The organism is Amycolatopsis sp. NPDC048633 (assembly GCF_040650695.1).
In the GTDB taxonomy this organism is placed as follows: domain Bacteria; phylum Actinomycetota; class Actinomycetes; order Mycobacteriales; family Pseudonocardiaceae; genus Amycolatopsis.
In genome coordinates this window covers 1-57,671 of the sequence record NZ_JBEZHS010000043.1, presented here as the reverse complement: position 1 = coordinate 57,671, position 57,671 = coordinate 1, and the positions used below count along the sequence as shown (strand labels likewise).

General features: G+C 72.1%; 39 protein-coding genes (1 of these 39 running past the window's edge). 22 read left to right on the top strand and 17 right to left on the bottom strand.

What is annotated here, in order from left to right; translation table 11 throughout:
• The 3 genes from AB0C38_RS43495 to AB0C38_RS43485 form a co-directional block, all read right to left on the bottom strand.
• Positions 1-924, bottom strand: the 5' portion of a protein-coding gene (locus tag AB0C38_RS43495; protein ID WP_360685324.1) for a glycosyl hydrolase family 18 protein. The gene continues 1,332 nt to the left of window position 1, outside the view; only the first 924 of its 2,256 coding nucleotides appear in the window; the start codon lies at positions 922-924; its stop codon lies off the left edge, out of view.
• 147 nt (positions 925-1,071) lie between these two features.
• Positions 1,072-1,851, bottom strand: a complete 780-nt coding sequence (locus tag AB0C38_RS43490; RefSeq protein ID WP_360685321.1) for an enoyl-CoA hydratase/isomerase family protein — start codon at positions 1,849-1,851, stop codon at positions 1,072-1,074.
• Positions 1,852-1,853: 2 nt separating this feature from the next.
• Entirely contained in the window at positions 1,854-2,636 is a 783-nt protein-coding gene (locus tag AB0C38_RS43485; RefSeq protein WP_360685377.1) for a PaaX family transcriptional regulator C-terminal domain-containing protein, read from the bottom strand.
• Between the two features lie 272 nt (positions 2,637-2,908).
• On the opposite strand from AB0C38_RS43485, the gene AB0C38_RS43480 reads away from it, so the two are divergent.
• The 3 genes from AB0C38_RS43480 to AB0C38_RS43470 all read left to right on the top strand — a co-directional run bounded on the left by AB0C38_RS43480 (position 2,909) and on the right by AB0C38_RS43470 (position 6,155).
• A complete protein-coding gene (locus AB0C38_RS43480; RefSeq protein WP_360685318.1) occupies positions 2,909-4,546 on the top strand; it encodes an ABC-F family ATP-binding cassette domain-containing protein in 1,638 nt (545 codons plus the stop codon).
• The gene (locus AB0C38_RS43475; protein ID WP_360685315.1) at positions 4,543-5,025 is read left to right on the top strand and encodes a GNAT family N-acetyltransferase; all 483 of its coding nucleotides are present in this window, start codon (positions 4,543-4,545) and stop codon (positions 5,023-5,025) included. The genes AB0C38_RS43480 and AB0C38_RS43475 overlap by 4 nt, the downstream gene beginning before the upstream one ends.
• 128 nt (positions 5,026-5,153) lie before the next feature.
• Positions 5,154-6,155, top strand: a complete 1,002-nt coding sequence (locus AB0C38_RS43470) for a hypothetical protein (RefSeq protein WP_360685312.1) — start codon at positions 5,154-5,156, stop codon at positions 6,153-6,155.
• 4 nt (positions 6,156-6,159) lie between these two features.
• On the opposite strand, the gene AB0C38_RS43465 is transcribed toward AB0C38_RS43470, so the two are convergent.
• Positions 6,160-7,104 carry a methionyl-tRNA formyltransferase gene (locus AB0C38_RS43465; RefSeq protein WP_360685309.1) on the bottom strand — a complete coding sequence of 315 codons (945 nt, stop codon included), beginning with the start codon at positions 7,102-7,104 and terminating at the stop codon, positions 6,160-6,162.
• Positions 7,105-7,219: 115 nt separating this feature from the next.
• On the opposite strand from AB0C38_RS43465, the gene AB0C38_RS43460 reads away from it, so the two are divergent.
• Entirely contained in the window at positions 7,220-8,530 is a 1,311-nt protein-coding gene (locus AB0C38_RS43460) for a lysine N(6)-hydroxylase/L-ornithine N(5)-oxygenase family protein (protein ID WP_360685306.1), read from the top strand.
• Here the strand turns inward: AB0C38_RS43460 and AB0C38_RS43455 are convergent.
• The 4 genes from AB0C38_RS43455 to AB0C38_RS43440 all read right to left on the bottom strand — a co-directional run bounded on the left by AB0C38_RS43455 (position 8,517) and on the right by AB0C38_RS43440 (position 12,268).
• Positions 8,517-9,002, bottom strand: a complete 486-nt coding sequence (locus AB0C38_RS43455) for a DinB family protein (RefSeq protein WP_360685303.1) — start codon at positions 9,000-9,002, stop codon at positions 8,517-8,519. The genes AB0C38_RS43460 and AB0C38_RS43455 overlap by 14 nt on opposite strands.
• 368 nt (positions 9,003-9,370) lie before the next feature.
• Positions 9,371-10,174, bottom strand: coding sequence for an ABC transporter ATP-binding protein (locus AB0C38_RS43450; protein ID WP_360685300.1), 804 nt, complete (start codon positions 10,172-10,174; stop codon positions 9,371-9,373).
• A 2-nt stretch (positions 10,175-10,176) separates the two neighbouring features.
• Positions 10,177-11,229 (bottom strand): iron chelate uptake ABC transporter family permease subunit, encoded by a 1,053-nt coding sequence (locus AB0C38_RS43445; RefSeq protein WP_360685297.1) that lies wholly within the window; start codon positions 11,227-11,229, stop codon positions 10,177-10,179.
• A 1-nt stretch (position 11,230) separates the two neighbouring features.
• Positions 11,231-12,268: an iron chelate uptake ABC transporter family permease subunit gene (locus AB0C38_RS43440; RefSeq protein ID WP_360685294.1), complete on the bottom strand. Its 1,038-nt coding sequence runs from the start codon at positions 12,266-12,268 to the stop codon at positions 11,231-11,233.
• Between the two features lie 153 nt (positions 12,269-12,421).
• Between AB0C38_RS43440 and AB0C38_RS43435 the strand changes: the two genes are divergently transcribed.
• The 4 genes from AB0C38_RS43435 to AB0C38_RS43420 all read left to right on the top strand — a co-directional run bounded on the left by AB0C38_RS43435 (position 12,422) and on the right by AB0C38_RS43420 (position 32,298).
• On the top strand, positions 12,422-30,463 hold the full coding sequence (locus tag AB0C38_RS43435) for a non-ribosomal peptide synthase/polyketide synthase (RefSeq protein WP_360685291.1): 18,042 nt from the start codon (positions 12,422-12,424) through the stop codon (positions 30,461-30,463).
• A 79-nt stretch (positions 30,464-30,542) separates the two neighbouring features.
• Positions 30,543-30,953: an aspartate 1-decarboxylase gene (panD, locus tag AB0C38_RS43430; protein ID WP_360685288.1), complete on the top strand. Its 411-nt coding sequence runs from the start codon at positions 30,543-30,545 to the stop codon at positions 30,951-30,953.
• Between the two features lie 98 nt (positions 30,954-31,051).
• Positions 31,052-32,077, top strand: a complete 1,026-nt coding sequence (locus AB0C38_RS43425; protein WP_360685285.1) for an ABC transporter substrate-binding protein — start codon at positions 31,052-31,054, stop codon at positions 32,075-32,077.
• An 11-nt stretch (positions 32,078-32,088) separates the two neighbouring features.
• Positions 32,089-32,298, top strand: a complete 210-nt coding sequence (locus AB0C38_RS43420) for an MbtH family protein (RefSeq protein WP_360685282.1) — start codon at positions 32,089-32,091, stop codon at positions 32,296-32,298.
• Between the two features lie 67 nt (positions 32,299-32,365).
• Here the strand turns inward: AB0C38_RS43420 and AB0C38_RS43415 are convergent, their stop codons facing one another.
• Genes AB0C38_RS43415 through AB0C38_RS43405 form a run of 3 tightly spaced genes read right to left on the bottom strand, consistent with a single transcriptional unit; the run spans position 32,366 to position 36,698 of the window.
• Entirely contained in the window at positions 32,366-34,117 is a 1,752-nt protein-coding gene (locus AB0C38_RS43415) for an ABC transporter ATP-binding protein (protein WP_360685279.1), read from the bottom strand.
• Positions 34,114-35,784 (bottom strand): ABC transporter ATP-binding protein, encoded by a 1,671-nt coding sequence (locus AB0C38_RS43410; RefSeq protein WP_360685276.1) that lies wholly within the window; start codon positions 35,782-35,784, stop codon positions 34,114-34,116. Before AB0C38_RS43410 ends, AB0C38_RS43415 begins: the two co-directional genes overlap by 4 nt.
• 53 nt (positions 35,785-35,837) lie before the next feature.
• Positions 35,838-36,698, bottom strand: a complete 861-nt coding sequence (locus tag AB0C38_RS43405) for a DMT family transporter (RefSeq protein ID WP_360685273.1) — start codon at positions 36,696-36,698, stop codon at positions 35,838-35,840.
• A gap of 44 nt (positions 36,699-36,742) precedes the next feature.
• Between AB0C38_RS43405 and AB0C38_RS43400 the strand changes: the two genes are divergently transcribed.
• Both AB0C38_RS43400 and AB0C38_RS43395 read left to right on the top strand, forming a co-directional pair.
• On the top strand, positions 36,743-37,255 hold the full coding sequence (locus AB0C38_RS43400) for a DinB family protein (protein WP_360685270.1): 513 nt from the start codon (positions 36,743-36,745) through the stop codon (positions 37,253-37,255).
• A gap of 511 nt (positions 37,256-37,766) precedes the next feature.
• Positions 37,767-38,888, top strand: a complete 1,122-nt coding sequence (locus tag AB0C38_RS43395) for a hypothetical protein (RefSeq protein WP_360685267.1) — start codon at positions 37,767-37,769, stop codon at positions 38,886-38,888.
• Here AB0C38_RS43395 and AB0C38_RS43390 read toward each other — a convergent pair.
• Entirely contained in the window at positions 38,844-39,413 is a 570-nt protein-coding gene (locus tag AB0C38_RS43390; protein ID WP_360685264.1) for a helix-turn-helix domain-containing protein, read from the bottom strand. The genes AB0C38_RS43395 and AB0C38_RS43390 overlap by 45 nt on opposite strands.
• A gap of 48 nt (positions 39,414-39,461) precedes the next feature.
• Between AB0C38_RS43390 and AB0C38_RS43385 the strand changes: the two genes are divergently transcribed.
• The 6 genes from AB0C38_RS43385 (at position 39,462) to AB0C38_RS43360 (ending at position 44,904) form a co-directional block, all read left to right on the top strand.
• Positions 39,462-40,424 carry a zinc-binding dehydrogenase gene (locus AB0C38_RS43385; protein ID WP_360685261.1) on the top strand — a complete coding sequence of 321 codons (963 nt, stop codon included), beginning with the start codon at positions 39,462-39,464 and terminating at the stop codon, positions 40,422-40,424.
• A gap of 16 nt (positions 40,425-40,440) precedes the next feature.
• Positions 40,441-41,151, top strand: a complete 711-nt coding sequence (locus AB0C38_RS43380; RefSeq protein ID WP_360685258.1) for an MBL fold metallo-hydrolase — start codon at positions 40,441-40,443, stop codon at positions 41,149-41,151.
• 145 nt (positions 41,152-41,296) lie between these two features.
• The gene (locus AB0C38_RS43375; protein WP_360685255.1) at positions 41,297-42,115 is read left to right on the top strand and encodes an ABC transporter permease; all 819 of its coding nucleotides are present in this window, start codon (positions 41,297-41,299) and stop codon (positions 42,113-42,115) included.
• Positions 42,100-42,801, top strand: a complete 702-nt coding sequence (locus AB0C38_RS43370; RefSeq protein WP_360685253.1) for an ABC transporter ATP-binding protein — start codon at positions 42,100-42,102, stop codon at positions 42,799-42,801. Before AB0C38_RS43375 ends, AB0C38_RS43370 begins: the two co-directional genes overlap by 16 nt.
• A complete protein-coding gene (locus tag AB0C38_RS43365; protein ID WP_360685250.1) occupies positions 42,788-43,804 on the top strand; it encodes an ABC transporter substrate-binding protein in 1,017 nt (338 codons plus the stop codon). The genes AB0C38_RS43370 and AB0C38_RS43365 overlap by 14 nt, the downstream gene beginning before the upstream one ends.
• The gene (locus AB0C38_RS43360) at positions 43,801-44,904 is read left to right on the top strand and encodes an LLM class flavin-dependent oxidoreductase (RefSeq protein ID WP_360685248.1); all 1,104 of its coding nucleotides are present in this window, start codon (positions 43,801-43,803) and stop codon (positions 44,902-44,904) included. The genes AB0C38_RS43365 and AB0C38_RS43360 overlap by 4 nt, the downstream gene beginning before the upstream one ends.
• Here the strand turns inward: AB0C38_RS43360 and AB0C38_RS43355 are convergent.
• The 5 genes from AB0C38_RS43355 to AB0C38_RS43335 form a co-directional block, all read right to left on the bottom strand.
• Entirely contained in the window at positions 44,901-45,500 is a 600-nt protein-coding gene (locus tag AB0C38_RS43355; RefSeq protein ID WP_360685245.1) for a class F sortase, read from the bottom strand. The genes AB0C38_RS43360 and AB0C38_RS43355 overlap by 4 nt on opposite strands.
• Positions 45,490-46,338 (bottom strand): DUF4397 domain-containing protein, encoded by an 849-nt coding sequence (locus AB0C38_RS43350; RefSeq protein WP_360685242.1) that lies wholly within the window; start codon positions 46,336-46,338, stop codon positions 45,490-45,492. The genes AB0C38_RS43355 and AB0C38_RS43350 overlap by 11 nt, the downstream gene beginning before the upstream one ends.
• An 11-nt stretch (positions 46,339-46,349) precedes the next feature.
• Positions 46,350-48,167, bottom strand: coding sequence for a glycosyl transferase (locus tag AB0C38_RS43345; protein WP_360685239.1), 1,818 nt, complete (start codon positions 48,165-48,167; stop codon positions 46,350-46,352).
• A 96-nt stretch (positions 48,168-48,263) separates the two neighbouring features.
• Positions 48,264-49,049 carry an IclR family transcriptional regulator gene (locus AB0C38_RS43340; protein ID WP_360685236.1) on the bottom strand — a complete coding sequence of 262 codons (786 nt, stop codon included), beginning with the start codon at positions 49,047-49,049 and terminating at the stop codon, positions 48,264-48,266.
• A gap of 52 nt (positions 49,050-49,101) precedes the next feature.
• Positions 49,102-49,692, bottom strand: a complete 591-nt coding sequence (locus AB0C38_RS43335; RefSeq protein ID WP_360685233.1) for a TetR/AcrR family transcriptional regulator — start codon at positions 49,690-49,692, stop codon at positions 49,102-49,104.
• A gap of 88 nt (positions 49,693-49,780) precedes the next feature.
• Here AB0C38_RS43335 and AB0C38_RS43330 point away from each other — a divergent pair, with 88 nt between their 5' ends.
• The 6 genes from AB0C38_RS43330 to AB0C38_RS43305 all read left to right on the top strand — a co-directional run bounded on the left by AB0C38_RS43330 (position 49,781) and on the right by AB0C38_RS43305 (position 57,580).
• On the top strand, positions 49,781-50,698 hold the full coding sequence (locus AB0C38_RS43330) for an oxygenase MpaB family protein (protein ID WP_360685230.1): 918 nt from the start codon (positions 49,781-49,783) through the stop codon (positions 50,696-50,698).
• A 9-nt stretch (positions 50,699-50,707) separates the two neighbouring features.
• The gene (locus tag AB0C38_RS43325) at positions 50,708-51,733 is read left to right on the top strand and encodes an LLM class F420-dependent oxidoreductase (RefSeq protein WP_360685227.1); all 1,026 of its coding nucleotides are present in this window, start codon (positions 50,708-50,710) and stop codon (positions 51,731-51,733) included.
• A 119-nt stretch (positions 51,734-51,852) separates the two neighbouring features.
• Complete coding sequence (locus AB0C38_RS43320) at positions 51,853-53,853, top strand: neutral/alkaline ceramidase (protein ID WP_360685224.1); 2,001 nt, start codon at positions 51,853-51,855, stop codon at positions 53,851-53,853.
• A gap of 17 nt (positions 53,854-53,870) precedes the next feature.
• On the top strand, positions 53,871-54,821 hold the full coding sequence (locus tag AB0C38_RS43315) for a sphingomyelin phosphodiesterase (protein ID WP_360685221.1): 951 nt from the start codon (positions 53,871-53,873) through the stop codon (positions 54,819-54,821).
• A 43-nt stretch (positions 54,822-54,864) separates the two neighbouring features.
• Entirely contained in the window at positions 54,865-56,178 is a 1,314-nt protein-coding gene (locus tag AB0C38_RS43310; RefSeq protein WP_360685218.1) for an MFS transporter, read from the top strand.
• Positions 56,165-57,580 (top strand): aminotransferase class V-fold PLP-dependent enzyme, encoded by a 1,416-nt coding sequence (locus tag AB0C38_RS43305; RefSeq protein ID WP_360685215.1) that lies wholly within the window; start codon positions 56,165-56,167, stop codon positions 57,578-57,580. The genes AB0C38_RS43310 and AB0C38_RS43305 overlap by 14 nt, the downstream gene beginning before the upstream one ends.
• The last annotated feature ends 91 nt before the right edge of the window (positions 57,581-57,671 follow it).

Sequence of the window (57,671 nt, the reverse complement as noted above, 5' to 3'; positions counted from 1 at the left end):
CGCCGACACGTTGTCGTAGCCGTCCCGGGCGCGCACCGTGAACGTGTACGAAGTGGACGGTGCCAGCCCGGTCACGACGGCGGACGTCGTGGTCACCGTCGTCGCCAGGGCGGAGCCGCGGTAGACGTCGTAGCTGACGACCCCGGTGTTGTCCGTCGAAGCGTTCCAGGCGAGTGACACGCTGCCCGAGTCGGCGGCCGTCGAGCGCAGCCCACCCGGTGCGGAAGGCGCCTGAGTGTCGTCGGCCGGGCTGTTCGTCGTGACGGCCAACGCGGTGCTCGCGGGCGAAGTCGTCCCCTTCGAGTCCTTGGCCTTCACCGTGAACGAGTACGCGGTGCCCGGCGCGAGCCCGCTGATCGTGGCGCTCGTCCCGGTCACCGACGTGGCCAGGGAAGTTCCCTGGTAGACGTCGTAGCCGGTCACCGGCAGCGAGCCGGCGGCCGACGCGTTCCAGGCCAGCGCGACCGTCTTGGTCGTCTTCGCGACCAGCCGCAGGCTCGCCGGCGCGCCCGGGGGAGTGTCGGGTGAACCGTCGCAGTTCGCGTTGTCGACGCGGCACTGCGCCGGCGTCGCGGCCGCGCTGAGCCGGAAGGTCGGGCTGTACGGGTAGGTGGTCCGGCCCGGCGCCAGCGTCGCGATGTAGTACGCCGGGGTGAGCGTGACTTGCGTGCCGTTCTGCGTCACCGTCCCGTTTTCGCCGGTCGACGCGGTGACGCCGGCGGGCAGGGTGAAGGTGATCGCCCAGTTGCTCACCGACGCGGTGCCGGTGTTGGCGACGGTGTAGGTGCCGGTCGTGCCGCTCATCGCCAGGGTGGCGGTCAGCGAACCGGCCGCGGCGGCGGGGGGCGCGAGCGCCGCGACACCGCCGGCAGCTATCAGTACGGCAGCGAGTGCGGAGCGTAGTCGTGCGGGAGTGCGTCTCATGGCGGTTCTCCAAGCGACACGAAAAGGGACGATGTGGTCTAGACCACGTCCGAATGTAGCCCGGTGGGGGATAACCGGTCTAGACCACATCGATCAAGTAACGCGCGCCCGCGCCCGAACGGCGGAAACCGTTGTCCGAACGGCGGTTCAGCGCCCCGTGAAGGTCGCCTTCCCGGGCCCGTCCGCGAGGAACGACTTGACGGCGTTGCGGAGGTCTTCGGTCTCGAAGAGCTCGGCGGCGATCGAAGTGATGTGCGCGTTCGCCTCCGGGACGCCGCCGGCGGAGAAGTGGTCGAGGACGCGCTTGGTCGCGGCGTGCGCCCGCGTCGGGCCGTCGGCGAGCCGCTGGGCGAACGCCCGGGCCGCGTCGTCGAAGCCTTCGTCCGGCAGAACGCGGTTGACGACGTTCCAGCGCTCGAGCGTCTCGGCGTCGTAGGTGTCGCCGGTCATCACGAACTCCTTGGCGCGCCCGACGCCCGCCCGCGAAGCGAGCCGCTGGGTGCCGCCCATGGTCGGCGTCAGCCCGACGACCTTCTCGACCAGCCCGAACTTCGCGCGGGAAGCGGCGAGGATGATGTCGCAGGCCACGGCGACCTCGAACGCCCAGGTCAGGCAGAGTCCGTGGGCGGCGAACACCGTCGGGAACGGCAGCGCCGCGATCCGGTCCGGCACCGCGAGCATCTCGTCGAAGAGCACCTTCGCCTCGGCGGGCGAGCCCTGGGCGTCGAACAGCGAGACGTCCACGCCGCCGCTGACGATCTTGCCCTCGGCACGGATCAGGAGCGCTCGCGCGGGGGCCTCCTCCAGCGAAGCGATCGCCGAAGACAGGGAGTCCTGCAGCGAAGCCGAGTAGAGGTTCAACGGCGGGGCGTCGACGGTCAGGACGGCGAGCCCGCCGTCACGATCGAGGCGGACCTGCTGAGTCATGTTCATCCTGCTTCTTCGGCGGCGACGATGTCGTCCCAATACTGCTGGGCCTCGGGGCGCCAGTCGACGTGTTTGTGATGGAACAGCTCCGCCGCTTTCGTCCCGCTCCACTTCGCCGGCAGGAGCTCGGCGGGCAGTTGCGGGTCGAGGAACGGGAACCGCCGCCACTCGTGCACCAGCTCGGTCTGCGCCCGCAGCACCGCCCGGCCGCCGGTGGGGTGCAGGCCGGTGAACCGGTCGATGAAGTCCTCGTAGCGGTCCTTCAGCTCGGTCAGGTCCCACGACCGGGCGACCATGGTCTCCTGCTCGCCGACCTCGCCGTAGGTGGCGGTGAACGACATCGCCTGGGCGTCGAGGCCGAGCTCGTTGACGATCTGCTGGGCCTCCCGCTGGCGGCTCAGGTCCGGGCTGACCCACACGCCGGCGACCGGCGAGCCGAAGCCCGCCCAGGTCAGCCGCGTGCGCAGGCGGTGGCGCAGGTCGCGCTTGGCCTCCGGCACGGAGACGATCAGCATCAGCCACTGCCCGTTCCAGGGGCGCTCCTCGCGGCCGAACGCGTAGATCCGGTCGGCGCCCTCGGTCAGGAGCCGGCGGCCCGGCGGCGTCAGCGACCAGCGCACCCGGCGCCCGACGCGCTCGGAGACCATCCAGCCCTCGGCGGCGGAGCGGGCCAGCGCCTGCCGCGCCGACTTCTCCTCGATGTCGAGGATGCCGAGCACCTCGACCAGCATCGACGTCCAGACGGGCTTGTCGCGGGGCAGCGTGTACTCGCCGAGCACGGTCATCAGCAGCGACCGCGCGCTGGCGTGGCTGACCTCCCGGCGCCGGCTCACCGTGGGCCGGGGCGCGGATGGGCGGCCTTCCCTCGGTTTCGGCCTGCGGCCGAGGGTGACCGGGGGAGCGGATTCGCCCATGCTGCTTCACCTCACTGCGAGGGGGTATCGACAACCGAACAGGTTACCCACACTGAGTGATCAAAGCGCCACCGGACACACACAGTCGGTGGCTTTGACCATGATCTGACAGTTCAGCACGTGGCCGTAGACTTGGCCACCTCATGAGCGCAACTCTCGTCGCGAAGGACCTGGCCGCTGGCCACGGTGACCGCATCCTCTTCTCCGGCCTCGATCTCGTGGTCGCGCCCGGCGACGTCGTCGGCCTGGTCGGCGTCAACGGCGCCGGCAAGTCGACGCTCCTGCGGACGCTGGCCGGGCTCGCGAAACCCGACGACGGCGAGATCCGGCTGAACCCGCCGACCGCGACCGTCGGGCACCTGCCCCAGGAGCCTGAGCGGCGCGAGGGGGAGTCGGTGCGCGCCTTCCTGGCCCGGCGCACCGGCGTGTCGGCGGCGCAGGCGGACCTCGACTCGGCGACCGAGGCCCTCACCGCGGGCGAAGCCGGCGCGGACGACCGCTACGCCGTGGCGCTCGACCGGTGGCTCGACCTGGGCGGCGCCGACCTCGACGAGCGGGCCGCGGAAGTCGCCGCCGACCTCGGGCTCGCCGTCGACCTCGACCAGCCGATGACGTCGCTCTCCGGCGGGCAGGCCGCCCGCGCCGGGCTCGCGTCGCTGCTGCTGAGCCGCTACGACGTCTTCCTGCTCGACGAGCCGACCAACGACCTCGACCTGGACGGGCTGGCCCGGCTGGAGCGGTTCGTCTCCGGGCTGCGGGCGGCGACCGTCCTGGTCAGCCACGACCGCGAGTTCCTGGCCCGGACCGTCGACCGCGTCGTCGAGCTGGACCTGGTGCAGCAGCAGGTCAACGTCTATGGCGGTGGCTACGAGGCCTACCTCGAAGAACGCGAGGTCGCGCGCCGGCACGCGCGGGAGGACTACGACGAGTTCGCCGACACGAAGGCGGCGCTCGAAGCGCGCGGGCGGATGCAGCGCGCGTGGATGGAGAAGGGCGTCAAGAACGCCCGCCGGAAGCAGCCCGACAACGACAAGTCCGCCCGCAAGTTCCGCAGCGAGGCCACCGAGAAGCAGGCGTCGAAGGCCCGCCAGACCGACCGGATGATCGAGCGGCTGGACGTCGTCGAGGAGCCGCGCAAGGAGTGGGAGCTGCGGATGGAGATCGCCGCGGCCCCCCGCGCCGGCGCGGTGGTCGCGACCCTGCGCGGCGCGGTCGTCCGCCGCGGCGGGTTCACGCTCGGGCCGGTCGACCTGCAGATCGACTGGGCGGACAAGGTCGCCATCACCGGCGCGAACGGCGCGGGCAAGTCGACGCTGCTGGCCGCGACGCTCGGCCGGCTCTCCCCGGACGAAGGCAGCGCGACGCTCGGCCCCGGCGTCGTCGTCGGCGAGGTCGACCAGGCGCGGCAGCTGTTCCTCGGTGACGTCCCGCTCGCCGACGCGTTCGCGCGCGAGGTGCCGGAGCTGCCCGACGCCGAAGTCCGGACGCTGCTGGCCAAGTTCGGGCTGAAGGCCGCCCACGTGCTGCGGTCCGCGGCGACGCTCTCGCCCGGCGAACGCACGCGCGCGGCGCTGGCCCTGCTGCAGGCCCGCGGGGTGAACCTGCTGGTGCTGGACGAGCCGACCAATCACCTCGACCTGCCGGCGATCGAGCAGCTCGAAGCGGCGCTGGACAAGTACCCGGGCACGCTGCTGCTGGTGACGCACGACCGCCGGATGCTCGACGCCGTGCACGTCGGGCGCCGCCTCGAGGTGGACGGCGGCAAGGTCCGCGAGCTGTGATCGTCCGCGAGGCGGGTGGCGACGACGCCGACTTCCTCGCCGACATGCTCGTGGCGGCGGTGAACTGGTCGCCGGAGTGGCAGAACAAGAGCCGGCGCCGGGTCCTGAGGGCGCCGAACACCGCGCACTACATCGCGGGCTGGCCACGGGAGGACGACCTGGGAGTGGTCGCCGAGGTGGACGGGGAACGGGTCGGTGCGGCCTGGCTGCGCTTCTTCCCGCCCGAGGACCCGGGGTACGGGTTCGTCGCCGCCGACGTCCCCGAGCTGACGATCGGCGTGGCCGCCCCCTGGCGCGGCCGCGGTGCCGGGCGGGCGCTGCTGCGGGCGATCGAAGCCCGGGCGGTGGAGGCGGGCATCGGGCGGATCGGGCTCAGCGTCGAACGGAAGAACTTCGCGCGGCGGCTGTACCTCGCGGAGGGCTACGAGGTCGTGAGCGCGGGATCTGCGGACTCCGACACGATGGTCAAGGTGCTTTAGCCTCCGCTGCGCCGCCGTTCGGGTGACATTAAATGCGCGATATTGGTGCTCTCGGGCAATGGCGGTCACAATGGGTGATTCGAGGGGTGACGGCGCCGTCGTGTGGTCGTCAGCGAGGGGAGATCACCATGGTGATCAATGCGAGGAGAATAGGCGCGGCAGCGGATCCGGAGTCGGAAACTCAGGTGGTCTGCCCGTGTGTGCACGATCTGATCAAAGCCCATCAGGACCGCGAGCATTCGGGATTCGCGCAGTTGCGGGCGGCGTACGAGGCCGCTCAGGGGAAGATCGTGGAGGAGCATTACGCGGTCAATTGCCAGGCGGCGCTTCTGCTCGTCGCCAAAGAGCAGAGCGGGTCGGACGGCGGGGCGAAGGAGGTCGTCCACAAGCTGCGGCTCTACTACGACCACACCGACAGCACCCCCGAATTCGACGACGTGTTCCGGTCGGCCCGGCGGGTGGAGCGGAAGTACTCCGTGCTGCTCAGCGGTCAGTCGCAGGAGATCCTGGTGCAGGGCCTCTACACCGCGGCGGCCGCCCTCCTGGGCGTGCTCGACGCGATGGTGGGTTCCGCGCAGAAGCCCGAGCGGCTGGCCGCCGCGGTCCTTTCGGCCCGGAAGGAAATTCGCCAGATCGAGCAGAACGCGCGGGACGCGGCCCTCGACCGGGCGCTGATCCGCTATCTCGGCGGGCTGGCCGTGGGCGCCGTCGCGGCTACCGTCGTCGTCGCCGCGGTGGCTTTTCTGCCGATGAAGACGGAAATCGTATCCCAGCTGATCATCTGCGTGGTATCCGGAGCCATCGGCGCGATTGTGAGCGTCATGACGCGGACGGCGAACCGGGAAAAGGTGCGCGTGAGCCTCGACCAGGGCTGGCTGGTGATCATTCTTTCCGGATGTTTCCGGTTGATCATCGGTGCCGTTTTCGGCGCGGCGATGCTGGTGCTCGTCCGCGCCGGGCTGCTTCCGCTCGCCGTGCCCGGTTCGGGCGAAGAGGTCACGTTGTTCTTCGCCGGCCTCGCTTTCCTGGCCGGGTTCAGCGAGCGCCGGGCGCAGGACACGATCGTCCGTACCTTGCCCGGCGCGGTGGACCAGACCGCGGCCGAACCGGCGCGGGGCAAGGACGGCTGAGGGGTCAGGGGCGGTCGGTGAGGTACCCGCCCATGGTCTTGAAGTAGTCGGCCGCGGCGAGGTCCGTGCCGTCGGCGGTGCGGACCCGCTCCACCAGCAGACCCGGCGACTGCCCGCGCCGCGCGTCCGGGCCGGCGACGATCACCACGCCGTCGCCCTCCCGGATGAAGATCCGGCCGGGCGTGCCGCCGTAGTGACCGTGGGACACCGACGCCTTCGTGATCCGCAGCTCTTGGCCGCGGTGGTGGGTGAACGCGTTCGGGTACGGGTCGGACAGCGCGCGCACGAAGCGCTCGATGTCCGCCGGCGGCGACGTCCAGTCGATCAGGCTGTCGCGCGCCGCGCGCTTGTGGAAGAAGCTCGCCTTCGCGCGGTCCTGGGGCACCGGCGTGTAGCCCGTCTCGATCTTCGAGATCGCCTCGGCCGTGATCGGCGCGATCAGGTCCACCGTGCGGTGGAACAGGTCCGTCGTCGTGTCGGCGGGCCCGACCGGGATCGCCCGCTGCAGGACGATGTCGCCCGCGTCCAGCTCGCCGTCCATCATGTGGGCGGTGACGCCGACCTCCGGCTCGCCGTTGATCATCGCCCAGATCAGCGGCGAGAAGCCGGCGTAGGACGGCAGGAGCGAGTCGTGGATGTTCAGCGTGCCGTGGCGGGGCAGCTCGAAGATCTCCGGCGGCAGCCACGTGCGCCAGTTGTTCGCCACGATCAGGTCGAGGTCCGCCGCCTTCAGCTCGGTGAGCAGCTCGGCGTCGTCCGGGCGGTTGCGCAGCAGGACGCGGATGCCGTTGGCCTCGGCGAGGTCGGCGACCGAGTCGGCCCAGATCCGCTCGTAGGCGTGGTCGCTCTTCGGGTGCGTGACCACGAGGGCGACCTCGTGACCGGCGTCGATGAGCGCCTGGAGGGTCCGGTGCCCCCAGGTCTGGTAGCCGAACATCGCCACGCGCATTCGAGAGTGCCCTTTCTTGGTCGGGGGACGAACATCACCACGAACGTACTAGGCGAGGCTCGCCTAAGTTAGGTTAGGGTTCCCTGAACGGTACCGGAACGCGCGAGGGAGCAACATGACTGCAGAGGCCGGCGAACAGATCCCGATCTACGATCTCGTCGGGGTGGGCTTCGGCCCGTCGAACCTGGCCCTCGCCATCGCCCTCGCCGAGCACAACGCGGGCACGGGAGAGCCGGTGACCGCGCACTTCCTCGAGCGGCAGCCGCGTTTCGGCTGGCACCGCGGGATGCTGATCGACACCGCGACCATGCAAGTGTCGTTTCTCAAGGACCTGGTCACCATGCGGAACCCGACCAGCGAGTTCAGCTTCCTCAACTACCTGCACGCGGCCGGCCGGCTGGTCGACTTCATCAACCACAAGAACCTGTTCCCGCTGCGCGTCGAGTTCCACGACTACTTCGAGTGGGCGGCCGCGAAGGTGGACGACGTCGTCTCCTACGGCACCGAGGTCGTCGCGGTGAAGCCGGTGTTCGACGGTCCGGAAGTCGCTTACTTCGACGTCGAGGCCTCGGACGGCTCCTCGCTGCGCGCCCGGAACCTGGTGATGGGCACCGGGCTGCGGCCCCAGCTGCCCGAGGGCATCACCGCCGGCGAGCGGGTCTGGCACAACAGCGAGCTGCTGTTCCGCGTGGACGCCTTGCGCGACAACGATCCTCGCCGGTTCGTCGTGGTGGGCGCCGGGCAGAGCGCGGCAGAGGTCGCGGCGCTGCTGCACGACGAGTTCCCGCGCGCCGAGGTGTGCGCGGTGTTCGCGCGCTACGGCTACAGCCCGGCCGACGACAGCTCGTTCGCGAACCGGATCTTCGACCCGGACGCGGTCGACCAGTTCTACCGCGCGGGCGAGCCGGTCAAGGACCGCCTGATGCGCTACCACGGCGCGACCAACTACTCGGCCGTCGACGTCGACCTGATCGACGAGCTGTACCGCCGGGTCTACCGCGAGAAGGTCCTCGGGGTCGAACGGCTGCGGCTGTTCAACGTCTCGCGGCCGGTCGAGGTGACCGACACGGGGACGGTGACCATCGAGTCCCTGACGACGGGCACGCAGACGGTGCTGGAGGCGGACGCGGTCGTCTACGCGACGGGCTACCGGCCCGCGGACCCGACACCGTTGCTGGGCGATCTCGGCACGCGCTGCCTGCGCGACGACGAAGGCCGCCTCCGCATCGAGCGCGACTACCGGCTCACGACGGACTCGCCCCTGCGCGGCGGGATCTACCTGCAGGGCGGCACCGAGCACACGCACGGGATCACGTCGTCGCTGCTGTCGAACACCGCGGTGCGGGTGGGGGAGATCCTGCAGTCCATTGTGGATCGCCGGTTGGTCGAAGCGCCCGAGGGGGAGTACGCGGTCAGCGCGCGGTGAGCTGCTCCCGGAGGATGTCGCTGTGGCCGGCGTGCCGGGCGAAGTCCTCGATCAGGAGCAGGTAGACGAACCGCAGGTTGACCTCGCCGAGGACATCGTGCGTCCAGGTGTCGTCGAGTTCGAACCGGGCCGCGATCTCGCGTGAGCGCGCGCTGGCCCGTTCGAGCTCGGCGACCACGTCCTCGAGGGTTTCGCTGTCGTCGACGACGAAGCTGGCGTCGCCCGGGGTCGTGGGCCCGTCGCACTCGGACTCGCCGAGGCCGAGCAGGAGGCCCTGGAACCAGCGGCGTTCGGCCATCGCGACGTGCTTGACGAGGCCGATCGGCGTGGTCAGCGACGCGACCAGGCGCTGCCGCACGTCGGTCTCGGACAGGCCGCGCGCGGTGTCGGCGACGGCGCGGCGCTGGCGGTCCATCATCGCCTCCAGCAGGAGACGCTCGGATCCGGTGGTGATTTCGGGCAGCACGAACATGGGGTATCAGCTTCCTGGAGTGGGAGACGGCCGGACGATCCTCGGGGACGGAGTCCAGAACCGAGGCGGGCCGAGCCCAGGGTAGCGCTTCAGGCTGACCGGCAAAAGTCCTACCCGGCGCGAGGCATCGAGACCGCTGCGGCGAACGGGTCAAAACCGGGTCGGATCAAGGGTTTCCTGCAACACTCGCGCGGCTTGGCCAGGGCTTCGCGCACAAGGGGCACCAGGTGATTCTTTTCGACGACCTCTTCCAGGCCTTGATCGTCGCGTTCGCGATACTCATTTTCGCGGAAGGCGTGTGGGGCTTTCGGCCGGCTTGCTCTTGGATGAGTACTACAAGGCGATCCAGGCGAAGGCCCGCAAGTTCGTCAGGTGACCGGCGCCGGGTGGTGGCGGCTGATCGGGATCACCATCGGCGTCCCGCTCACCGGGTCCGGCGTCACCTGGCAGCGCACGTCGAAGACCTCGTCGACGAGCTCCTCCGTGATCACCTCCACCGGCTTGCCCGACGCCACGATCCGCCCGGACTTCATCGCGATCACGTGGTCGGCGTAGCGGCACGCCTGCGGCAGGTCGTGCAGCACCATCACCACCGTCCGGCCTTCGCCGCGGTTGAGGTCGACCACCAGGTCGAGCACGTCGATCTGGTGGGCCAGGTCGAGGTACGTCGTGGGCTCGTCCAGCAGGAGCACCGGGGTGCCCTGCGCGACCGCCATCGCGATCCACGCTCGTTGCCGCTGGCCGCCGGAGAGCTCGTCGACCGGGCGGTCGGCCAGGTCGGTCATCTCCGTGGCTTCCAGGGCCGAGGCGACCGCGCCTTCGTCCGATGTGGACCACTGGCGCCACCAGCTCTGGTGCGGGGCGCGGCCGCGGCCGACCAGGTCCGCCACCGTCATGCCCTCGGGCGCCACCGGGGACTGCGGCAGGATCCCCAGCTGCTGGGCGACTTGGCGGGTCGGCAGGTCGTGGATCGAGCGGCCGTCGAGGTACACCCCGCCGGACCTCGGCGTCAACAGCCGGGCGAGCGTGCGCAGCAGCGTCGACTTCCCGCACGCGTTCGGCCCGACGATCGCCGTGATCTGCTCCGGCGGGATGTCGAGGTCGAGGCCGTCGATGACGACCCGGTCGTCGTAGGCGACGCGGAGGTCCTGCACTCGCAGGGACGGTGTCATCTTCAGCCTCCGGAGCCGGATCGGTTGGCCCTGGCCAGCAGCCAAAGCAACAGGGGAGCGCCGAGCACGCCGGTCACGATGCCGACCGGCAGCGCCGACGCGGTGATCTCGCGCGCGATGATGTCGCTGCCCAGCACCACGACCGCGCCGGTGAGCGCGGACGCCGTGATCGGCGGCGACGACAGCCGGGCGAGCCGTTGCGCGATCTGCGGTGCCGTCAGCGCGACGAACGAGATCGGGCCCGCCGACGCCGTCGCGAACGCGACCAGACCGGCGCCGGCCAGCAGCAGGCCCAGCCGGACCGGCTGCACCGGCGTGCCCAGCCCGGCGGCCACGTCGTCGCCGAGCAGCAGCGTGCTCATCCACCGTGACAGCGCCAGCACCAACGGGAACAGCACGACGAGCGCGGCGAACAGCGGCACGACGTGCTCCCAGCCGCGGTTGGCGAGGTTGCCGACCAGCCAGCCGATCGCCGCCTGCGCCTCGGTGATCTGCGCCTTGCTGAGCAGGTAGTCGGTCAGGCTGGTGCACATCGCGAAGATCCCGATGCCCACCAGCAGGATCCGGTACCCGGTGGTGCCGCGCCGCCACGCCAGCGCGTACACCAGCAGCGCCGTGAAAAGGCCGCCGAGGAGGCCGAGCGTGGTGGTGCCGAGCCCGCCGCCGAAGCCGAACGCGATCCCGGCGACCACGGCCGTCGCCGCGCCCGCGTTGATGCCGATCATGTCCGGGCTGGCCAGCGGGTTGCGGGTGATCGTCTGGAACACCGCGCCGGACGCGCCGAACGCGATCCCGGCCAGCAGCCCGGTGAGCGCCCGGGGCAGCCGCAGCTCCTGCACGATGTAGCCGTTCCCGCTGTCGCTGCCGGCGAACAGGCCGGACAGCACGTCGGACACGGTCATCGGGACGTCCCCGATCGTCATGCCCACGCAGAACAGGACGAACACGAGCACCGCGAGGACCACGGAGACGAGGAGCAGTCGGGGCCGGACGCGGCCGGACACCGTGCCGGCGCGAAAGGTGATCCGGTCGCTTCGGATCTGCAGCAGGCTCATGTCAGGACTCCACGAGCTTGCGGCGGCGGACGAGGTAGATGAAGAAGGGCGCGCCGAGGAACGCGACGATCACGCCCGCCCGGATCTCGCCCGGCCGCGCCATGACCCGGCCCAGGATGTCGGCGGCGAGCAGCAGGCACGGTGCGAGGACGGCGGTGTAGGGCAGCAGCCACCGGTGGTCCGGGCCGATCACGAACCGCACGGCGTGCGGGACGATCAGGCCGAGGAACACGATCGGGCCGGCGACGGCGACCGCCGCCCCGGTCAGCAGGGTGATCGCCAGCGCGCCGCGCAACCGCAGCGGGCCGAGCTTCCGGCCGAGCGCGATCGCGACGTCGTCGCCGAGGGCCAGGCTGTTGAGCGCCGGGCCGAGCGCGATCGCCAGCACCACGCCGGCGACCAGGAACGGCAGCACCCGCAGCAGCGCGTTCGCGTCCACGCCGGACAGTGAGCCGGCCGACCAGAAGCGGTAGCGGTTGAGCGCCACCGGGTCCGACAGCACCATCGCGCTGGTGAAGGACGAGAGCAGCGCCGTGACGGCGGCGCCGGCGAGCGCGAGCTTGACCGGGCTCGACCCGGTCCGGCCGCGCGTGCCTAGGTAGTAGACGACGGCCGTGGCGAGGAGCGCGCCGGCGAAGGCGAACCAGATGTAGCCGTAGAGCGAGCTGATCCCCAGCACGGTGATCGAGAACACGATCGCGAACGCGGCGCCCGCGCTGACGCCGAGCAGGCCCGGGTCGGCCAGCGGGTTGCGGGTCAGCGCCTGCATCACGGTGCCGGCGAGCCCGAGCCCGGCGCCGACGAGGATCGCGAGCAGCGTCCGCGGCATCCGGACACTGTGGATGATCACGGCGTCCGCCGAGCCGTCGTTGTGCCACAGCACCTGCCAGACGGCGCCGAACGAGATCTCCTTGGACCCCAGCCAGATGCTCAGCAGGCACAGGAGGACGAGGACACCCAGAGCGGCCAGGAGGCCGAGCGCGCGGCCCGTGTGTGGCGGGCGTCGCGTGAGAGCGATCCCTCCGGGGTCTGTTCGCACCGCACCTCCGACTGGTACTTCTTTAGGTAAGGCTAACCGATGGTACAGGAGTGCATCCTCACCATCCGTTTGTTAGGGTCACCTAAGTTTACGTCCCGTTCGGGGCGTCGTGAGCAGCGGGAGGCTGGTCTACCGGTGAGCAACGGTGACGCTGTGCAGCAGGTGGCGGAACTCGGTTTCTGGCGTGACCGCCTCGCCTCGGCGCCGAAGGAGCTCCCGCTGCCGGTGGACCGGCCGTACTCGGCAGAGCCCGTGTCGGCTCGGCTGACCCGGCCCCTGCCGGCGGTCGACGAGCCGGCGCTCCTCGCCGCCTTCACGGTGCTGCTGTCCCGGTATGCGGGAACCGCGGACGTCGTGCTCGGCATCGGCGCGCTGGTGCCCCTGCGGGTCGACCTCGGTGGCTCGCCCGGTTTCGCGGACGTCGTCGCGCGCGTGCGCGAGGCCCGTGAAGAGGCGCTGGCCCACCAGGTCCCGTTCGACGACCTGGTCGCCGAGGTGCGGCCCGAACCCGGTCGTGGGGGAGCGGTGGTCGTCAACGTCGGCTTCGGCGCCGAGACGGACTTGCCCCTGGACTTGAACGTGACCGTCGACGGCGACACGCTCGTCGTGGACTACCGCGCCGACGTCCTCGACGAGTCCACAGTGGACCGCGTGCTCGAGCACCTCGAGCACCTCCTGGCCGACGCCCTGGACCGTCCACAGTGGCCGGTCGAGCGCCTGGACCTGGTGCCGGCTCGGGAACTGCGGCGGATCCTCGAAGACTGGAACGACACCGGCCTCCACACGCCACTGTCGACCCTGCCGGAGCTGTTCGCCGCCCGGGTCCGCGAAGCGCCGGACGCCGTCGCGCTCGTCTTCGAGGACGAGGAACTGACCTACGCCGAGCTGGACGCGCGCGCGAACCGGCTGGCGCACGTCCTGATCGCGCGCGGAGCCGGGCCGGAACGGGTGGTCGCGCTCGCCGTGCCCCGGTCCCTGGACATGATCGTGGCCGAGCTGGCCGTGCTCAAGGCCGGCGCCGCCTACCTGCCGCTGGACCCGGACTACCCAGCCGACCGGATCGCGTTCATGGTCACCGACGCCCGCCCGGTGTGCGTGCTGACCACGCACGACCTCGCCGGCCGCTTCGACGGCGACATCCTGCTCCTCGACGAAATCGACTTCGACGCGGCGCCGGACACGGACCCGGCCGCGGCGATCGTCCCGGCGAACGCCGCCTACGTCATCTACACCTCCGGCTCCACCGGGCGGCCCAAGGGCGTCGTGGTGTCCCACGCCGGCGTCGCGAAGCTCGTCGCGACGCAGTCGGAGCGGTTCGGGATCGGCCCGCACAGCCGGGTGCTGCAGTTCGCGTCGCCCAGCTTCGACGTCGCGTTCTGGGACCTCTGCCTCGGCCTGCTTTCGGGCGGACGCCTGGTGGTCGTCCCCGCCGAGCGGCGCGTGCCCGGCCCGGAGCTGGCCGACTACGCCCACGCCAAGGGCGCCGACTTCATGATCCTGCCGCCCGCGCTGCTCGCCGAGTTCCCCGACGACTGCGACCTGCCGCGCGACAGCGTGCTGCTGGCCGGGACCGAGCGGGTGTCACCCGAGCTGGTGCGCCGGTGGGCGCCGGGACGCCGGATGTTCAACGCCTACGGCCCGACCGAGGCCACGACCAACTCCACGCTCGGGCTGTGCGACCCGGAGATCGCGCCCGGCTCGGCCGTGCCGATCGGGGTCCCGGACCCGGGCACCCGCGCGTACGTCCTCGACGCCTCCCTCGCGCCGGTCCCGGTCGGCGTCGTGGGCGAGCTGTACCTCGCCGGATCCGGCCTGGCACGCGGCTACCTCGGCCGGCCGGGGCTGACGGCCGAACGGTTCGTGGCCGACCCGTTCGGTTCGGGCGGCCGCCTCTACCGCACCGGCGACCTGGTCAAGTGGCAGCCGGACGGCCGGCTGGTGTTCCTCGGCCGCGCCGACGACCAGGTCAAGATCCGCGGCTACCGCATCGAGCTCGGCGAGATCGAGTCGGTGCTCGCCGAACACCCGCGCGTCGGCCAGTCGGTCGTCGTCGCGCAAGACGGGCAGCTCGTCGCCTACGCCGTGCCGGTGCCCGACCGCGACCAGGCAGCCGAGCAGGGCCACGTCGAGGAATGGCACGCCGTCCACGAGGAGATGCTCGCCGGGTCCACCGGCATCGAGGAGAACTTCGCGGGCTGGAACTCCAGCTACGACGGCTCCGACATTCCCTTGGCGGAGATGCGGGAGTGGCACGCGGCGACGATCGAGCGGATCCGTTCGCTCGAGCCGAAGCGCGTGCTGGAGATCGGCGTCGGCAGCGGCCTGATCCTCTCCCGGATCGCGCCGGACGCCGAGACGTACTGGGGCGTCGACCTTTCCGAGAGCGCGATCGAGAACGTCCGGCGCGAGGTCGCCGCGATGCCCTTCGCCGACCGGGTGCACCTCGCCGCCCGTCCCGCGCACGACCTCGGCGAGCTGCCGGCCGAGCCGTTCGACACCGTGATCGTCAACTCGGTCGCGCAGTACTTCCCGAGCGCGGACTACCTCGCCGAGGTCGTCCGGACCGCGGCCGGTCTCGTGCGGCCCGGCGGCACGATCTTCCTCGGCGACATCCGCAACCTGCGTTCGCTGCGCGCGTTCCGCACCGCCGTCGAGCTGCGCCACGGCCGGGCCGACGTCGCCGCGGTCGACCAGGCGATCACGCGCGAGGGCGAGCTCGTGCTCGACCCGGACTTCTTCCCGGCCCTGGCCCGCGGCCTGGACGGCTTCGACGACGTCGACCTCTGGGTCAAGCGCGGCAGCGCGCACAACGAGCTGACGCGGCACCGCTACGACGTCGTCCTCCGGAAGGCGCCGAAGCCGGACGCCGTCGACGAGCAGGTCGTCGCGTACAGCGATCTCGGGGCGGTGGAACGGTTCCTGGCCGCGGAGACGCCCGGCCGGCTGCGCGTCACCGGGATCCCGGACGCGCGCCTGACCGGCGAGCTGGCGGCGGTGCGCGCCCTGGACGAGGGCGACTCCGAGGCGGCCGTGGCCGCACTGGAGCGTCGCGACGGCGTCGACGCCGAAACCTTGCACCGGCTCGGTGACCGTGCCGGCTACCGGACCGCGGTGACCTGGGCCGCCGAGGGGGGTGCGCTCGAGGCCGTCTTCTCGAGGGGGGAAGACGGCCCCGCTTATCGCCCGGGGCGGCAGAGCGGCGCACCCGCGTCGTACGCGAACAACCCGGCGGCCCGGCGGGAGACCGGCGCGCTGGTGGCGTCGCTGCGCGCGCACGTGCGGGACCGGCTGCCGCTGTACATGGTGCCCTCGGCGTTCGTGGTGCTGGACAAGCTGCCGGTGCTCGCCTCGGGCAAGCTCGACCGCAAGGCCCTGCCGAGCCCCGAGCGGTTCACCGCCGGGCCCGGCCGCGCGCCGCGCAACCCCGTCGAGCAGCTCCTGTGCGAGATGTTCGCCGACGTCCTCGGCGTGCCGCAGGCAGGTCCGGACGACGACTTCTTCGCCCTCGGCGGGCATTCGCTGCTGGCGACGCGCCTGATCCAGCGCATCCGCGCCGCCGTCGGCGCCGAGGTGCCGGTGCGGGCGGTGTTCGACGCGCCTACCCCCGCCGCGCTCGCCGAGCTGCTGGCCGGGGCGGTGACCGGCACCGAGCGGCGCCCGCTCACCCGCGTCACCGAGCGGCCCGAGCGGCTGCCGCTGTCGTTCGCGCAGCAGCGGCTCTGGTTCCTGCACGGCCTCGAAGGCGGGTCGGCGACCTACAACGTCCCGCTCGTCATGAGGCTGGCCGGCGAGCTGGACGTCGAGGCGCTGCGGACGGCGCTGCACGACGTCCTCGACCGGCACGAGGCCCTGCGGACCGTCTTCCCGACCGCCGACGGCGTGCCGTACCAGCAGGTCCTGCCCGAAGCCGAGGTGGACCTGTCCGTCCGCACGGTGCCGGAGTCCGCAGTGGATGCAGGAGTGGACGAGCTGGTGCGCGGGGTGTTCGACCTCGGCGCCGGTGTGCCGGTGCGGGCCGCCCTGCTGACCGTCGACCCGCGGCGACACGTGCTGGTCCTCGTCGTGCACCACATCGCCGCCGACGGCTGGTCGCTCGCCCCGCTCTGGCGGGACATCGCCACGGCCTACCGAGCCCGGCTCCGCGGAGAAGGTCCACAGTGGACGCCGCTGCCGGTGCAGTACGCGGACTACACGCTCTGGCAGCGTGATCTGCTGGAGGCCGAAGAGACCGGCCAGCTCGACTATTGGCGCACGGCCCTCGACGGCCTGCCCGAGCGGATCCCGCTGCCGCTCGACCGGCCGCACCCGGCGGTGTCGGCCTATCGCGGCGGGTTCTTCACCTTCGCCTGGGACGCCGGCCTGCAGGCCGGGCTGGCCGACCTGGCGCGGGCGTGCGGCGCGAGCCCGTTCATGGTCGTGCACGCGGGCCTGACCGCCCTGCTGTCCCGGCTCGGCGGCGGCACCGACATCCCGATCGGCACCCCCATCGCCGGCCGGACCGACCAGGCCCTGGACGATCTCGTCGGCTTCTTCGTCAACACCCTGGTGCTGCGCGTCGACACCAGCGGCGACCCGTCGTTCCGCGATCTCGTGGCCCGGGTGCGCGAGCGCAACCTCGACGCCTACGCCCACCAGGACGTCCCGTTCGAGCGGCTCGTCGAAGCGCTGAACCCGGCGCGGTCGCTGGCGCACCACCCGCTGTTCCAGACCATGCTCGCCTGGCAGAACACGCCCGGCGCCGGCGTCGAGCTGCCCGGGCTGACCGTCACCGAGCGGCCCGTCGGCACCGGCACGGCCAAGTTCGACCTCTGGTTCTCCCTCACCGAGCGCGCCGACGGCATCCACGGCCAGGCCGAGTTCAACGCCGAGGTCTTCGACCACGCCACGGTGACCGGCCTGCTCGACCGCCTCGAAGTCCTGCTGCGCCAGGTCGTCTCGGCCCCGGACCGCCGGCTCGGCAGCCTCGACGTCCTCACCCCGGCGGAGCGCGACGCCCTGCCCGAGGTCTGGTCGGGAGCCGTCGAGGACGTCCCCGCGGTCACCGTGCCCGAACTGTTCGCCGCCCAGGTCGCGCGGACGCCGGACCGGACGGCGCTCGTCTTCGAGGACGAAGAGCTGACCTACGCCGAGCTGGACGCCGTCTCGAACCGCCTCGCGCGGGTGCTGGCCGAACGAAGCGCGGGGCCCGAGCGAGTCGTCGCCCTGGCGCTGCCGCGCTCGACGCACCTGGTCACGGCCATCCTCGCCGTGCTCAAGACCGGTGCCGCTTACCTGCCGCTCGACCCGGGCTACCCGGCCGAGCGCATCGCGTTCATGCTCGAGGACGCCGCCCCGGCGCTGGTGCTGGCGACCGGCGATGACCTGCCGCACGCAGTCCGCGTGGACGACCCGGACCTCCTCGACGGAGTCTCGGCCGCTCCGCTCGATGTCGTACTCCGGCCGGAGAACCCGGCGTACGTCATCTACACCTCCGGTTCGACGGGCCGCCCCAAGGGCGTCGTCGTCCCGCACGCGGGCATCGTCAACCGGTTGCTCTGGATGCAGGACGAGTACGGCCTGACCGGCGACGACCGCGTCCTGCAGAAGACGCCGTCCAGCTTCGACGTCTCCGTCTGGGAGTTCCTCTGGCCGCTGATCACCGGCGCCACCGAGGTCGTCGCCCGGCCGGACGGCCACAAGGACCCGGCCTACCTCGCCCGGCTGATCCGCGACCGCGGCGTCACGACCGTCCACTTCGTCCCGTCGATGCTCCAGGTGTTCCTGCAGGAGCCGGCCGCGGGGGAGTGCACGAGCCTGCGCCGGGTCCTGTGCAGCGGCGAAGCCCTGCCCGCCGACGCGGTCGTCCAGTTCGGTCAGGTCCTCGACGCCGAGCTGCACAACCTCTACGGCCCCACCGAAGCTTCGGTCGACGTCACGTCCTGGCGGACGTCCACCGAGGACACTTCCGTCCCGATCGGACGTCCGGTGTGGAACACCCGGACCTACGTCCTCGACGCCGCCCTGCGCCCGGTGCCGCCCGGCACTTCCGGCGAGCTGTACCTCGCCGGCGTCCAGCTCGCCCGCGGCTACCTCGGCCGCCCCGGGCTCAGCGCGGAGCGGTTCGTCGCCGACCCGTTCGGCGCGCCGGGCGCCCGGATGTATCGCACCGGCGACCTCGCCCGCTTCCGCCCCGACGGCGTCCTGGAGTTCCTCGGCCGCGGCGACGAGCAGATCAAGATCCGCGGCTTCCGCGTCGAGCCCGGCGAGATCGCCGCGACGCTCGCCACGCACGACGACGTGGCCCACGCCGTCGTCGTGGCTCGTGAGGACCGGCCGGGCGACGTCCGCTTGGTCGGGTACGTCGTGCCCGCCGAACCGTCCTCACCGGACGAGACCGAGCAGGTCGGCGAGTGGCGCGAACTGTACGACTCGATGTATGCGGGTGCCGCCGACGAATTCGAAGGCTGGAACTCCAGCTACACCGGCGAGCCGATCCCGCGGGAAGAGATGCGGGAGTGGCGGGACGCCATCGTCACACGGATCCGGTCGCTGAAGCCGAAGCGGGTGCTGGAGATCGGCGTCGGCACCGGTCTGCTGCTGACCGAGCTGGCCCCGGACTGCGAGTCCTACTGGGGCACGGACTTCTCCGCCGAAGTAATCGCCTCGCTGGGTGACCGAGTCGCCGCCGACCCGGCGCTCGCCGGGCGCGTCGAACTGCGCACCGGCGACGCCGCCGACGTCAGCGGCCTGCCGTCCGGGTTCTTCGACACGATCGTGCTCAACTCCGTCGTCCAGTACTTCCCGAGCGGCACGTACCTCCTCGACGTCCTGCGCAAGGCCCTGGAGCTGCTGGCGCCGGGCGGTGCGCTCTTCGTCGGCGACATCCGTGACCTGCGTCAGGTCCGCGCCTTCCACACGGCGGTGGCCGAGGCGCGCGGGGGCGACGTCGAGCAGAACCTCCTGCGGGAGAAGGAACTCCTCGTCGCACCCGAGTTCTTCGCCGGGCTCGACGGGGTCACCGCGGACATCCGGGTCAAGCGCGGCCGGGCCGTCAACGAGCTGACCCGATACCGCTACGACGTGGTTCTGCGCCCCGGCTCGGCCGTGGCACCCGAGGTCCCCGCACTCGTGTGGGGCACCGACCTGTCCGCTGTGGACGAGGTCGCCGGTCCGAGCCGGATCGAACGCGTTCCGAACGGCCGCACCGCACCGGGCGGGGTGAACCCCGAAGACTGGTACGCATTCGGTGACGCGCACGGCTACCGCACGGTCGTCACCTGGTCCGCCGAGGGCGACGGTTCCGTCGATGTCGTGTTCACGACCGGCGAGACCGCAGGCGCGTTCCGGCCCGGACCGGACCCGCTGCTCTCCTACACCGGCAACCCCGGCCGCTTCCGCCGGATCAGCACCCTGACCGCCGAGCTGCGAAGCCTCGCCGCCGACCGGCTGCCGGAACACATGGTGCCCTCGGCGATCGTCGTCCTCGACGCGCTCCCGGTGACGGCCAACGGCAAGCTCGACCGCCGCGCCCTGCCGTCGCCCGACCCAGTCGCGCCGACGTCCGACCGCGAGCCGCGAACGCCCGTCGAACGGCAGCTGTGCGAGCTGTTCGCCGACGTCCTCGGGCTCCCGCGGGTCGGCCCGGACGACAGCTTCTTCGCCCTCGGCGGCCATTCGCTGCTGGCCACCCGGCTGATCGCCCGCATCCGCACGACGCTGAACGCCGAGCTGGAAGTCCGGTCGGTGTTCGAGACGCCCACCGCCGCCGGCCTCGCCGCGCTGGTCGGGGCCGGTGCTGGCACCGCGCGGCCCGAGCTGGTCCCGATGGCGCGCCCAGCGCTGGTGCCGCTGTCTGGCGCGCAGCAGCGGCTGTGGTTCCTGCACCACCTCGAAGGCCCGTCGGCCACCTACAACGTCCCGCTGATCATGCGGCTCGAAGGTGACGTCGACGTCGAGGCGCTGCGCACCGCACTGTCCGATGTGGTCGCGCGGCACGAAGCCCTGCGGACCCGCTTCCCGCAGCACGACGGCGTTCCGTACCAGGACATCCTTCCGGCGGAAGCGCTCGACCTGCCGGTGCGGGACGTCACCGACCTCGACAGCGCGCTGACCGGACTGGTCCGCGGCTCGTTCGACCTGGAGCGCCAGGCGCCGATGCGCGTGGAGCTGCTGCGGCTGACGGACCGCGAGCATGTCCTGGCGCTGGTGTTCCACCACATCGCCTCCGACGGCTGGTCGATGGCCCCGCTGTGGCGCGACATCGCCACGGCCTACGCGGCCCGGCGCGCCGGGGAGACTCCACAGTGGACGCCACTGCCGGTGCAGTACGCGGACTACACGCTGTGGCAGCGGAACCTGCTCGGCGGCGAAGACGACCCGGACAGCGTGCTCGGCACGCAGCTGGACTACTGGCGCGACACCCTCGACGGCCTGCCCGACCGCATCGAGCTGCCCCTCGACCGGCCGCACCCGGCGAACGCGACCTTCCGCGGTGAGCTGCACACCTTCACCTGGGACGCGGACCTCCACGCGCGCTTGGCCGAGCTGGCGCGCGAGTCCGGCGCCAGCGTGTTCATGGTCGTCCACGCGGCCCTCGCCGCGCTGCTCACCCGGCTGGGTGCGGGCACCGACGTCCCGATTGGCTCGCCCATCGCCGGCCGCACCGACCAGGCCCTCGACGACCTCGTGGGGTTCTTCGTCAACACGCTCGTCCTGCGCGTCGACACCGGTGGTGAGCCGTCGTTCCGCGACCTGGTGGCGCGCGTCCGCGAGCGCAACCTCGACGCGTACGCCCACCAGGACGTCCCGTTCGAGCGGCTCGTCGAGGTGCTCAACCCGGCGCGGTCGCTGTCCTACCACCCGCTGTTCCAGGTGATGATCGCCGGGCAGAACACCACCCGCGCCGACGTCACCCTGCCCGGGCTGACCGTCACCGAGATCCCGGTGACCACCGGGACGTCGAAGTTCGACCTGGCGATCTCCCTGACCGAGCGGGAGGCCGGGATCGCGGGCGTCCTGGAGTTCAACGCGGACGTCTTCGACCACCCGGGCGCCGCCGCGATCCTGCGCCGGCTCGAAGTGCTGCTGCGCGCAGCACTGGCCGAACCGGACCGCCCGGTCGGCGCCCTGGACCTCCTGGACGGCGACGAGCGCGACCGCGTCCTGACCGAGTGGGCCGGTTCGCTCGAACCCGCGGGCACCGAGACGTTCCCCGGGCTGTTCGCCCGCCGCGTGGCCGAGACCCCGGATTCCGTGGCGCTCGTCTTCGAGGACGTCGAGCTGACGTATGCCGAGGTCAACGCGCGCGCCAACCGGCTCGCCCACCTGCTCCTCGACCGCGGTGCCGGGCCCGAGCGCGTCGTCGCGCTCGCCGTGCCGCGGTCGGTCGAGATGATCGTCGCCGAGCTGGCCGTGCTCAAGGCCGGCGCCGCGTACCTCCCGATCGACGTCGACTACCCCGGCGACCGGATCACGTACATGGTCGAGGACGCGCGCCCGGTCTGCGTCGTGACGACCCGCGAGATCGACGCGAAACTCCCCGCGGACGTCGCTCGCGTCCTGCTGGACGACCCGGCGCTCGACGGAATGTCCACAGAGGACCCGGCGGTCGTGGTGAAGCCGGAGAACGCGGCCTATGTCATCTACACGTCCGGCTCGTCCGGGCGGCCCAAGGGCGTCGTCCTCCAGCATTCGGGCGTCGCGAAGCTGATCGCCACCCAGGTCGAGCGGTTCGGGATCGGCCCGCACAGCCGGGTGCTGCAGTTCGCGTCGCCGAGCTTCGACGTCGCCTTCTGGGACCTCTGCCTAGGCCTGCTCTCCGGCGGCCGCCTCGTCGTGGTCCCAGCCGAGCGCCGCGTCGCCGGGCCCGCGCTGACCGAGTACGCGCACGAGCACGGCGCGGACTTCATGATCCTTCCGCCCGCGTTGCTCGACGCGATGCCGGCCGACTGCGACCTCCCGCGTGACAGCGTCCTGCTGGCGGGCACCGAGCGGGTGTCGCCGGAACTCGTCAAAAGGTGGGCGCCGGGGCGGCGGATGTTCAACGCCTACGGCCCGACCGAGGCCACCACCAACTCGACGCTCGGCGAGAGCGATCCCGTCGAGCTGGCGGACGCGACCGTCGTCCCGATCGGCATCCCCGACCCCGGCACCCAGGCGTACGTGCTCGACGCCGGGCTGCGGCCGGTCCCGCCCGGCGTGGTGGGGGAGCTGTACCTCGCCGGATCGGGCCTGGCCCGCGGCTACCTCGGGCGCGCCGCGCTGACGTCGGAACGGTTCGTCGCCGATCCCTTCGGCTCGGGCGGCCGCCTCTACCGCACCGGTGACCTGGTGAAGTGGCTGCCGGACGGCCGGCTGGTGTTCCTGGGCCGCGCGGACGACCAGGTCAAGATCCGCGGCTATCGCATCGAGCCGGGCGAGATCGAGGCCGTGCTCACCGAGCACCCGGCCGTCGGGCAGTCCGTGGTCCTCGCGCAGGACAGCCGGCTCATCGCCTACGCAGTCCCGGCGGCCGGCCGTGACGAGGAAGCGGAACTGGACCACGTCGGCGAGTGGCGCGAGCTGCACGAGAACGTCTTCACCGAAGCGGCGTCCGGCGGGCTGGAGGAGAACTTCACCGGCTGGAACTCCAGCTACGACGGCTCCGAGATCCCCCTCGGCGAGATGCGCGAGTGGCACGCGGCGACGATCGACCGCATCCGTGCGCTTCAGCCGAAGCGAGTGCTGGAGATCGGCGTCGGCAGTGGCCTGATCCTGTCCCGGATCGCGCCGGACGCCGACGAGTACTGGGGCGTCGACCTGTCCGAGAAGGCGATCGCCAACCTGCGGCGCGAACTCGCGGCGACGCCGTTCGCGGACAAGGTCCACGTGGCGGCCCGCCCGGCGCACGACCTCGGCGACCTGCCGGACGAGCCGTTCGACACCGTGATCATCAACTCCGTCGCGCAGTACTTCCCGAGCGTCGACTACCTCGCCGAGGTCATCCGCACAGTGACTGCCCATGTCCGGCCGGGCGGCGTGCTCTTCCTGGGCGACATCCGGAACCTGCGCTCGCTGCGGGCGTTCCGGACCGCGACCGAGCTGCGCCACGGCCGTCGTGACGTGGCCGCGGTCGACCAGGCCATCGCGCGCGAAGGCGAACTGGTGCTGGATCCGGACTTCTTCGCGGCCCTGGCCCGGAGCCTGGACGGCTTCGACGACGTCGATCTGTGGGTCAAGCGCGGGACAGCGCACAACGAGCTGACCCGGCACCGCTACGACGTCGTCCTGCGGAAGGCTCCCAAGCCGGGCCCGGTCGAGGAAGACGTCGTCACCTTCGATTCGCTGCCCGAGCTGGAACGGCTCCTGGAAGCACGCCCGGTGCGGCTGCGCATCACCGGTGTGCCGGACGCGCGGCTTTCCGGCGAACTCGCCGCCGTCGCCGCACTTGCCGAGGGAGACACCGAGGCGGCGCTGTCCGCTTTGGACAGCGAGCCGTCCGGGGTGGATCCCGAGACGCTGCAGGAACTCGGCGCCCGCCAGGGTTACCGTGTCTTTGCGGCGCCGGTGAGCGAGGGCAGTCTCGAAGTCGTGTTCACCACCGGTGAGCCGACGCGGATCCATCGCGCGCGGCCAGTCCGGGCCGCCCTGGACACGCTGGGCAACCACCCGGCCGGGCAGCGCGACACCAGCGCCCTGGTCTCGGCCCTGCGGGCCCACGTCCGCGACCGGCTCCCGCAGTACATGGTGCCGTCGGCGTTCGTGGTGCTCGACCGGCTGCCGCTGCTCGCCTCGGGCAAGCTCGACCGCCGCGCGCTGCCCAGCCCGGACAAGCAGGCGGTCACCGCCGGCCGGGCCCCGCGGACGCCGGTCGAGGAAGTCCTCTGCGGACTGTTCGCCGAGGTCCTCGACGCCGCGTCGATCGGCGTCGACGACGACTTCTTCGCCCTGGGCGGACACTCGCTCATGGCGACGCGCCTGGTCGCGCGGCTGCGCGCGGTGTTCGGCGTCGAGCTGCAGGTGCGGTCGGTCTTCGAAACCCCGACCGTCGCCGGCCTTGCCGGGTTGCTGTCCACTTCGGACTCGGCGGCTGCCAGGCCCGCGCTGGAGCGCGTGGAGCCGCGACCGGACGTGCTCCCGTTGTCGTTCGCCCAGCAGCGGCTGTGGTTCCTCCACCGGCTCGAAGGCCCGTCGGCGACGTACAACATGCCGACCGCGGTCCGGCTGGCCGGTGACCTCGACGTCGAGGCGCTGCGCACCGCGCTGTCCGATGTGGTCGAACGGCACGAAGCCCTGCGCACGGTGTTCCCGGAGATCGGCGGTCAAGCGCGACAGCTGATCCTCGACGACGTCACGATCCCGCTGCCGAGCCGCACGGTCACCGAGGCCACGGTCGCCGATGCCGTGTCCGAAGCGGCCCGGACGGTGTTCGAGCTGGAGTCGGAGATCCCGCTGCGGGCCGAGCTCTTGCGGCTGGGCGCGCGCGAGCACGTCCTGGTGCTGGTGTTCCACCACATCGCCTCGGACGGCTGGTCGACCGCGCCGCTGTGGCGCGACCTCGTGACGGCCTACACCGCCCGGCAGGCCGGGGACGCTCCGCAGTGGACGCCGTTGCCGGTGCAGTACGCGGACTACACGCTGTGGCAGCGGGACGTCCTGGGCGAGCCGGTCATCGAGCCGCAGCTGGCCTACTGGCGTGACGCACTGGCGGACCTGCCCGAGCGCATCGAGCTGCCGACCGACCGGCCGCACCCGGCGGAAGCGTCGTATGCGGGCGAGCAGTTCGCGTTCGGCTGGGATGCCGACCTCCACAGTGGACTCGTCGAGCTGGCCCGCGCCTGCGGGGCCAGCGTGTTCATGGTCGTGCACGCGGGGCTCACGGCCGTGCTCACCCGGCTCGGCGCGGGCACCGACATCCCGCTCGGCACGTCCATCGCCGGCCGGACCGACCAGGCCCTCGACGACCTCGTCGGCTTCTTCGTCAACACCCTGGTGCTGCGCGTCGACACCGGCGGCGACCCGTCGTTCCGGAACCTCGTCGCCCGCGTGCGGGACCGCAGCCTGGATGCGTACGCCCACCAGGACGTGCCGTTCGAGCGGCTCGTCGAGGCACTGAACCCGGTGCGGTCGCTCGCGTACCACCCGCTGTTCCAGACGATGCTCGCCTGGCAGAACAACGCCGTCGCCGACCTCGCGCTGCCCGGCCTGACCGTTGCGGAGGAACCGGTCCGCACCGGCACCTCTCGCGCCGACCTGACGTTCTTCGTCGGCGAGCGGCCCGGCCACCAGACCGGCATCCGCGGGACGGCCGAGTACAACAGCGACGTCTTCGACCGCGCGAGCGTCGAAGCCATCCTCGACCGGCTCCGGACGTTGCTGCGGGCCGTCGTGAGCGATCCGGACACCCGGATCGGCGCGATCGACCTGCTCACCGACGCCGAACACGACCAGCTGGCCGCGGACCCCGCGACGACGCTCCCGGCGGAGACGGCCGCGGAGCTGTTCGCCGCCCAGGTGGCCCGCACACCGGACGCCATGGCGCTGGTGTTCGGCTCCGAGCGTCTCACCTACGCGGAACTGGACACGCGCGCCACGACGCTCGCCCGGGCCTTGCTCGCTCGGGGCGCCGCTCCGGAATGCGTGGTGGCTGTCGCGCTGCCGCGGTCGGCCGACCTGGTCGTCGCCCTCTTGGCGGTGCTCAAGACCGGCGCCGCCTACCTGCCCCTGGACCTGAACCACCCGGCGGACCGCGTCGAGCTGATGCTCACCGACGCCGCGCCGCACCTGGTCATCGCCAACGACGGCTTCGGGGATCGGCTGGTGCGCCCTGGCGACACCGGGCCCGAACCGGCTTGGCCGACGGTCAGCCCGGACAACCCGGCGTACGTGATCTTCACGTCCGGCTCCACGGGACGTCCGAAGGCGGTCGCCGGGACCCAGCGCGCATTGGCCAACCGGCTGCACTGGGGCCGGGGCGTCGCCGAAGGCGTCCGCGTGGCGAAGAGCGCGTTGACGTTCATCGACGGCTCGACCGAGCTGCTCGGCGGGCTCGTCGCGGGCGACCCGGTGGTCCTCGCCGACGACGCGACGGCCACCGACCCGCACGCGCTCGCCGAACTCGTGCGCACCTCCGGCGCCCAGGTGCTGACCGTGGTGCCGAGCCTCCTCGACAGCTTCGCCGAAGACGGCCCGGCCGATGCGTTCGACAGCGTGACCACCTGGATCACCAGTGGCGAGCCGCTTTCCGGGGCACTGGCCGAGAAGGTGGCCCGGCGGTGGCCGTCGGCGAAGCTGCTCAACCTGTACGGCTGTTCCGAAGTCGCGGGCGACAGCCTGGCCCAGGTCTGCGGGCCGGTGGCCATCGGACGGCCGGTCGCGAACACCCGCGCGTACGTCCTCGACGCCGCGCTGCGGCCGGTGCCGCCCGGAGTCCGCGGTGAGCTGTACCTGGCGGGTGCCGGGCTCGCGCGGGGCTACCTCGGCCGGCCGGCGCTGAGCGCGGAACGGTTCGTCGCGTCGCCGCATCAGCCGGGGGAGCGGATGTACCGCACCGGCGACCTGGTCCGGCGGCGTGCCGACGGCGCGCTCGAGTTCCTGGGCCGGGCCGACCAGCAGATCAAGATCCGCGGTTTCCGCGTCGAGCCGGGCGAGGTCGAAGCCGCGCTGACGGCGGACGCCGCGGTGGCACGCGCGGTCGTGATCGCCCGGGACAACCGCCTGATCGCCTATGTCGCACCGGCGGGTGACCCCGCCGCGCTGCGGGCATCGCTGACCGAGCGGCTGCCGGAGTACCTGGTGCCCTCGGCGATCGTGGTCCTGCCGGAACTGCCGCTGAACGCCAACGGCAAGCTCGACCGCGCCGCATTGCCCGATCCGGAGATCCGGACCTCGGGCCGGGTCGCGCGGACGCCGGCCGAGCAGGCGCTGTGCGACCTCTTCGCCGACGTCCTCGGCGTCCCGCAGGTCGGCCCGGACGACGGGTTCTTCACCCTCGGCGGGCACTCGCTGCTGGCGACGCGGCTGGTCAGCCGGATCCGCGCGCTGCTCGGCGTCGAGGTCCCGATCCGGTCGGTGTTCGACGCGCCCACCCCGGCCCGGCTCGCCGAACTCCTGGATCCGGGGCGGCAAAGCCGTCCCGCGCTGGTGCCGGTGCCGCGGCCGGACGTCCTGCCCTTGTCGTTCGCCCAGCAGCGGCTCTGGTTCCTCGACCGGCTCGACGGGTTGAGCGCGACCTACAACATCCCGTGGGCGTGGGAGCTGACCGGACCGGTCGACGCCGACGCGCTGCGAGCCGCCCTCGGTGATGTCGTCGCGCGGCACGAAATCCTCCGGACGATCCTGGTCGAGGAGCACGGCACGCCGAGCCAGGTCGTGCTGGCGCCGGGCGACGACCGCGCCCGGCCGGTGCTGGTCACGGAGACCGCGGCCGACCTCGACGAGAGCGTCACCGCCGCGGCGTCGTACTGCTTCACCCTCGACGCCGAGATCCCGGTCCGCGCGACGCTCGTCTCGGCCGGTCCCGAGCGGCACGTGTTCGTGCTGCTGGTGCACCACATCGTCGGTGACGGCTGGTCGCTGCCGCCGCTGAAGCGCGACCTCGACACCGCCTACGCCGCGCGCCTGCGCGGTGAGCGTCCACAGTGGACGCCGTTGCCGGTGCAGTACGCGGACTACACGCTGTGGCAGCGCGAGATGTTCGGCCGGGCGGACGACCCGGACAGCCTCCTCGGCGCCCAGGCCGCGTTCTGGCGGGACACCCTCGCCGGGCTCCCGGACGAGCTGGCCCTCCCGGTGGACCGGCCACGCCCGGCGCGCTCGACGAACCGCGGCGCCGCCGTGCCGTTCGCCGTGCCCGCCGACGTCCACCGCGGCTTGCGCGAGCTGGCGCACGGGAGCGACACCAGCACGTTCATGGTGCTGCAGGCGGCCCTCGCGGCGCTGCTCACCCGGCTCGGCGCGGGCACCGACATCCCGCTCGGGACGCCGGTGGCCGGCCGCACCGACCATGCGCTGGAGGACCTCGCCGGGTTCTTCGTCAACACCCTGGTCCTGCGCACCGACACCGGCGGCGACCCGACGTTCCGGGAGCTGCTGGACCGCGTCCGCGAGGCCGACCTGGCCGCGTACGCGCACCAGGACCTGCCGTTCGAGCACCTCGTCGAGCTGCTCAACCCGGCCCGGTCCCTGGCCCGGCACCCGCTGTTCCAGGTCATGCTCGCGGTCTACCACTCGGGCTCCGAGCCGGAGCGGCTGCTCGGGCTCGACGCGTCCTACCGGGACACCGGGCTGCGGCAGGCGAAGTTCGACCTGTCCTTCGACCTGGTCGAAACCCCCGAGGGCATCGAGGGTGACCTCGAGTTCAGCCTCGACCTGTTCGACGAGCCGACCGCCCGGACGCTCACCGAACGCCTGGTGCGGCTGATGACGGCCGTCGTCGCGGACCCGGACCGGCCGCTGAGCCGGATCGACGTCCTCGACGCGGCCGAGCGGCACCGGATCGTCGGCGAGTGGGGGCGTGGCGAACCGCTGACGACTTCCGCGCCGACGGTCGTCGACCGGCTGGCCGCGCAGGTGGCGGCGACGCCGGGCGCGACCGCGCTGAGCGACGCGGACTCGAGCGTCACCTTCGCGGAGTTCGCCGCGCGGACCGACCGCCTCGCGCGCTGGCTCACGTCCCAGGGGGCGGGTCCCGAGAAGGTCGTGGCGCTCGTGCTGCCGCGTTCTGCGTCGGTCATCGAGGCGATCTTCGGCGTGTTCAAGTCAGGGGCGGCCTACCTGCCGGTGGACCCCGACCAGCCGGCTGACCGGATCTCGGCGATCCTCGCCGACGCCGGTGCCGCGCTGGTGCTGACCAGCCGCGCGGTGGCCTCGCCGGTTCCGGGGGCGCTGTTCGTCGAGGACATTGTGGACACTGAGGCGACGCTGACCCCGCCGTCGCCCGCGAATCCGGCTTACGTGCTGTACACGTCCGGCTCGACGGGCAAGCCGAAGGGCGTGGTGATCCCGCATTCCGGGCTGGTGAACCTGTTCCACAGCCACCGCCAGACGCTCTACCGCCCGGCTGTGGCCGCGGCGGGGGGCCGGCGGCTGCGGGTCGGGCACGCGTGGGCGTTCTTCTTCGACGCCTCCTGGCAGCCGCAGCTGTGGCTGCTCGACGGGCACGAGGTGCACGTCGTCGACGACGACACGCGCCGCGACCCCGATCGCCTGGCCGCGGTGGTGCGCGAACGCGGGCTCGACTTCCTGGAGCTCACGCCGTCGCACTTCACGCAGCTGGCCGCGGCCGGGGTCGTCGAAGACGGGAAGTGCGCGCTGGGCGTCGTCGGCGTCGGCGGTGAAGCGGTGTCCCAGACGCTGTGGGAGTCGCTGCGGTCGATGCCGGGGACGTCGGCGTACAACCTGTACGGCCCGACCGAGGCCACCGTGGACGCGCTCGTCGGCCGGTTCGCCGACGCGGACCGGCCGGTGGTCGGCCGTCCGGTGCACAACGCCCGCGCGTACGTCCTCGACGGCGGCCTGACCCCGGTCCCGGCCGGCGTGCCCGGCGAGCTGTACCTGGCCGGTGCCGGGCTGGCCCGCGGTTACCACGAGCGTCCGGCGTTGACCGCCGAGCGGTTCGCCGCCGACCCGTTCGGGCCGCCGGGGGAGCGGATGTACCGCACCGGCGACCTGGTGCGGTGGCGGCCCGACGGGCAGCTCGAGTACCTCGGCCGCACCGACGACCAGGTCAAGATCCGCGGCTTCCGGATCGAGCCGGGCGAGATCGAGACGGCCCTGACCCGGCACGACGACGTCGAACAGGCGCTCGTCGTCGTCCGCGAAGACCGGGACAAGCGGCTGGTCGCTTACACGACTCCGGCGCACGCGGATCCGGCGCGGCTGCGGGAGTTCGTAGCCCGGTCGCTTCCGGAGTACATGGTGCCCGCGGCGATCGTTCCCCTCGAAGCGTTCCCCGTGACGTCCAACGGGAAGCTCGACAAGGCCGCCCTGCCGGTGCCCGAGTTCGAGGCCAGGGGCCGGGCTCCCGAGACACCGCTGGAGAAGACCCTCTGCGAAGTCTTCGCGGAGGTGCTGGACGTCGCCGCCGTCGGCGCCGACGACGACCTGTTCGCCCTCGGCGGGCATTCCATGCTGCTCGTGGTCCTGCGCAACCGGATCACCGAGCGGACCGGGACCGAGCTCCCGATCGCCGAGTTCTTCCGTACCCCCACCGCGGCCGGGCTCGCCGCCCTGCTGTGACATCCGGGGCTTCGCCCCGGGCCGGGGGCGCTGCCACCCGGAGCCCCCGAAAGCCATCGACCGAGACGCAAGGAAACTGATGCAGCGCACCCTGATGAACGCCAAGATCCACCGCGCCACGGTGACCCAGGCCGACCTGCACTACGTCGGGTCCCTGACCATCGACGCCGACCTGATGGCCGCCGCGGACATCGTCGAAGGCGAGCAGGTCCAGATCGTCGACATCACCAACGGCGCCCGGCTGGAGACCTACGCGATCACCGGCGAGCCCGGCACCGGCGTGATCGGCATCAACGGCGCGGCCGCGCACCTGGTGCACCCCGGCGACCTGGTCATCATCATCACGTACGCCCAGGTGGAGGAGGCCGAACGGGCCGGGCACCGCCCGCGCGTGGTGCACGTCGACGCCGACAACCGCCAGGTCCACCTGGGCCACGACCTCGCCGAGCCGGTTCCTGGCGCGGAAGCCCAATTGTCCGGTCGGAATTGACTCAGGTGGGCGTGGACACAGGTAGGTCGCGGCGGTTGCTTTCAGCAGCCTCACCTAAATAAGGTGTGCCTATCCTAAAGGCTTGGCGAGAGGTTCTCATGTCCGTGTTTCAAGGCGGTGCCGGGCTCAGCCGGCGTGGTTTCCTGATCGGGACCGGCGGTCTCGCCGCGGCTGCGGCGCTCACCGCCTGTGGCAGCAGCGACGACAAGCCGGCGGCCGCCGCCTCCGGGCCGTGGGAGTTCACCGACGACCGCGGTCAGAAGATCTCCCGCGACCAGCGTCCCGCCCGCGTCGTGGCCTACGTCAGCTCCGCCGCCGCGCTGTGGGACTACGGCGTCCGCCCGGTCGGCGTGTTCGGCCCGCAGAAGACGGCCGACGGCGGCAAGGAGATCCAGGCCGGCAACATCGACCTGAACGCCGTCACCTCGATCGGCAACGCGTGGGACGACTTCAGCATGGAGAAGTTCGCCGCGACCAAGCCGGACCTGGTGATCACCGGCCTCACCGGCGCCAAGCCGACCGACCTGTGGGTGCTCAAGGACGACCTCGGCCCCAAGGTGCAGCCGATCGCGCCGATCGTCGCGCTCTCGGAGTACAAGGTCACGCTGCCGAAGGTGATCGAGCGCTACGAGCAGCTCGCCGTGGCCCTCGGCGGCGACGCGAACTCCGACGTCATCAAGAAGGGCAAGGACGACTTCCAGAAGGCGTCCGACGACCTGAAGGCGGCGATCAAGGCCAAGCCGGGCCTCAAGGTCCTCGTGGTGTCCAGCGACAAGGACAACCTCTACGTCTGCAAGCCGGAGTTCTTCGCCGACCTGGCGTACTACCGCGACCTGGGCCTGGAGATCGTCAACGGTGGCGGCACCGACGACTACTTCGAGACGCTCAGCTGGGAGCAGGCCGGCAAGTACCCGGCCGACCTGATCCTCACCGACAGTCGCACGTACGCGCTTTCGCGTCCGCAGCTGGCCGCGATCCCGACCTGGGCGCAACTGCCCGCGGTGAAGGCGAACCAGCTCGCCGACTGGTCGACCGAACCCCGGTTCAACCCGGTGCTCGCGGCCCCGGTCATCCAGAAGCTGACCGAGGTCGTCAAGGGCGCCCGCACGGACATCACCGCCTGAGGAGGCCTGGCATGACCAACCCGTTCGAAGACCCGTCCGGTACCTACCTGGTGCTGGTCAACGCGGAGAACCAGCACAGCCTGTGGCCGGAGTTCGTGGAGGTCCCGGCCGGCTGGACGGTCGCCTTCGGCCCGTCGGGCCGCCAGGAGTGCCTGGACCACGTGGAAGCGAACTGGACGGACATGCGCCCGAAGTCCCTGGCCGACGCCATGGACAGCTGACCCTTCTCCGAGGAAAGCGCCGGGAGCTCGCTCGCTCCCGGCGCTTTTCGCATGTTCGCTTTGGCTCTCAGGCTCGCTGGTACGACCAGGCCGCCCAGAGCTTCGCGTACTGACCGCCCGCGGCCACCAGCTCGTCGTGGGTGCCGGACTCCACCACGGCGCCCGCGTCGAGGACCACGATCCGGTCGGACGCCGCCGCCTGGGTCAGGCGGTGGGCGACCACCAGCGCCGTCCGGCCTTCCAGCGCCGCCGCGGCCGCCGACTCCAGGACCCGTGAACCCGCGCTGCCGGCCTCCGCCGTGGCTTCGTCGAGGATCGCGATCGGCGGGTCGGCCAGTACCAGCCGGACCAGGGCGAGCTGCTGCGCCTGCGTCACCGTCAGCTGGTGGCCGCCTTCGCCGACCACCGTCGCCAGGCCGTCGGGCAGACTGTCCACCCAGGACAGTGCGCCCACCTTCGCCAGCGCCGCCCGCAGGTCCGCGTCGGACGCCGACGGGCGCGCGAGGCGGAGGTCGTCGGCCAGTGTCCCCGCGAAGACGTGGACCTCCTGGCTGATCAGCGCGACGGTCCGGCGCGTGGCCTCCGGACCGAGCTCCTCCAACGGCACGCCGCCGAGCGTCACCGAACCCGAGGACGGCCGGTGGATCCCGGCGATCAGCTTGGCCAGCGTCGTCTTCCCGGCTCCGCTCGCCCCGACCAGCGCCACCCGCTCGCCGGGGGCGACGCCGAGGTCGACGTCGCGCAGCACCGGGTGACCGTCCACATAGGAGTAACCGGCCGCCGCCGTCTTCACCGACGCGTCCACCGGCCGGGCCGGCTGCGCGGGCGACGCCTCGGCGGGCAGGTCGGCGACGCCGATCAGCCGCGCGAGGCTGGCCGCGGCCGCCTGCGCGTCGTCGACCAGGGCCAGCGCCGTCGTGATCGGCCCGAACAGGCTGTGGAAGTACAGCGCCGCGGCCGTCGCCACACCGACCGTCACCGCGTTCGCCCCGACCAGCAGGAACCCCACGGCGAGCACGGCGGAAAGCCCGACGAACTCCGCCAGGTTGAGCCGCGCGTAGAACCGCGTCACCAGCCGGATTCCGCGCAGCGCCAGGTCGACGGCCGTGTCCGACCGCTGCCGCACCCGGTCCAGGTGCGTGTCCGCCAGCCGGAACGCGCGGACGGTCTTCGCGCCGCCGATGGTGTCCAGCAGCTGCTGCTGTTGCGCGCCGACGGCCTCGCGCTGGCTCGCGTACAGCGGCTTCGCGCGCGGCACGTACCAGCGCACGGTCCACAGCTGGATCGGCACGGCGACCAGCGCGGCCAGCAGGAACCGCCAGTCCAGCACGGCCAGCGCGCCCAGCGTCAGCACGACGGTCAGCACCGAGCGGCCCAGTTCGGGAAGGGCCTGCCGGACGGCTTCCGCGACGACCGAGACGTCGTTCGTCACGCGGGTGGTGAGGTCGCCGGACCCGGCGCGCTCGAGCTGTTCGAGCGGCAGGCCGAGCGCCCGTTCGACGAAGCGTTCACGCAGCTCGGCCAGGATCGTCTCGCCCAGCCGCGCCACCAGCGACACGCCGATGGCGGTCGCGATGGCCTGGCCCACCGCGACGAGGACCAGCTCGACGACCGGCGTGACCAGGTCGGCCGCCGGCCGCCGCGTCGCGACGAGGTCGACGACCCGGCCGAGCAGCGGCGCGGTGAGCAGCCCGATCGCGGTGGCCGCGACCAGCATCGTGAACGCGGCGGCGGCCCGGCCCTTCGACCGGCCGACGAGCTCGCCGATGACGGCGCGGATCCGGTGGCCGTCGGCCACGGGGAGGAGTTCACGGGTCATGACAGCACCGCCGCCCGGTAGTCGGCGCGACCGGCCAGGTCGGCGTGGCTGCCTTCGCCCGCGATCCGCCCGTCGTCGAGGAGGACGACGCGGTCGGTCGCGGCGAGCAACGCCGGGCTGGTGGTCACGAGGATGGTCGTGCGGCCGCGCCGCAGCTCGGCCAGGCCCGCGGCGATCCGGGCCTCGGTGACGGTGTCGACCGCGGTCGTCGGGTCGTGCAGCACGAGCACCGGCGCGTCGACGGCGAGCGCGCGGGCGAGCGCGACCCGCTGGCGCTGCCCGCCCGACAGCGACCGCCCGCGTTCGGTGACTTCGGTCGCGACGCCGTCGGGCAGCGCGCTGGCCACCTCGTCGACGGCGGCCGCGGACATCGCTTCTTCGGTGCGGGGCCCGGTTCCGAAGTTCTCGGCGACGGTCCCGGCGAACAGGTCCGCGTCGTGCGCGGCCACCAGCACCACCTCGCGGACCCGGCTCGGGTCCACAGTGGACAGGTCGACCGCGTCGACCGACACCGAGCCGGTCGCCGGGTCGGCGGCGCGGCCGAGGCAGTCCAGCAGGTCGGTCGCGGCGGCCGGATCGGTGGCGACGACGCCGAGCAGTTCGCCCGGGCGGGCCTCGAAGTCGACGTCGCGCAGGGCGCCGCGGCTGAGCGCGGAGAGCCGCACGTGCCCGGCGGCGGGGGCCGGCAGCGTGGCCTCACCGGCGTCGACGGCGTGCGGCGCGTTCAGCACGTCGGCGATGCGCCCGGCCGACGCGCGGCCCTGCGCGAGCTCGCCGTTGACCCAGGAGAAGATCGAGAACGGGGTGATCAGGTACTGCGCGAGCCCGACCGCGGCGACGAGGTCGCCGACGCTGATGTCGCCCGCCGCCGCGAGGTTCCCGCCGACGAGCGCGACGACGGCGATGAAGATGCCGGTCAGTGCGAGCAGTGCGCCGTTGTGCCAGGCCTGGGCGCGGGCCGCGCGCAAGGTGGCTCGCAGCGAGTCCTGGCTGGTGCGGCGGTAGCGGTCGACGGCGGCCTTCTCGGCGCCGACGCCCTTGAGCACGCGCAGCCCGGCGACGAGGTCGGTGGCGATGCCGGAGGCGAACGCGGACCGCTCCTGTTCGGCCTCGCTGCGGCGTTCGAGGGGCTTGCCGATCACGTGCGCCAGGTACAGCATCGGCGGCGTGCCGAGCAGCACCAGCAGGCCGAGCGGGACGCTCATGGTCAGCAGCACGACGGCGCTGACCAGCAGCCCGGCCAGCCCGGCGACGCCGAACGGCAGGAAGCCGTTGACCTGGCCGACCCGCTTCGCGTCCGACGTCCCGATGCTGACGAGCTCGCCCGCGAGGTTGCCGGCTTCGGCACCACCGCCGGGGTGCAGCACGCGGCGTCCGATGTCGAGGCGCAGTTCGTGGGCGGCGCGTTCGGCGGCGCGCTCACCGAACCGGGCGCCGAGGCGATAACTGGTCGACAGCGCGGCGAACAGCACCGCCAGCACCGCCAGCCAGAAGAGCAGCGTGCCCACCGAACCACCTGCGACGGCCTGGTCGATCACCACACCGATCACCACCGGCACCAGCGCTTCGCCGCCCTGGTGGCACGACGTCAGCAGTGCCGCGAGGGTCACCGATCGTCGTTGCCCGGAGATCGAACGGCGGAGGACTTCCCGTCCGGTCGTGCTCACCCGCGCCTCCCTGTCCCTGTCGTGGATAGGTAAGGCTAGTCTAAGTAAACAAGTTACGGGAACACGGTCGGCTTCGTCTCATTTCCTTCGGTCGCCGGCTCTCCGAAGCGGGCCAGCGCGAGTGCGGCGGCCACGGCGAGGACGAACCCGGCGACGGCGACGACCGCGAAGCCGGGGCGGGTGCGGTCGCCGAGGACGAACACGCCGACCAGCGACGGGAACACGGTCTCGCCGAGCACCATCATCGCGGTCGAGGTGGTGACGCTCCCGCGTTGCAACGCCGTCGCGTAGAACAGCATCGCCATCCCGCCCGCGACCGCGACGGTGTAGGTGGCCGGGTCGGTGAGCAGGTCCAGCGGGGCGAGGCTGGGGATGATCCGGCCGGCGATGGCGACGACGCCGAAGCTCAGCCCCGCGACGAGCCCCAGCGCGGGCGTCCGCACGCGGCGGCTCGCCTTGCCCGCGGCGATCCCGGCGCCGGCCAGCACGACGACCGCGCCGATCAGCCCGAGCCGGAAGCCGAGCCCGACCGGGTCGGAGCCCTCGCCTTCGGCGGCCGTGCCCAGCAGCCCGAGCCCGGCGCACACGACGGCCACGGCCGCCCACTCCCGTTTGCCGAGGTGGACACCGAGGAACCGGGCGGCGACGGCGGTGACGGCGAGGCTCGCGGCGAGCGCGGCCTGCACGACGAACAGCGGGAGGACGTGCAGGGCGGCGATCTGCGCGACGAACCCGAGGACGTCGAGAGAGAGGCCGACCACGAACTTCCACTGGCCGAGGACGCGGACGAGCAGCTTCGGGTCGACCCCGCCGGCCCCGGAGTCTTCGGTCGCCTGGGCGGCGACCGACTGCATCACCGATGCCACGCCGTACGCGATTGCGGCGCCCAGGGCGCAGAGGAGTCCCCACCACATGCTGATCACTCTATTTTGTCGGACCGGTGGGGTACGTTCCGGTCATGTCGAACACGAGTTCGAAGACGCAGCGGTCGTGGCCGGCCCGGCTGGCCTGGGACGAGCTGCGCCTTCAGCTGGACTTCCTGCAGTTCCTCCGGGCGACGGCGGTGAACAAGCTGGCGGGCCTGCCGGTGGAGTTGGCGGCGGCGACCCCGTTCTCGACATCGCCGCGGCTGAGCGCGCTGGGGGTGGTGAAGCACCTGACGGCGGTGGAGCGCTGGTGGCTGTCGATCGAGGCCGGGGGAGCGGACCTGCCTTCGCTCTGGGCGGGGTCGCCGGACCCGAGCTGGGACCTGACGCCGGAAGATACGCCGGCTTCCGTGGTGGCGGCGTACAAGGCCGAGTGGGCGCGATCGGAGAAGTCGTTGCGCCGGGTGGGCCCGGACGATCGCACCCGGCGGCGGTCGGAGTTCACGGTGCGGTGGGTGGTGGCGCACGTGGTCCAGGAGACGGCGCGGCATGTGGGGCATCTGGATCTGCTGCGGGAGCTGGCTGATGGGGAGGTGGGTGAGTGAAGGAGAGTGACGGGGTTGGCGCGGTCGGTTCCGTGGCGGGGGTGGTGACCGGGTGATGTAGCGGGGGAGGCTGCGGCCGGGATGCGGTGGCGTTTGCGGTGATGCGGCGGCCTGGTGTTCGGGCGGCGAGCGGTCGCGGCGTCGTGCGCAGCGGGCGGCAGCTTGATCGTCGGCATTGCCGGGCCGGGCGGCCGCCGCACGGTCGGCTGCAGACCGGCCGCGACCGGCCACCGGGCTCGCCGCGGCCGTCGGCGGGAAATTCGCGTGACAGGCCCCGCTAATCTGGCGTTGTGGCCGTCGTTGCGGAGTACCGCCGATTTACCGGCCCCCTGGCCCTTCACCGGTGCCAGCGGGGTTTCGGTGCCACGTCCGCGCTCGCCTGAGCGCGGTTCGGGCTCATCACAGCGGCGGTCGCCGCCGTTGATGACCGAAGAGCGCCGTAGTGAACCTCGCCTGGAGTCCGGGCCAGGGGGAGCAAGTGCCCCCATCCCGTCACCCAGGAGGTCCTGCCATGCCCGAACTTCTCACCCCCACGCAACTCACCCGAGATCTCGCCGTCCGCGATCTCACGGATCCCGCCAGTGGGCCGCACGCCATTCAGCTCGTCGTCGAGCGGGCCGTTGCCGCCGCCAAAGGACCGCGCACCGAGGTCCGGTGGTGGCCGGGGGATCGGGTCGTCACCGTCGCCGACAACTACGACAACCTCGGCTACGACCCCGCCGACGTCACTCGCGACGCGCGCTACACCCGCTACGTCGACGCGGATCACGTGCTGCGCAGCCACTCCAGCGCCATGGTCCCCGCCGCGCTCCGGGCGCTCAAAGCCCGTCCCGCCGATGACGTCCTGCTCGTCTGCTCGGGCATCGTCTACCGCCGCGACAGCATCGACCGGCTGCACACCGGCACCCCGCACCAGCTCGACCTCTGGCGGATCACCCGAACCCAAGAGAGCGACCTCGAACAGCTCGTGGCCGCCGTTGTCGAAAACCTGCTGCCGGGGCGCCGGTGGCGGCTCGAACCCCGTCGTCATCCGTACACGGTGGATGGTGCCCAGCTCGACGTCGATCACCGCGGCCAGTGGGTCGAGATCGCCGAATGCGGCCTCGCGCACCCGGCCGTCCTCGCCCGCGCCGGACTCGGGGACGGCTGGTCCGGGCTGGCCCTCGGTGTGGGCCTCGACCGGATGCTGATGCTGCTCAAGAACATCCCGGACATCCGCCTCCTGCGGTCACCGGACCCGGCCGTCGCCGGGCAGCTCGCCGACCTCGCGCCGTACCGTCCGGTCTCGGTCCTGCCGCCGGTGCGCCGCGACCTCTCCATCGCCGTGGCGCACGACGACCGCGCCGAGGACCTCGGCGACCGCGTCCGCACCGCCCTCGGCGACGACGCGGACGTCGTCGAGCGCGTCGAAATCCGCCAGGAGACGCCGTGCGCGCAGCTGCCGCCCCAGGCGCTGGACCGGCTCGGCGCCACCGAGGACCAGAAGAACCTCCTGGTTCGGATAACACTGCGCCCGCTGGACGCGACCCTGTCGGACCGCGAAGCGAACGTCCTGCGTGATCGCGCATACGCCGCTTTGCACCAAGGGTCAGGCTCGCAACCCTCGCAGGGCGAGCGCGGCGAAGCGCCGTGAAGCCAGAACACGCGCCGCCGGTGATGACGCCTGGATGCCGTTGTTGGCCATGAGGACCAGCACCACGTCGTCCAGGACGACGTCCGGACGTACGTGGCCGGCCTTCTGGGCGCGGCGGATCAGCTCGGCGATCGACCTCAGCCCCCGTTCGCGGTCCGCGGTGAAGTCGATCGCGTGCGGGAACGTCGAGGTGAAGGCCGCGGTGAAGCCCCGGTCGCGGGCGTGCAGCTCGCACAACCGCTCGATGACCTGGGCGAAGCCGTGCCACGGATCGGGATCGGCGAGCCCCTCGTCGACGATGGCGTAGCACGCCCGCATCTGATCCGTGAACGCCGCGGTGACCAGCAGTTCCTTGGTCGGGAACCGCCGGTACAGGGTGGCCGGCCCGACCCCGGCGCGCCGGGCGATCTCCCGCATCGGCACGTCCAGGCCGTCGGCGGCGAACACCGCGCGCGCCGCGTCGAGGATGCGTTCGCGGTTGTCGCGGGCGTCGGAGCGCAACAGGTGAGACAACTGATCGGCCACGCTCTCACTTTAGCCAAGTGGACGCCGGCGTCCACTACCGTCGGCTGAATGAAAGCAGTTGCGGTGCAAGCGTTCGGCGGTCCCGAGGGGCTGGCGGTCATCGACGTTCCGGTCCCGGAGCCCGGCGAGGGGCAGGTGCTGGTCGCCACCGAGGCGATCGGCGTGGGTGGCGTCGACGCCGTGATCCGCAGCGGCGCGCTCGCCGCGTACGGGTTCCAGGACGGGCACATCCTCGGTGGTGAGATCGCGGGCACGGTGACCGCGGCCGGGCCGGGCGTCGATCCGAAATGGGCCGGACAGCGGGTGTGGGCGTTCACCGGTGTGGGCGGCGGCTACGCCGAGCAGGCGGTCGCCCCGGCCGAGACGCTCGTCCCGCTCCCGGCGACGACGTCGGCCGTCGACGCGGTGACGCTCGGCAGCTCTGGCGCCGTGGCCCACTTCGGCCTCCACCACGCCCACTTCGCGCCGGGAGAGTCGGTGCTGGTCCGCGGAGCGGCGGGCGGCATCGGGATCATGGCGGTCCAGCTCGCGGCGAAGGCCGGGGCCGGCGCGATCGCGGTCACGACGTCGTCGCCCGAGCGCGGCGAACGCCTGCGCGAGCTCGGCGCGACCCGCGTGCTGGACCGCGCCGGCGAGGGCACGGCGGACACCTACGACGTCATCCTCGACATCATCGCCGGCCCGGAGCTGCCGACGTTCTTCGCCAAGCTGAGCCCGAACGGGCGCCTGGTGGCGCTCGGCGCGGTCGCCGGCGACCCGCCCGGCGACTTCGGCAAACACCTGTTCGCGGCCTTCCAGAGGTCGCTGTCGTTCGCGACCTTCAGCGCGAACACCGTGTCCCAGGCCGACCGCCGCGCGGTGACGGCGGAGCTGTTCACCGCGGCGGGCAAAGGCGAGCTGACCTCGGTCGTGCACGAGGTGCTGCCGCTGGAGCAAGCGGTGCTCGCGCACCGGAAGATGCAGGCCGGTGAGGTGTTCGGAAGGATCGTGCTGACTCCGCCGGAAAGCTGACCCGTAGGGTGTGGCCATGGCAGATCGGCTCTACTTCCGGCAGCTGCTCGCCGGGCGGGACTTCGCCGTCGGCGACCCGGTCGCGACGCAGATGGTGAACTTCGCCTACCTCATCGGCGACCGGGACACCAAGGAAGCGGTGATCGTCGACCCGGCCTACGCCGTGCAGGACCTGCTCGATGTCCTCGAGGCCGATGGCATGCGGCTCACCGGCGTGCTCGCCACGCACCACCACCCCGACCACGTCGGCGGGGAGATGCTCGGCTTCTCACTGCCCGGGATCGCCGAGCTGCTCGCGCTCCAGCCGGTGCCGATCCACGTCAACGGCGCCGAAAGCGAGTGGGTCCGGCGCGTGACCGGGGTCGAGGACACCGACCTGCGCGCGCACGACCACGACGACGTCCTCGAGGTCGGGTCCGTCCCGATCCGGATGCTGCACACCCCCGGCCACACGCCCGGCAGCCAGTGCTTCCTCGTCGGGGACAAGCTCGTCTCCGGCGACACGCTCTTCCTCGAAGGCTGTGGCCGCACCGACTTCCCCGGCGGCGACGCCGAGGAGATCTACCGGAGCCTGCAGGCCCTCGCCGGCCTGTCCGGCGACCCCGTCGTGTACCCCGGGCACCAGTACTCGGCCGAACCGTCGGCCGCGCTGTCGGACGTCAAGCGCACCAACTTCGTCTACCGGCCGCGGTCGCTCGACGAATGGAAGGTCATGTTCGGCGGCTGACCCCTTCCGGGACAACCGGTTCCACGGGGTGAAACCCGCTGTGTTCACGGACTGGGAGTGAGCGTCCACGGATTGACTTCCCCGCGTACGGGCTCGAAGCTCGGGATCACGCAAGCCCGAACATCCCCGTCCCCGGGAGAAATCCGTGTCGATTTCCACCACGGGCGTGCTTCCACGCGCCCGGAAACGCGCCGAAGGGCCGCCGCGCCGGACCGTGCGCCGGCCCGACCTGCGGCGTTGGATCAGCCCGGTGGTGCTCGTCGCCGCCTGGCAGATCGCCAGCGCCACCGGCGTCCTGCCGCCCGACAAGCTCAGTTCACCGTGGACGGTGGTGCAGGCCGGGATCGAAGTCGCGCGCACCGGTGAACTCGGTGACGCCTTCGCGGTGTCGCTCGGGCGTGTCGGCGCGGGGTTCGCGATCGGCGCCGTCATCGGTGTGCTGCTGGGCATCGTTTCCGGCCTTTCCCGTTGGGGTGAGGTGCTGGTCGACCCGCCCGTGCAGATGCTGCGGACGCTGCCGTTCCTCGGCCTGATCCCGCTGTTCATCCTGTGGTTCGGCATCGGCGAGGAGACCAAGATCGTGCTGGTCGCCCTCGGGGTGGCCTTCCCGCTTTACCTGAACGTCCACTCGGGAATCCGCAGTGCCGACCCCAACCTCGTCGAAGCCTCGCGAGCACTCGGGTTCAGCCGGGCGGAACGGCTTTGGCACGTGGTGATCCCCGGTGCGCTGCCGCAGGCGCTCGTCGGGCTCCGGCAGTCGCTCGGCATCGCCTGGCTCGCGCTGATCGTCGGCGAGACGGTCAACGCCGACGCCGGCGTCGGCTACCTCATCAACAACGCGCGGGAGTTCCTGCGCACCGACGTCGTGGTCGTCGGGCTCGTCCTGTACGCCCTGCTCGGCCTGGTCACCGACGCGCTGGTCCGGCTGCTCGAACGGAAGGTGCTGCGGTGGCGAACCCGGTAGCCGAGGTCCGGGACCTCACCAAGCGCTTCGGTGAGCGGACCATCCTCAGTGGACTCGACCTGACCGTCGAACGCGGCGAGTTCGTCGCCCTGCTGGGCCGCAGCGGCTCGGGCAAGTCGACGCTCCTGCGCGTGCTGGCCGGTCTCGACGACGACGTGGACGGCCGCGCGGACGTGACCGGGACCGTCTCGGTCGCCTTCCAGCAGCCCCGGCTGCTGCCGTGGCGGAAGGTCTGGCGCAACGTCGTCCTCGGCCTGCGCCAGGACGGCGTCACGAAGTCCCGCAACCGCGCGCTGGCCGAGAAGGCCCTCGGCGAGGTCCACCTGACCGACCACGCCGACGACTGGCCGCTCACCCTCTCCGGTGGTGAAGCTCAGCGCGTTTCGCTGGCCCGCGCCCTGGTGCGCGAACCCGACCTGCTGCTGCTGGACGAGCCGTTCGGCGCGCTCGACGCGCTCACGCGGATCGCGATGCACGGGCTGGTCCTGGACCTCTGGCAGCGCCACCAGCCCGGCGTGCTGCTGGTGACCCACGACGTCGACGAGGCCCTGCGGCTCGCCGGCCGGGTCCTGGTGCTCGACGGCGGGCGGATCGTCGCCGAGCACCGGCCGCGCGAAGCCGACCACGACGACCTCCGCCGGCGCGTGCTGGCGGACCTGGGAGTGACCGAAGATGCAGTGGCGTAACGGAATCGCGCTCGTCGCGGCGGCAGTGGTGCTCGCCGGGTGCGGCTCGGCGACGAGCTCGAACCCGGGGCCGGCCGCCGTTCCGGGTCCGGTGAGCGCGGCCGACCTGGCGAAGGTGACGCTCAAGGTCGGCGACCAGAAGGGTGGCGTGAAGTCGCTGCTCACCGCGGCGGGCCAGCTCGACGGCACGCCGTACAAGATCGAATGGTCCACGTTCACCTCCGGACCGCCGCTGCTCGAAGCGGCCTCGGCGGGCGCGATCGACATCGGCCGCGTCGGCAACACGCCGCCGATCTTCGCGGCCGCGGCGAAGGCCAAGATCGCGGTCGTCAGCGTCGCGCGCAGCAACGTCGAGCGGGAGACCATCCTCGTCCCGCCCGATTCGCCGCTGACGGACGTCGCTTCGCTCAAGGGCAAGACGGTCGGGGTCGCGAAGGGCAGTTCCGCGCACGGCCAGCTGCTGAACACGTTGCACAAGAACGGGTTGTCCACAAAGGACATCAAGGTGAGCTTCCTGCAGCCGGCCGAGGCCTACGCGGCGTTCACCCAGCACACGATCGACGCGTGGGCGATCTGGGACCCCTACACGGCGCAGGCCCAGATCGAGGCCAAGGCACGGGTGCTCGCCGACGGGCGGGGCGCGTCCAACGGACTGGCGTTCGAGACCGCGAGTACTGCGGCCCTGGCCGATCCCGGCAAGAACTCGGCGATCCGCGACCTCGTGATCCGGGTGGTCAAGGCCCAGAAGTGGGCCGACACGCACCGCCCGGAGTGGGCGGCGGCGTGGGCCAAGGAGACCGGGCTCAAGCTCGAAGTGGCCCAGAAGGCCGTGGACGCGGGCCGCGACCAGCCGATCCCGCTGGACGACGCGGTCATCCAGTCCGAGCAACAGCTCGCGGACGCCTTCACCGAGGAGAAGACTCTGCCGGGCAAGGTGGACTTCGCCGCGTTCGCCGACCGGCGGTTCGCCCCCGACCTGGATCAGGCGAGGAGCAACGGATGACCATCAGGCTGCACTGGTTCCTGCCCACCAGCGGCGACGGCCGCACGATCGTGGAACGCTTCCACGCCAACCGGTCCCAGGGCCCGTCGGCCCAGCGCGAGCCCGACCTGGACTACCTGGCCCAGGTCGCCCGCGCCGCCGAGCGGCAGGGCTTCGAAGGTGTCCTGACCCCGACCGGCACGTGGTGCGAGGACGCGTGGCTGACCACGGCCGCGCTCATCCGCGAGACGACCCGGCTGAAGTTCCTGGTCGCGTTCCGCCCCGGCGTCATCTCGCCGACGCTCGCCGCGCAGATGGCCGGCACCTTCCAGCGGCTGTCCGGCGGCCGCGTGCTGCTCAACATCGTCACCGGCGGCGACGCGGTGGAGCAGCGGCGCTTCGGCGACTGGCACGACCACGACGCCCGGTACGCGCGCACCGACGAGTTTCTCACCATCGTCCGCGGCGTCTGGTCCGGGCAGCCGTTCACCTTCGAAGGCGAGCACCTGCGCGTCGAAGGCGCGACGACGCTGGCCGCGCCGGACCCGGTGCCGCCGATCTACTTCGGCGGCTCGTCGCCGGCCGCGCTGCCGGTCGCGGCCCGGCACGCCGACGTCTACCTGACCTGGGGCGAGCCGCCCGCACAGGTGGCGGAGAAGATCGGCAAGGTCCGGGAGCTGGCGGGCGACCGGCCCGTCCGGTTCGGCGTCCGGCTGCACACGATCTCGCGCGACACGTCGGCCGAGGCGTGGGCGGAGGCGCAGAAGCTCCTGGACGCGCTGAGCCCGGAACAGGTCGCCAAGGCACAAGCGCAGCTCGCGGCGAGCGAGTCGATCGGGCAGCAGCGGATGGTCGCGCTGCACGGCGGCCGGACCGGCGGCGGCGTCCGCGGGCTGGAGATCCACCCGAACCTGTGGGCCGGCGTCGGCCTGGTCCGCGGCGGTGCGGGCACCGCGCTGGTGGGCAGCCACAGCGAGGTCGCCGACCTGATCGAGGAGTACCACAGCGTCGGCGTGAGCGAGTTCGTGCTGTCGGGCTACCCGCACCTGGAGGAGGCGTACTGGTTCGGCGACGGTGTCCGGCCCGAGCTGGCGCGGCGGGGCCTGATCAAAGAGTTCTAACCCCAGCGGGTCGAGGCGTAGACGACGATGTTGTCGCGATAGGACCGTTTCGCCGCGTCGAAGCTGCCGCCGCAGGTGATGAGCCGCAGTGCGCTGCCCGGCGCGGGGCCGTACACCGCGTCGGTCGGGAAGGCGTTCTTCGGGTAGCGCTGCACGGTGTCCACGACGAACCGGGACTCCTGGCCGTCGGACCGCGCGACGAACACTTGGTCACCGTCGCGCAGGTCGCGCAGCCGGAAGAACGGAGCTGGCCCGGACCGGGAGTCGACGTGCGCGGCGATCACCGCCGGCCCGGGGTCTCCCGGCACCGGGCCGGCGGCGTACCAGCCGACGTCTTCGAACCGCGCGGGTGCTTCGAGCTGGTGGCCGGCGCCCAGCCCGAGCGGGACGAGCGCGGGCGCGTCCACGCCGATGGCGGGGATCCGCAGCCGCACCGGGCGGACGTCGGCGGCCGGGGGCAGCGGCTGCGGCCCGCTCGCCACCGGCGTCCTCGGGACCGATGACGGGGGTGGCACCGCCGGCTGGGCCGCCGGGGCCACCGAGCAGCCCGCGGTCATGAGGACCGCGGCGAGCAGCGCGCCGAGCTCAGCGCGCACGGGCCACCCGGCGCCCGACCACGAACGCGGCGAGCAGCCCGGCCGCCGCGAACGCCGGCCAGAGCGGCAGATCGGACGAGGGCGCCGTGCCGCCGCCCCCGGTCTCCACGCCGAGCTTCGGCGGTTCGGGCAGCGAGCCGCCGTCGGCGATCGGGGTCGCCTTGAGCGCCCCGGAGTTCTCGGTCACCAGCAACGTCGTCGACGTCCCGGCCTTGACGTTGACATCGGTCGTCGACTGCACCGTGCCGCCGGTGAGCTGCAGCGGCCAGCGTCCCTCCGGAACGTCCACATAGGACGACGTCTGGCCGTAGGCCGCGTCCTTGGCGATCGTCACGCCCGTCGGGCCCGAGACGCTGACCGGCGCGATCGCCGCCGACCCTTCGACCAGCCGGATCCGGCCCTTCCCGGCGGCCGGCGCGGTCAGGTCGTCGGTGATGAGGTCGCCCTTGAGCGTGCCGTCGGGGCCGTTCGCGAAGACCAGCAGGGAGTAGGCGCTGCGCTCGGCGACGTCGATCGTCGCCGACAGCGCGGGCGGAGTGCTGGACGCGGCGTCGGCGGGCCGCATCGACAGCGTGTACTTGCCGGGGTCGAGCGAGGAGTACGGGGTGACCGCGCCGTAGCCGGCCTTGCGGATGACGACCTTCTCGGCCTGGCCGAACGGCGCGAAGTAGATGTCCACCGGCGGCACCTTGGGGGAGAGGTGACCGACCCGGATCCAGCCGACGCCCGGGCCGGGTGCGGTCGCCGCCTCGGCCGTCACCGGCGTCAGCGCGACGAGCAGGAGGGCCGCGGCGATCAGCCCGCCGGGTCTGAGCAGGAGGTGGGGGAGAGAGCGCATCGGAGTGCCTTTCACCGTCTGGGGGAGGAGAACGGGACCAGCAGTCCCGGGGGCGCGAACAACGGGTAGGTGACGAGCACGCCGCCGGCGGTCCGGACGACCGACGACGGGCGGAACAGGTCGCGCTGGCCGGTGTAGAACGCGGCCGCGCCGTCTTCGCCGCCGGTCAGCAGGACCCGGCGGCGGGGCTGCCCGGCGGGATCTTCGCCGGGGACCTCGGGGAACGCCGCGACCCGGACCGGCTGCAGGGCCGCGAGCGCGGCGATCGTCGCGATCAGCCGGGGGTCGACGTGGCCGGCGCGGAGCGCGGCGGCCGCGTCCGGGGTGGAGGTGATCCGGGCCGACGCCTGGAGGGCCTCGCCGGCGTGGGCGCGCGCCGACGACTCCGACGGCGCGGCCGGGTCGGCCGGGGGCAGGCCGAGGCGGGAGACGGTGACGCGGCCGTCGCCGGTGCCGAACACCGCGGTCGCGCCGGCGTCGTCGAAAGCGGCTTCGAGCGCCGGATAGCGGTGGCGGAGGTCGGTCGCGTCGTCGGCGAACACGGCCCACTCGGCGGGCGGGCAGGTGACCGCGCACGCGGCGGGCGCGACGAGCATGCCGGTCGGCCAGCCGGCCTTGGCGAGCTCGGCCCAGGCGCCGTCGTCGACGAGCACGCGCGAGCCGGAAGCGTTGGCCCGCAACCATTCCTGTGCGTCGGACAGGGGTCCGCCCCGGTCGGTCGAGGGCCGCAGGGCCGGGTAGCCGTACACCCAGCCGGCGGCGACCATCGCGACGAGGACGACCGCGGCGAGCGCGAAGCCGGTCCCGCGCCGGCCCGCTTCCCACCGGTGGGAAGGGGTGCGCTGCCGGGTCACGGCCTGCACGACCCCGGCCAGCAGCAGCGGCGTCACTGGCAGCAGCAGGGCGAGCACGGCGGTGTGCGGCACGCCCGGGATGGCCAGGGTGGCGACCAGCAGCAGGCCGGACACCGCGAACGGCCGCAGGGACGTGACGGCCAGCGCGGCCACCAGCGCGACGGTCGAGAGCACCGCCCACGCCGGGTCGAGCGCGACCCAGTCGGCGACCGACGGGCGGCTCGCGGCCGCCAGGTGCGGCCGGAGGAGCCCCGCCGCCGGGCCGAACGCGATGCCGAGCCCGAGGTTGAGCAGCACCGCCACCAGTGCGGCCCGCACGGGCGCGCGCCGCACCAGCAGCCAGCCGGCCGCGGGCAGGAAGAGCAGCGCGAGCGGCGAGGTGAGCACCGCCGCCAGCAGGCACACCGCGGCCAGGATGTCGTGCCGGACCCGGGCGTCGGGCCTGGTCACGAGCACCAGCGCGCCCAACGCCCACACCGCCGCCAAGTGCTCGACGACGACCAGCCGCTGCAGGCCCAAGGCCAGTGGTGAAGCCGCGAGCAGCAGCACCGCGGCCGCCGACGCCCACCGCGTCAGGCCGAGCCGGCGCGCCAGCACCCACAGCAGCACCGCACCGATCAGCGCGGTGATGAGCATCGTCTCGCGGACCGCCGCCAGCGCCGTGGCCGAGCGGCCGAACGCGTCGGAGACCATCGTGTAGGCCGAGAGCTGCCACCAGCCGAACGGGCTGACGCCGGCGCCGCCCGCGTCGGTGAACGGCGTCAGGTGGCCGAGCGCGTAGGCGTGGGCGACGTTCGCGGCTTCGGCGGGCAGCGCCGGGGCCGGGGCGGCGAGGTAGAGCACCCGCAGGCCGCCGGCGAGGGCCAGCAGCGCGAGCACGATGTCGAGCGACAGCAGCCGGTGACCGGCCGTCGGCTCGGAAAGGGTCGCGGGGGAGCGGCCCGAGAACGTCGTCCCCCAGCTGTGCTGGGCCATTCGACGGATCGTAGCCGCTCCCGATCACCCGTCCAGCTCGGTACGGTCACGTCAGCCGGACGGCCTAGAGATCGCCGAAAGCCTTGTCTCGCAAGATTATTTCCGACCGTCCCGGGTGGATCCGGAGAGTGTCCGGGTCAACGCGAGTGCGACCGTGCGGACGGCGGGCGCGACCCGTTCGGTCCGCATCCGGTTGGCCCAGCCGGAGATCGAGACGGCGGCCACCGCGACCCCGCGGGAGTCGAGCAACGGGCTGGCCGCGCACACGACGCCGACACCGGACTCTTCGCGTTCCAGGGCGATCCCGTCCTCGCGGACCCGGGTCAGCTGGCGGCGCAGCAGCCCGGGGGCGGTGATCGTCTTCGGGCTCATCCGGGGTAATCCGGCGTCGATGACCTGATCCACGACGGATTCCGGAGAAAAAGCCAGGATCGCCTTGCCGACCCCGGTCGCGTGCGCGGGGAACCGGCCGCCGATGCGCGAGGGCAGCGTCGGCGCGTCCGGTCCGCGCAGCACGTCGAGGTAGACGACTTCGGTGCCTTCGAGGATGGCTAGGTGGACGGTGTTGCGCGTCGCTTCGCGGAGGTCGGCGAGGTACGGCCGGGCCGCTTCGACCAGTCCACGGCGGGGCGAGGCCAGTTGGCCGATTTCGAACAGCCGCAGCCCGAGCCGCACCGCGCCGTCCGCACGCTCCAGCAGGCCGGTCTCGGCGAGGTGTCCCACCAACCGGTGCACGGTCGTCTTCGCCAGCCCGGTCCGGCGGGCCAGCTCGGAGACCCCGAGGGCCTCGTCGCCCGGCCGGAAGGCTTCCAGGAGCGCGGCGAGCCGGGCCGCGACGAGACCGTCGCCGCTCGCGCCGTCGTTCCGCCCAGCGGTACGCATGGGTTGAGTGTGCCCGATCTTCCCCGCCACTGTCACCAGGTCGGAGGTGAGGTCAGTGGTCGTCGGCGCCGAGCACGAGCCGCACGCAGTGGGCGACGAGCCGTTCACGCGAGACTTTCAGCGAGCCGTCGAGGTAGGCGATGAAGACGTTGCTCAGCGCCCCCACCAGCCCGACGGCGACCATCTGACGCTCGGTCTCGTCGCCGTGGGACAGCTGCTCGCCGACGAGCGCGGCGAACACCGGCAGCAGGTGCAGGCCCCGGCGGGTCAGCGCCGGGTCGGTCAGCGGCGCGAGGAGCAGGATCCGGCCCTTGCGGGGGTCGTCGACGATCAGCTCGACGAACGCGCGCACGGCGTGCCCGGCCCGCAGCGTCGGGTTGGGCGCGTCCCGGACCGCGTCGACGAGGGCCTGCCGGGCCTGCTCGCCGACGTGTTCGTAGACGGCCGCGACGAGCTCTTCCCGGTCGGCGAAGCTCTCGTAGAAGTAGCGTTCGGTGAGCTTCGCGTGCCGGCACACCGCGCGCACGCTCGTCCCGGCCGAGCCCTCGGTGCCCAGCAGCTCCAGACCCGCGGAGACGAGCTGTTCGCGCCGCAGCGCCTTCCGGTCGTCCAGGGTCGTGCCCGCCCACGTGCGGCCCGGCATGATCGCTCCTCGGTTGACTACATGTGTTGTCAGATCCTAGCCTGACAACAGCCGTGGTCAGTTCGAGACTCGACGAGGAGCGCTGCAGATGACGCCGAAACCGCTGGGCCCCGACTCGCTCACGTGGAAGTACTTCGGCGACTGGCGGGGCCTGCTCATCGCGTTGTGGGCGGGCTCGATGCAGAACATGCACCCGGGCCTCGGCGCCGGCGTCGAACAGCACTCGCGGTTCTTCGAAGAGCGCTGGCAGCGGCTGTTCCGCTCGCTCTACCCGATCGGCGGGGTCGTCTACGACGGCCCGCGCGCCCACAAGACGGCCCTCGAAGTGCGGGGCTACCACGACCGGATCAAGGGCGTCGACGCGCGGGGCCGCCGCTATCACGCGCTCGACCCGGACACCTACTACTGGGCGCACTCGACGTTCTTCGTCAGCACGATCCTCATCGCCGACCACTTCATGGGCGGCATCGGTGAGGCGGAGAAGCGGCGGCTGTTCGACGAGCACGTCACCTGGTGGCGGATGTACGACCTGACGATGCGGCCGGTGCCGGAGAGCTGGGAGGACTTCCAGCGGTACTGGAAGCACATGTGCGCCGAGGTCCTGGAGGACAACAAGGCCACGCGCGACGTCCTCGACCTCGGCGGGATCGCGAAACCGCCGTTCCTGCCCTGGCTGCCGGACGTGCTCTGGCGGCCGGTGAGCGTGCTGATCGCCCGCAACTTCGTCTGGCTGACGACGGGCCTGTACGACCGCGAGATCCGCGACCTGCTCGGCCTGCGCTGGTCCGAACGCGACGCGCGGCGGCACCGGCGGGTGGGGAAGCTGATCAACGCCGTCTTCCAGCTCGTCCCGCACGACCGCCGCTACCACCCGCGGGCGCGCGCCGGCTGGCGCCGCGAGCGCGGCGAGGTGGCTCCGGACGCCGCCTTGGTCGAGACTCCACGAAGGAACCTGCCGCCGCTGTCGGAGCGGGGCAAGCCCGAGCACTACGCGCCGAACGTCTAGGAGGCATTCGTGAAGCTGGGATTCCACGTCGGCTACTGGGGCAGCGGCCCGACCCCGGGCGCGCTGGAAGCGGTCCTCAAGGCCGAGGAGCTCGGCTTCGACTCGGTGTGGACGGCGGAGGCGTACGGCTCGGACGCGTTCACGCCGCTGGCCTGGTACGGCGCGTCGACCAGCCGGATCCGGCTCGGCACGAACATCGTGCAGATGGCGGCGCGCACCCCGACCGCGACGGCGATGAGCGCGATGACCCTCGACCACCTCTCCGGCGGCCGGATGGTGCTCGGGCTCGGGGCGTCCGGGCCGCAGGTCGTCGAGGGCTGGTACGGCCAGCCGTACCCGAAGCCCCTCGCCCGGACGCGCGAGTACGTGAACATCGTCCGGCAGGTGATCGCCCGCGAGGCCCCGGTGACCCTGGACGGCCAGCACTTCCAGCTGCCGCTGAAGGGCGGCACCGGGCTCGGCAAGGCGCTGAAGCCGACGGTGCACCCGCTGCGCAAGGAGATCCCGATCCACCTGGCCGCCGAGGGTCCGAAGAACGTCGCCCTCTCCGCCGAGATCGGCGACGGCTGGCTGCCGCTGTTCTTCTCGCCCAAGAGCAACGCCTTCTACAAGGCGGCCCTGGAAGAGGGCTTCGCCCGCGAAGGCGCCCGGCACACCCTGGAGACGTTCGAGGTCCCGTGCTCGATCCCGGTGATCGTGCACGACGACGTCGAGGAGGCGGCGAGCTGGATCAAGCCGTCGCTGGCGCTGTACATCGGCGGCATGGGCGCGAAGAGCGTGAACTTCCACCACGACGTCTTCGCCCGCCTCGGCTACGAGGACGTGGCGGACAAGGTGCAGGAGCTGTACCTGGCGGGCCGCAAGGACGAGGCGACCGCGGCGATCCCGACGTCGCTCGTGGAGGACACATCGCTGATCGGACCGGCGGCGAAGATCCGCGACGAGCTGCAGGCCTGGGAGGAAACCGTCGTGACCCAGCTGCTCCTGCGCGGCGACGCGGCCACCCTCACGAAGATCGCCGACGCGCTCGGCTGACCTGCGAATCGACGGCGCCCGGGCTCCTTGACGGCACTTTTGTCGGGTTGCCCGGGTGGCCGGGGTCACGTACGGTCCGCAACTAACGCGAAAGTCGTTCACGTTAGTCGGGAGACCGTATGCGGGTGAGTCGTCGTCACGTCCTGGCCGGAGCCGCCGCGCTGCCCTTCGCCGCCGCTGTGGCCAGACCCGCCGCGGCCGCCGGGTCCGGGTTGAAGGTGGGCGTCGGGATCGGGGACGTCACCGGGCCCGCCGCCGAGAACGGCATGATGGGCTACTCCATGCCGCAGCAGCAGACCGCCGGCATCCACCTGCGGACCCGGGCGCGCGCCTACATCGTCGACGACGGCACGCGCAGGATCGTCTTCGTCACCGCCGAGCTGGGCGCGCTGTTCCAGTCCGTGCACCAGGGTGTGCTCCGCGAGCTGGCCCGGAAGTACGGCGACCGCTACACCGAGCAGAACGTCCTGCTCAACGCCACCCACACGCACTCCTCGTGCGGCGGCGACTCGCACTACGCCGCCTACGACCTGTCGATCCTCGGGTTCCAGCAGCAGACCTACGACGCCGTCGTCGCCGGGATCGTCGACGCGATCAGCCGGGCCCACGACAACCTGAAACCCGGGGAACTGACCCTCGGGCGTACCGAGCTGACCGAGGCGAGCGCGAACCGGTCGAGGGTCGCCTTCGAGCTCAACCCCGACAAGGACCACTTCCCGCTCTCGATCGACCCCGCGGTGACCGTGCTGCGGTTCCGCCAGGGCGGCAAGGACGTCGGCGCGATCACCTGGTTCGCCACGCACGGCACGTCCATGAGCAACGGCAACCACCTGATCAGCAGCGACAACAAGGGGTATGCCGCCTACGCGTGGGAGCACGACCACGCCGGCGTGCGCTACCTCGACGGCCCGCCCGGGTTCGTCGCCGCCTTCGCCCAGACCAACTCCGGCGACATGACCCCGAACCTGAACCTCCAGCCGGGCACACCGGAGACGGAGTTCCAGAACACCCAACGCATCGGCGATCTCCAGTTCCAGGCCGCGAAACGCGCGTTCGACGCGGCGGGTGAGTCCGTGACCGGCGGGGTCGACCACCGCATGACCTATGTGGACATGTCCGCCGTCGACGTCGACCCGCGGTTCACCCCGGACGGCCGACCACATCGGACGTGCACCGCCGCGATCGGCGTCTCGATGCTCGCCGGCAGCACCGAAGACGGCCCCGGCCTACCGCTGCCCGAAGGCGTCAAGAACCCGTTCATCGACTGGCTCGGCGGCATCGACGCGCCGATCCCGCAGGCCCTGGCCGACGCGCAGGCGCCGAAGGTCGTCGCCGTGCCGTTCGGCGCGATGAAGCCGTACCCGTGGGCGCCCGAGGTGCTGCCGCTGCAGATCGTCCGGATCGGGCAGTTGCACCTGGTCGCCGGGCCCGCGGAGTACACGATCGTCGCCGGGCTGCGGATCCGGAAGACCGTCGCCGCCGCGCTGGGCGTGCCGCTCGAGAACGTCCTCATGCAGGGCTACTCGAACGCCTACAGCCAGTACGTCACGACGCCGGAGGAGTACGACTCGCAGCAGTACGAAGGCGCGTCGACGCTCTTCGGCCGCTACACGCTGCCCGCGTACCAGCAGGAGTTCGGGAAGCTCGCCGCCGCGATGAAGGCGGGGACTTCGGTGCCGCACGGGCCGACCCCGCGCGATCTGCGTGGCAAGCTCGTCACCTTCCAGCCCGGCGTCGTCTTCGACAGCGCGCCGCTGCTGAAGAGCTTCGGCGACGTCGTCACCGACGCGAAGAGCAGCTACCGGCGTGGAGAGCAGGTCTCGGTCGCGTTCGTGACCGGCCACCCGAAGAACGACCTGCGCCGCGACGGCACGTTCCTGGAGATCCAGCAGTACGTCGACGGCCGCTGGGTCCGCTACGCCGACGACGGCGACTGGGCCACGAAGTTCCGGTGGACGCGGACGTTCGTGAGCGAGTCACGGGCCGAGGTCACCTGGGACATCCCCGCGAACACGCCGATCGGGAAGTACCGCGTCGTCCACTCCGGAGCCTGGAAGCACGGCCTCACCGGCGCCATCGCCCAGCTCAGCGGGACCTCCCGCGCCTTCGTCGTCTCCTGATCCGGAAAGGACCCAGCGTGCGCAGGACCGCCATTCTCGCCGCCGTCGTCACGACCGCGCTCGCCCTGCTGACCGCGCCCGCCCGGGCCGCGGACCCCGCGGTGAGCGTGCTCAGCTTCAACCTCTGGCAGCTGCCGTGGATCGCCAACCCGAACACCTCGGACAAGGAAGCCCGGGCGCAGGCGGCGGAAGGCGTCATCCGTGCCCAGGACACCGACGTCGTGGTGCTCGAAGAAGCCTTCAGCGCCCAGTCCGAAGACCTGCGTGACCGGCTCATCGACGCCTACCCGTTCCAGACGCCATTGGTCGGCCAGTACTGCTCGACCTCGCCGGGCTGGACGTCCGTGAGCGGGAACTGCTCGAACTCGCCGATCGTCGTCAACGGCGGGGTGACCGTGCTGAGCAAGTACCCGATCACCGAGAAGCACCAGCTCGTCTACCGCGACTCCTACTTCGGCACGGCCGACTACCTCTCCAACAAGGGCGCGGCGCTCGTGCGGATCTTCGCCCACGGCAAGGCGCTCTGGCTCGCCGGCACGCACCTGCAGGCCGACGAAGGCCCGGAGACGCTGCCGAAGGCGCACGAGACCCGGATGGCCCAGCTCGGCGAGCTGCGCGACCTCGCCGCCGCGCACGTCCCGGAGGGGGACGCGGTGGCCGTGGCCGGGGACCTCAACATCGAGTACTGGGCCGGGCAGGATCGCCGCGACGCCGCGGGCCGCACCCAGGCCGAGCAGGGCGCGGCGGTGCTCGGCGGGACACTGCGGACGACCGGGCCGGGGGAGTACACCTTCGACGCGGCGACCAACCCCGATGCGGCGAAGTCCGTCCCCGCGTCCTACCGCGACTCGCTGGACTACGTCGGCTCGCTGCGACGCGCCGAGGTCGGCCCGGTACAGCTGGTGCATTACGACGGTGGCACGATTCCCTCCGACCACTACCCGGTGCGGGCCGAGATCCACTACTGATCGCCTCTGTAGTGAACTCGGGATCCGCTTTGCGAGGAGGACCATGGCGACGCTGTCCGGCCGGACGAGGTTCCGCTATTCGCTCGGCTCGTTCGTCACCGGGTCCTTCGGCACGGTCCCCGGCCTGGTGCTGGTGAAGTACCTGACCGACACGATGGCCGTGCCCGCGGGCTGGGCCGCCGCGATCGTGTTCGTGCCCAAGGCCTGGGACGTGCTGTTCAACCCGATCGCGGGCCGGATGTCCGACGCCGACCTGATCAAGACCGGCAGCCGGCGGCGCTTCCTGCTCGTCGGCGGCATCGGCGTCGCGATCCTGTTCGCGGCGATGTTCGCCCACCCCGGGTTCGGCACGCCGCTGCCGGACGCGCTGTACGTGGCGATCACGTTCGCCCTCTGTGCCACGGCGTACGCGCTGTTCCAGGTGCCGTTCAACGCGCTGCCCGCCGAGCTGACCGAGTCGGCGACCGAGCGCACGAAACTGACCAGCGTCCGCATCGGCGTGCTGGCCGTGACGATCCTGATCTGCGGCGGCGGCGCCCCGGCGATCACCTCCGCGATCGAGGGGGTCGCCGGCTACCGCGTGATGGCCCTGGTGATCGGGCTGATCGTGCTGGCCGCGACGCTGCTCGTGTACTTCGGGCTCAAGGACGCGCCGGTCGGCTCGCTGCGGCCGAACACCGTGAACCTGAAGGAGCTCATCGGCACGCTCGCCGGCTGGCGGCCGTTCCGCTGGCTGCTGGGCACGTACTTCATCCAGGCGCTGGGCATCGGCACGGTGCTCGCCGCGATCCCGTTCTTCGCCCAGCGCATCCTCGGCGACGACGGCTACGGCACGATCCTGTTCGTCATCTTCGTCGGCCCGGCGCTGGTCACCATGCCGCTGTGGCCGCGGCTGGGCGACCGGGTCGGCAAGCTGAACGGCTTCCGCCTGGCGACCGCGACGTTCGCGGTCGGCCTGCTCGGCCTGGTCTTCGCCCAGGAGATCCCGCTGTTCGTGACCTTCGTCTTCGTCGCGCTGTGCGGCGTCGGGTACGCGGGCATCTCGGTGTTCCCGCTGGCCATCCTGCCCGACCTGATCACGGCCGAGGAGGAGCGCACCGGCGAGACCCGCGCCGGGATCGCGGCCGGCGTGTGGACCGCGGGGGAGACGCTCGGCCTCGCCTTCGGCGGCGGGCTGTGGGCGCTCATCCTCGCGTTCGGCGGCTACGTGTCCAGCACGGACGCCACCACCGCCCAGCCGGACAGCGCGATCGTGGCGATCCTCGTCGGGGCGTCGATCGTGCCGGGCGTGCTCATCGCGTTGGCCCTGCCGCTGCTGCGGCGCAAGGTGCTGGAGCCGCGCGATGAACCCGCCTGAGGACGTCCTCGCGGCGCTGCGGGAGCTGCGCGCCGGTGACCTGCCGACGCACGGCGGCCGGACTTTGGCGTACGTCTACGACAGTGGGCTGTCCGAAGTGGACACCCTGGGCGCGGCGGCGCACGCGCTGGCGTCGTCGGCGAACGGTCTGGACCCGACGGCGTTCCCGAGCCTGCTGCGGATGGAGAACGACCTCGTCTCCGCGGCTTCTGCCTTGCTCGGCTCATTGCCGGGCGTGGTCGGCTCGGTGACTTCCGGCGGCACGGAGTCGTGTTTGCTGGCGGTGCTCGCCGCGCGGGACGCGCACCCGGAGATCGCTTCGCCGTCGATCGTGCTGCCGACCACCGCGCACGCGGCGTTCCACAAGGCGGCGCACCTGTTCGGACTGCGGCGGATCGACGTCCCGGTCGACCCGGTGACGTTCCGCGCCGACCCGGCGGCGATGGCCGCGGCGATCGACGACTCGACGGTGCTGGTGGTGGCGAGCGCGCCGTCGTACGCGCACGGCGTCCTCGACCCGGTGGCCGAAATCGCGGCGGCGGCTTCGGCCCGCGGAGTCCGGATGCACGTCGACGCGTGCATCGGCGGCTGGGTGCTGCCGTACTTCGCCCGCCTCGGTGCCGACGTCCCGCCGTTCGACTTCCGCGTCCCGGGTGTCACGAGCATCTCGGTGGACCTGCACAAGTACGCGTACTGCCCCAAGGGCACCTCGGTGCTGCTGCACGCGTCGGCGGAGCTGCGGCGTTCACACTACTTCGCGAGCGCGGCCTGGCCGGGGTACACGATGCTGAACACGACGATCCAGAGCACGCGCTCGGGCGGTCCGCTGGCGGCGGCGTGGGCGGTGGTCCGCCACCTCGGCGAGGACGGCTACCTGCAGCTGGCTTCCACGACCCGCGAGGCGGTTTCCCGGATCCGGGCCGGCATCGCCGAGCTGCCCGGCTTGCGGGTGCTGGGCGACCCGGTGTCGACGCTGATCGCGTTCACCGGGGACGACAGCTTCGACCTGTTCACCGTGGCGGACGAGATGAAGGTGCGTGGCTGGTACGTCCAGCCGCAATTCGCTCATCTGGCATCCCCGGCGAACCTGCACCTGACGGTGACGGCGGCCAATCACGGTAGCGAGAAGGAGTTCCTGACCGACCTCGCGTCCTCGGTGGACGCGGCCCGGGCAGCGGGCCCGGTGGTGATCGACCCGGCGGTGGCGGAGTTCGTCGCGGCGCTGGACCCCGCGACGCTTACGTCTGAACAGTTCGCCGGGCTCCTCGCGGCAGCGGGCCTCGGCGGCGCATCGGGTCTGCCGGACCGGATGGCCCCGATCAACGCCCTCCTCGCGACGGCACCCGCGCCGCTGCGCGAACGCCTCCTGCTGGAGTTCCTCGGCGCCCTCTACACCCCGTGAAAAGCCGTGAAGGCCTCCTTACCGGCTCTTATGGCCGGTACCCGCGGCCACCCCGGTGCACACCTTGTCGACCCAGGCCAGCGCCGCGGGG

Bases quoted from the DNA above. Each gene is read 5' to 3' on its own strand.
- AB0C38_RS43490 (WP_360685321.1), bottom strand. From the start codon at position 1,851: ATGACTCAGCAGGTCCGCCTCGATCGTGACGGCGGGCTCGCCGTCCTG.
- AB0C38_RS43485 (WP_360685377.1), bottom strand. From the start codon at position 2,636: ATGACCGTGCTCGGCGAGTACACGCTGCCCCGCGACAAGCCCGTCTGG.
- AB0C38_RS43480 (WP_360685318.1), top strand. From the start codon at position 2,909: ATGAGCGCAACTCTCGTCGCGAAGGACCTGGCCGCTGGCCACGGTGAC.
- AB0C38_RS43470 (WP_360685312.1), top strand. From the start codon at position 5,154: ATGGTGATCAATGCGAGGAGAATAGGCGCGGCAGCGGATCCGGAGTCG.
- AB0C38_RS43465 (WP_360685309.1), bottom strand. From the start codon at position 7,104: ATGCGCGTGGCGATGTTCGGCTACCAGACCTGGGGGCACCGGACCCTC.
- AB0C38_RS43460 (WP_360685306.1), top strand. From the start codon at position 7,220: ATGACTGCAGAGGCCGGCGAACAGATCCCGATCTACGATCTCGTCGGG.
- AB0C38_RS43455 (WP_360685303.1), bottom strand. From the start codon at position 9,002: ATGTTCGTGCTGCCCGAAATCACCACCGGATCCGAGCGTCTCCTGCTG.
- AB0C38_RS43450 (WP_360685300.1), bottom strand. From the start codon at position 10,174: ATGACACCGTCCCTGCGAGTGCAGGACCTCCGCGTCGCCTACGACGAC.
- AB0C38_RS43445 (WP_360685297.1), bottom strand. From the start codon at position 11,229: ATGAGCCTGCTGCAGATCCGAAGCGACCGGATCACCTTTCGCGCCGGC.
- panD (WP_360685288.1), top strand. From the start codon at position 30,543: ATGCAGCGCACCCTGATGAACGCCAAGATCCACCGCGCCACGGTGACC.
- AB0C38_RS43425 (WP_360685285.1), top strand. From the start codon at position 31,052: ATGTCCGTGTTTCAAGGCGGTGCCGGGCTCAGCCGGCGTGGTTTCCTG.
- AB0C38_RS43420 (WP_360685282.1), top strand. From the start codon at position 32,089: ATGACCAACCCGTTCGAAGACCCGTCCGGTACCTACCTGGTGCTGGTC.
- AB0C38_RS43415 (WP_360685279.1), bottom strand. From the start codon at position 34,117: ATGACCCGTGAACTCCTCCCCGTGGCCGACGGCCACCGGATCCGCGCC.
- AB0C38_RS43405 (WP_360685273.1), bottom strand. From the start codon at position 36,698: ATGTGGTGGGGACTCCTCTGCGCCCTGGGCGCCGCAATCGCGTACGGC.
- AB0C38_RS43400 (WP_360685270.1), top strand. From the start codon at position 36,743: ATGTCGAACACGAGTTCGAAGACGCAGCGGTCGTGGCCGGCCCGGCTG.
- AB0C38_RS43395 (WP_360685267.1), top strand. From the start codon at position 37,767: ATGCCCGAACTTCTCACCCCCACGCAACTCACCCGAGATCTCGCCGTC.
- AB0C38_RS43385 (WP_360685261.1), top strand. From the start codon at position 39,462: ATGAAAGCAGTTGCGGTGCAAGCGTTCGGCGGTCCCGAGGGGCTGGCG.
- AB0C38_RS43380 (WP_360685258.1), top strand. From the start codon at position 40,441: ATGGCAGATCGGCTCTACTTCCGGCAGCTGCTCGCCGGGCGGGACTTC.
- AB0C38_RS43365 (WP_360685250.1), top strand. From the start codon at position 42,788: ATGCAGTGGCGTAACGGAATCGCGCTCGTCGCGGCGGCAGTGGTGCTC.
- AB0C38_RS43360 (WP_360685248.1), top strand. From the start codon at position 43,801: ATGACCATCAGGCTGCACTGGTTCCTGCCCACCAGCGGCGACGGCCGC.
- AB0C38_RS43350 (WP_360685242.1), bottom strand. From the start codon at position 46,338: ATGCGCTCTCTCCCCCACCTCCTGCTCAGACCCGGCGGGCTGATCGCC.
- AB0C38_RS43345 (WP_360685239.1), bottom strand. From the start codon at position 48,167: ATGGCCCAGCACAGCTGGGGGACGACGTTCTCGGGCCGCTCCCCCGCG.
- AB0C38_RS43340 (WP_360685236.1), bottom strand. From the start codon at position 49,049: ATGCGTACCGCTGGGCGGAACGACGGCGCGAGCGGCGACGGTCTCGTC.
- AB0C38_RS43335 (WP_360685233.1), bottom strand. From the start codon at position 49,692: ATGCCGGGCCGCACGTGGGCGGGCACGACCCTGGACGACCGGAAGGCG.
- AB0C38_RS43330 (WP_360685230.1), top strand. From the start codon at position 49,781: ATGACGCCGAAACCGCTGGGCCCCGACTCGCTCACGTGGAAGTACTTC.
- AB0C38_RS43320 (WP_360685224.1), top strand. From the start codon at position 51,853: ATGCGGGTGAGTCGTCGTCACGTCCTGGCCGGAGCCGCCGCGCTGCCC.
- AB0C38_RS43310 (WP_360685218.1), top strand. From the start codon at position 54,865: ATGGCGACGCTGTCCGGCCGGACGAGGTTCCGCTATTCGCTCGGCTCG.
- AB0C38_RS43305 (WP_360685215.1), top strand. From the start codon at position 56,165: ATGAACCCGCCTGAGGACGTCCTCGCGGCGCTGCGGGAGCTGCGCGCC.